The 50,452-nt window shown below is 63.6% G+C and carries 45 protein-coding genes; 18 read left to right on the top strand and 27 right to left on the bottom strand.

What is annotated here, in order from left to right; all coding sequences use genetic code 11:
- Window positions 1-210: 210 nt before the first annotated feature.
- Window positions 211-672 carry an SRPBCC family protein gene (locus tag NKH12_RS16410; protein WP_352954093.1) on the bottom strand — a complete coding sequence of 154 codons (462 nt, stop codon included), beginning with the start codon at window positions 670-672 and terminating at the stop codon, window positions 211-213.
- A 158-nt stretch (window positions 673-830) separates the two neighbouring features.
- On the opposite strand from NKH12_RS16410, the gene NKH12_RS16415 reads away from it, so the two are divergent.
- Window positions 831-2,636, top strand: a complete 1,806-nt coding sequence (locus NKH12_RS16415) for an IlvD/Edd family dehydratase (protein WP_352954133.1) — start codon at window positions 831-833, stop codon at window positions 2,634-2,636.
- Window positions 2,637-2,732: 96 nt separating this feature from the next.
- Here NKH12_RS16415 and NKH12_RS16420 read toward each other — a convergent pair whose 3' ends face one another.
- The gene (locus NKH12_RS16420) at window positions 2,733-3,152 is read right to left on the bottom strand and encodes a GFA family protein (protein ID WP_352954094.1); all 420 of its coding nucleotides are present in this window, start codon (window positions 3,150-3,152) and stop codon (window positions 2,733-2,735) included.
- Between the two features lie 192 nt (window positions 3,153-3,344).
- Between NKH12_RS16420 and NKH12_RS16425 the strand changes: the two genes are divergently transcribed.
- The 3 genes from NKH12_RS16425 to NKH12_RS16435 are packed head-to-tail and all read left to right on the top strand — an operon-like array spanning window position 3,345 to window position 6,008.
- Window positions 3,345-4,163 carry a chromate resistance protein ChrB domain-containing protein gene (locus NKH12_RS16425; RefSeq protein ID WP_352954134.1) on the top strand — a complete coding sequence of 273 codons (819 nt, stop codon included), beginning with the start codon at window positions 3,345-3,347 and terminating at the stop codon, window positions 4,161-4,163.
- A complete protein-coding gene (gene chrA, locus NKH12_RS16430; RefSeq protein ID WP_352954095.1) occupies window positions 4,160-5,554 on the top strand; it encodes a chromate efflux transporter in 1,395 nt (464 codons plus the stop codon). The genes NKH12_RS16425 and chrA overlap by 4 nt, the downstream gene beginning before the upstream one ends.
- 55 nt (window positions 5,555-5,609) lie before the next feature.
- Window positions 5,610-6,008: a hypothetical protein gene (locus tag NKH12_RS16435; protein WP_352954096.1), complete on the top strand. Its 399-nt coding sequence runs from the start codon at window positions 5,610-5,612 to the stop codon at window positions 6,006-6,008.
- 123 nt (window positions 6,009-6,131) lie between these two features.
- Here the strand turns inward: NKH12_RS16435 and NKH12_RS16440 are convergent, their stop codons facing one another.
- A complete protein-coding gene (locus tag NKH12_RS16440; RefSeq protein ID WP_352954097.1) occupies window positions 6,132-7,721 on the bottom strand; it encodes a trimethylamine methyltransferase family protein in 1,590 nt (529 codons plus the stop codon).
- A 177-nt stretch (window positions 7,722-7,898) separates the two neighbouring features.
- The gene (gene pdxR / locus NKH12_RS16445; protein WP_352954098.1) at window positions 7,899-9,392 is read right to left on the bottom strand and encodes a MocR-like pyridoxine biosynthesis transcription factor PdxR; all 1,494 of its coding nucleotides are present in this window, start codon (window positions 9,390-9,392) and stop codon (window positions 7,899-7,901) included.
- 5 nt (window positions 9,393-9,397) lie between these two features.
- On the opposite strand from pdxR, the gene NKH12_RS16450 reads away from it, so the two are divergent.
- The 3 genes from NKH12_RS16450 to NKH12_RS16460 all read left to right on the top strand — a co-directional run bounded on the left by NKH12_RS16450 (window position 9,398) and on the right by NKH12_RS16460 (window position 12,101).
- Window positions 9,398-9,562, top strand: a complete 165-nt coding sequence (locus NKH12_RS16450) for a hypothetical protein (protein WP_352954099.1) — start codon at window positions 9,398-9,400, stop codon at window positions 9,560-9,562.
- A 167-nt stretch (window positions 9,563-9,729) separates the two neighbouring features.
- Entirely contained in the window at window positions 9,730-11,373 is a 1,644-nt protein-coding gene (gene pgi / locus NKH12_RS16455; RefSeq protein ID WP_352954100.1) for a glucose-6-phosphate isomerase, read from the top strand.
- Window positions 11,374-11,378: 5 nt separating this feature from the next.
- A complete protein-coding gene (locus NKH12_RS16460; protein ID WP_352954101.1) occupies window positions 11,379-12,101 on the top strand; it encodes an HAD family hydrolase in 723 nt (240 codons plus the stop codon).
- Window positions 12,102-12,111: 10 nt separating this feature from the next.
- On the opposite strand, the gene NKH12_RS16465 is transcribed toward NKH12_RS16460, so the two are convergent.
- Window positions 12,112-12,849 (bottom strand): class I SAM-dependent methyltransferase, encoded by a 738-nt coding sequence (locus NKH12_RS16465; protein ID WP_502910803.1) that lies wholly within the window; start codon window positions 12,847-12,849, stop codon window positions 12,112-12,114.
- A 7-nt stretch (window positions 12,850-12,856) separates the two neighbouring features.
- Window positions 12,857-14,629: a long-chain fatty acid--CoA ligase gene (locus tag NKH12_RS16470; protein ID WP_502910804.1), complete on the bottom strand. Its 1,773-nt coding sequence runs from the start codon at window positions 14,627-14,629 to the stop codon at window positions 12,857-12,859.
- A gap of 520 nt (window positions 14,630-15,149) precedes the next feature.
- On the opposite strand from NKH12_RS16470, the gene NKH12_RS16475 reads away from it, so the two are divergent.
- From NKH12_RS16475 to NKH12_RS16495, 5 genes are read left to right on the top strand one after another with little or no spacing between them, the layout of a single operon-like run.
- Window positions 15,150-16,742 (top strand): ABC transporter substrate-binding protein, encoded by a 1,593-nt coding sequence (locus tag NKH12_RS16475; protein WP_352954103.1) that lies wholly within the window; start codon window positions 15,150-15,152, stop codon window positions 16,740-16,742.
- 57 nt (window positions 16,743-16,799) lie between these two features.
- Window positions 16,800-17,807, top strand: a complete 1,008-nt coding sequence (locus tag NKH12_RS16480) for an ABC transporter permease subunit (protein WP_352954104.1) — start codon at window positions 16,800-16,802, stop codon at window positions 17,805-17,807.
- A gap of 1 nt (window position 17,808) precedes the next feature.
- Entirely contained in the window at window positions 17,809-18,726 is a 918-nt protein-coding gene (locus NKH12_RS16485; protein ID WP_123146464.1) for an ABC transporter permease subunit, read from the top strand.
- A gap of 2 nt (window positions 18,727-18,728) precedes the next feature.
- Window positions 18,729-19,622 (top strand): ABC transporter ATP-binding protein, encoded by an 894-nt coding sequence (locus tag NKH12_RS16490; protein WP_352954105.1) that lies wholly within the window; start codon window positions 18,729-18,731, stop codon window positions 19,620-19,622.
- The gene (locus tag NKH12_RS16495; protein WP_352954106.1) at window positions 19,619-20,449 is read left to right on the top strand and encodes a dipeptide ABC transporter ATP-binding protein; all 831 of its coding nucleotides are present in this window, start codon (window positions 19,619-19,621) and stop codon (window positions 20,447-20,449) included. The genes NKH12_RS16490 and NKH12_RS16495 overlap by 4 nt, the downstream gene beginning before the upstream one ends.
- 44 nt (window positions 20,450-20,493) lie before the next feature.
- On the opposite strand, the gene NKH12_RS16500 is transcribed toward NKH12_RS16495, so the two are convergent.
- The 18 genes from NKH12_RS16500 to NKH12_RS16585 form a co-directional block, all read right to left on the bottom strand.
- Window positions 20,494-21,774, bottom strand: a complete 1,281-nt coding sequence (locus tag NKH12_RS16500) for a cysteine desulfurase-like protein (protein WP_352954108.1) — start codon at window positions 21,772-21,774, stop codon at window positions 20,494-20,496.
- A 56-nt stretch (window positions 21,775-21,830) separates the two neighbouring features.
- Complete coding sequence (locus NKH12_RS16505; RefSeq protein WP_095482972.1) at window positions 21,831-22,505, bottom strand: amino acid ABC transporter permease; 675 nt, start codon at window positions 22,503-22,505, stop codon at window positions 21,831-21,833.
- 190 nt (window positions 22,506-22,695) lie between these two features.
- Window positions 22,696-23,493 (bottom strand): ABC transporter substrate-binding protein, encoded by a 798-nt coding sequence (locus NKH12_RS16510; RefSeq protein WP_352954109.1) that lies wholly within the window; start codon window positions 23,491-23,493, stop codon window positions 22,696-22,698.
- 100 nt (window positions 23,494-23,593) lie between these two features.
- On the bottom strand, window positions 23,594-24,733 hold the full coding sequence (locus NKH12_RS16515) for an aminotransferase class V-fold PLP-dependent enzyme (RefSeq protein WP_352954110.1): 1,140 nt from the start codon (window positions 24,731-24,733) through the stop codon (window positions 23,594-23,596).
- Window positions 24,734-24,901: 168 nt separating this feature from the next.
- Window positions 24,902-25,630, bottom strand: a complete 729-nt coding sequence (locus NKH12_RS16520; RefSeq protein WP_352954111.1) for a GntR family transcriptional regulator — start codon at window positions 25,628-25,630, stop codon at window positions 24,902-24,904.
- 515 nt (window positions 25,631-26,145) lie between these two features.
- A complete protein-coding gene (locus tag NKH12_RS16525; protein WP_352954112.1) occupies window positions 26,146-26,541 on the bottom strand; it encodes a RidA family protein in 396 nt (131 codons plus the stop codon).
- An 83-nt stretch (window positions 26,542-26,624) separates the two neighbouring features.
- A complete protein-coding gene (locus NKH12_RS16530; RefSeq protein WP_352954113.1) occupies window positions 26,625-27,773 on the bottom strand; it encodes an acyl-CoA dehydrogenase family protein in 1,149 nt (382 codons plus the stop codon).
- A gap of 230 nt (window positions 27,774-28,003) precedes the next feature.
- The gene (locus NKH12_RS16535) at window positions 28,004-28,816 is read right to left on the bottom strand and encodes an enoyl-CoA hydratase family protein (RefSeq protein ID WP_352954114.1); all 813 of its coding nucleotides are present in this window, start codon (window positions 28,814-28,816) and stop codon (window positions 28,004-28,006) included.
- Entirely contained in the window at window positions 28,813-29,283 is a 471-nt protein-coding gene (locus NKH12_RS16540) for a MarR family winged helix-turn-helix transcriptional regulator (RefSeq protein ID WP_352954115.1), read from the bottom strand. Before NKH12_RS16540 ends, NKH12_RS16535 begins: the two co-directional genes overlap by 4 nt.
- A complete protein-coding gene (locus tag NKH12_RS16545; RefSeq protein WP_352954116.1) occupies window positions 29,277-30,050 on the bottom strand; it encodes an SDR family NAD(P)-dependent oxidoreductase in 774 nt (257 codons plus the stop codon). Before NKH12_RS16545 ends, NKH12_RS16540 begins: the two co-directional genes overlap by 7 nt.
- Window positions 30,047-32,341: a bifunctional salicylyl-CoA 5-hydroxylase/oxidoreductase gene (locus tag NKH12_RS16550; RefSeq protein ID WP_352954117.1), complete on the bottom strand. Its 2,295-nt coding sequence runs from the start codon at window positions 32,339-32,341 to the stop codon at window positions 30,047-30,049. The genes NKH12_RS16545 and NKH12_RS16550 overlap by 4 nt, the downstream gene beginning before the upstream one ends.
- A gap of 144 nt (window positions 32,342-32,485) precedes the next feature.
- Window positions 32,486-33,085 carry a VOC family protein gene (locus tag NKH12_RS16555; protein WP_352954118.1) on the bottom strand — a complete coding sequence of 200 codons (600 nt, stop codon included), beginning with the start codon at window positions 33,083-33,085 and terminating at the stop codon, window positions 32,486-32,488.
- A gap of 96 nt (window positions 33,086-33,181) precedes the next feature.
- Window positions 33,182-34,012, bottom strand: a complete 831-nt coding sequence (locus NKH12_RS16560; protein ID WP_352954119.1) for an ATP-binding cassette domain-containing protein — start codon at window positions 34,010-34,012, stop codon at window positions 33,182-33,184.
- Window positions 34,005-34,892 carry an ABC transporter ATP-binding protein gene (locus tag NKH12_RS16565; RefSeq protein ID WP_352954120.1) on the bottom strand — a complete coding sequence of 296 codons (888 nt, stop codon included), beginning with the start codon at window positions 34,890-34,892 and terminating at the stop codon, window positions 34,005-34,007. The genes NKH12_RS16560 and NKH12_RS16565 overlap by 8 nt, the downstream gene beginning before the upstream one ends.
- Window positions 34,889-35,737, bottom strand: coding sequence for an ABC transporter permease (locus NKH12_RS16570; RefSeq protein ID WP_352954121.1), 849 nt, complete (start codon window positions 35,735-35,737; stop codon window positions 34,889-34,891). Before NKH12_RS16570 ends, NKH12_RS16565 begins: the two co-directional genes overlap by 4 nt.
- Entirely contained in the window at window positions 35,730-36,737 is a 1,008-nt protein-coding gene (locus NKH12_RS16575; protein WP_352954136.1) for an ABC transporter permease, read from the bottom strand. Before NKH12_RS16575 ends, NKH12_RS16570 begins: the two co-directional genes overlap by 8 nt.
- 70 nt (window positions 36,738-36,807) lie before the next feature.
- On the bottom strand, window positions 36,808-38,334 hold the full coding sequence (locus NKH12_RS16580) for an ABC transporter substrate-binding protein (RefSeq protein WP_352954122.1): 1,527 nt from the start codon (window positions 38,332-38,334) through the stop codon (window positions 36,808-36,810).
- A gap of 124 nt (window positions 38,335-38,458) precedes the next feature.
- The gene (locus NKH12_RS16585) at window positions 38,459-40,033 is read right to left on the bottom strand and encodes a phytoene desaturase family protein (RefSeq protein ID WP_352954123.1); all 1,575 of its coding nucleotides are present in this window, start codon (window positions 40,031-40,033) and stop codon (window positions 38,459-38,461) included.
- Window positions 40,034-40,154: 121 nt separating this feature from the next.
- On the opposite strand from NKH12_RS16585, the gene NKH12_RS16590 reads away from it, so the two are divergent.
- The 5 genes from NKH12_RS16590 to NKH12_RS16610 all read left to right on the top strand — a co-directional run bounded on the left by NKH12_RS16590 (window position 40,155) and on the right by NKH12_RS16610 (window position 47,103).
- On the top strand, window positions 40,155-40,946 hold the full coding sequence (locus NKH12_RS16590) for a cyclase family protein (protein ID WP_352954124.1): 792 nt from the start codon (window positions 40,155-40,157) through the stop codon (window positions 40,944-40,946).
- Between the two features lie 313 nt (window positions 40,947-41,259).
- The gene (locus NKH12_RS16595; protein ID WP_352954125.1) at window positions 41,260-42,831 is read left to right on the top strand and encodes a phytoene desaturase family protein; all 1,572 of its coding nucleotides are present in this window, start codon (window positions 41,260-41,262) and stop codon (window positions 42,829-42,831) included.
- Window positions 42,831-43,310 (top strand): MarR family winged helix-turn-helix transcriptional regulator, encoded by a 480-nt coding sequence (locus NKH12_RS16600; RefSeq protein WP_352954126.1) that lies wholly within the window; start codon window positions 42,831-42,833, stop codon window positions 43,308-43,310. The genes NKH12_RS16595 and NKH12_RS16600 overlap by 1 nt, the downstream gene beginning before the upstream one ends.
- 48 nt (window positions 43,311-43,358) lie before the next feature.
- Window positions 43,359-45,512, top strand: a complete 2,154-nt coding sequence (locus NKH12_RS16605; RefSeq protein WP_352954127.1) for a thiamine pyrophosphate-dependent enzyme — start codon at window positions 43,359-43,361, stop codon at window positions 45,510-45,512.
- Window positions 45,505-47,103 carry an indolepyruvate oxidoreductase subunit beta family protein gene (locus NKH12_RS16610; RefSeq protein WP_352954128.1) on the top strand — a complete coding sequence of 533 codons (1,599 nt, stop codon included), beginning with the start codon at window positions 45,505-45,507 and terminating at the stop codon, window positions 47,101-47,103. The genes NKH12_RS16605 and NKH12_RS16610 overlap by 8 nt, the downstream gene beginning before the upstream one ends.
- Before the next feature lie 129 nt (window positions 47,104-47,232).
- On the opposite strand, the gene NKH12_RS16615 is transcribed toward NKH12_RS16610, so the two are convergent.
- The 3 genes from NKH12_RS16615 to NKH12_RS16625 all read right to left on the bottom strand — a co-directional run bounded on the left by NKH12_RS16615 (window position 47,233) and on the right by NKH12_RS16625 (window position 48,835).
- Entirely contained in the window at window positions 47,233-47,820 is a 588-nt protein-coding gene (locus NKH12_RS16615) for a DUF2380 domain-containing protein (RefSeq protein ID WP_352954129.1), read from the bottom strand.
- Window positions 47,821-48,017: 197 nt separating this feature from the next.
- Complete coding sequence (locus NKH12_RS16620) at window positions 48,018-48,344, bottom strand: hypothetical protein (RefSeq protein WP_352954130.1); 327 nt, start codon at window positions 48,342-48,344, stop codon at window positions 48,018-48,020.
- A 65-nt stretch (window positions 48,345-48,409) separates the two neighbouring features.
- Window positions 48,410-48,835: a globin family protein gene (locus NKH12_RS16625; RefSeq protein ID WP_352954131.1), complete on the bottom strand. Its 426-nt coding sequence runs from the start codon at window positions 48,833-48,835 to the stop codon at window positions 48,410-48,412.
- A 303-nt stretch (window positions 48,836-49,138) separates the two neighbouring features.
- Here NKH12_RS16625 and NKH12_RS16630 point away from each other — a divergent pair, with 303 nt between their 5' ends.
- Window positions 49,139-50,272, top strand: coding sequence for a PQQ-dependent sugar dehydrogenase (locus tag NKH12_RS16630; protein WP_352954132.1), 1,134 nt, complete (start codon window positions 49,139-49,141; stop codon window positions 50,270-50,272).
- The last annotated feature ends 180 nt before the right edge of the window (window positions 50,273-50,452 follow it).

Consider the following 50,452-nt stretch of genomic DNA (forward strand, 5'->3'; position numbering starts at 1 on the left):
GGGGGGGGCCGGGCGCACCACACCCCCGGGGGGGGCCCCCCGCGGCGGGTCGTCGTGTTGGTGGTGCGGGGGATTCCCCGCCCCCGTGGCGGGTGGGGGCCCCCGGCGCGGGGGGCCGGGAGGGTCGCCTCAGCTGCCTCAACCTCTTACGAAAGAAATGTCGGAGCGCGTTGCCACTGACCCCACCCGGCCCTACGGGCCACGCTCCCCTCAAGGGGGAGGGGAGCCGCCCACCTTCTCGCCAAAACTCGAAAAAAACTGTCCGGCCAGTTTCTTCGATGTCGATTCGATCAGCCGGCTGCCGAGCTGGGCGATCTTTCCGCCGACATCAGCCTTGGCCGCATATCTGAGGATCGTCGCCTCCGGTCCATCGGCCGTCAGCGTCACATCGGCGCCGCCCTTGGCGAAGCCGGCGATGCCGCCCTTGCCCTCGCCCTGGATGGTGTAGGAATGCGGCGGGTTGAGGTTCCTGAGCGTCACCTCGCCGTTGAACGACGCCTTGATCGGGCCGATCTTGACCACCACAGTCGCCCCCATCTCAGTGTCCGACTTCTTTTCGAGGCTCTGGCAGCCCGGAATGGTCTGCCTCAGAACGTCGGGGTCGTTCAGCGCTTCCCACACCTTTTGCAGGGGTGCGGCGATGCGTTCCTCGCCTTCGATCACCAAAGCCATCAAAATCTCCCGGATACAAAATTGACAAACCCCGATCCCGTCTAGCTTGGGGGTAGACGCATGTCTATCGCACCAAAGTCGGGAATCGGATGGCGCGTGCCTCTTGCCTGCTCTTGCGCGTTGTCATATCGATTTGTCATACAAATACGGAGACCATGATGGCCGGCGCCCCCACGCAAAAAAAGAAATTTCGCTCGCAGGAGTGGTTCGACAATCCCGACAATCCGGGAATGACGGCGCTTTACCTTGAGCGCTACCTGAATTACGGGCTGACGCGTGCCGAGCTGATGTCGGGCAAGCCGCTGATCGGTATCGCCCAGACCGGCTCGGATCTGTCGCCCTGCAACCGCCATCATATCGAGTTGGCCAAGCGCGTGCGCGAGGGCATCGTCTCGATGGGCGGCATCCCTTTCGAGTTCCCGTGCCACCCGATCCAGGAGACGGGCAAACGCCCGACCGCGGCACTCGACCGCAACCTTGCCTATCTCGGCCTGGTCGAGGTGCTCTACGGCTACCCGCTCGACGGCGTCGTGCTCACCATTGGCTGCGACAAGACGACGCCGGCCCTGCTGATGGCAGCGGCCACCGTCAACATTCCGGCCATCGCGCTGTCGGTCGGCCCGATGCTCAACGGCTGGCACAAGGGCAAGCGCACCGGCTCCGGCACCATCGTTTGGGAATCGCGCCAGCGCCTGTCGGCCGGCGAAATCGGCTATGACGAGTTCATGGACATCGTCGCCTCCTCGGCGCCGTCCACCGGCTATTGCAACACCATGGGCACCGCCACCACCATGAATTCCCTGGCCGAGGCGCTCGGCATGCAGCTGCCTGGCTCGGCCGCGATTCCCGCTCCCTATCGCGAGCGCGGCCAGATCGCCTATGAGACGGGAAAACGCATCGTCGACATGGTGCATGAGGACCTGAAGCCCTCCGACGTTATGACCCGGCAGGCCTTTGAGAACGCCATCGTTGTCAACTCAGCCATCGGCGGCTCGACCAACGCGCCGATCCATCTCAACGCCATCGCCCGCCATCTTGGCGTACCGCTCGACAATGACGACTGGCAGAAGGTCGGCCTCGAGATACCGCTCATCGTCAACCTGCAGCCGTCGGGCGAATATCTCGGCGAGGATTATCATCATGCCGGTGGCGTGCCCGCAGTGGTGGCCGAACTGATGAAGGCCGGGCTGTTGCCTCATCCCGACGCCATGACCGTCAACGGCAAGACGATCGGCGACAACTGCAATGGGGCCGTCAATGAGAATCTCGACGTCATCCGAACCGTCGCCGAGCCCCTGAAAGCCAATGCCGGCTTCATCAATCTTAGGGGTAATCTGTTCGATTCGGCGATCATGAAGACCAGCGGTATCTCGCCCGAATTCCGCGAACGCTATCTGTCGAACCCGAAGGACCCCGAGGCCTTCGAAGGCAACGCCATGGTCTTCGACGGGCCAGAGGACTACCACGCCCGCATCGACGATCCGGCGCAAGGCATCGACGAGCACACGATCCTGTTCATGCGCGGCGCCGGCCCGATCGGTTATCCGGGTGGCGCCGAGGTCGTCAACATGCAGCCGCCGGCCCATCTCATCAAGAAGGGCATCCATGCGCTGGCCTGCATCGGCGACGGCCGCCAGTCGGGCACGTCGGGCTCGCCGTCGATCCTCAACGCCTCGCCCGAAGCCGCCATAGGCGGCGGGCTGGCGCTGTTGAAGACCGGCGACCGCGTCCGCATCGACCTGCGCAAGGGCACCGCCGACATTCTCGTCACCGACGACGAGATCACGCGCCGTCGCGCCGAGTTGCAGAACAATGGCGGCTATCGCTTCCCCAAGCACCAGACGCCGTGGCAGGAGATCCAGCGCGGCATGGTCGACCAGTTTTCCGAAGGAATGGTGCTGAAGCCGGCGGTGAAATACCAGGATGTGGCGCACACCAGCGGCGTGCCGCGGGACAATCACTGAACGCCGGGTAGTGGTGCTTTCAGCAACCGGCGGCTTGACCCGATCAAGCCGCCGTCCTAAGGCGACATTTCTGCCCTGGCTTGTTTGCCCCGTCGCTCAGAGATAGCCGGTGATGTCAGGCGCTCGGTCCTGCCTGTCGCGCTTGCCATCCTCGTAGACGATCGGTGCTGCGGCGAGTTCCTCTTCGGTGACGTCGTCGAGGCAGGCGACGTTCACCGCCCAGAAGTTCCCGCCCATGAAGTCAAGATAGCCGCGCGAGAGAAAATTCGCGCCGCAGTTCGGGCACATATAGTGGTTGATGTCGCCTTCCGGCCAGTTTGACGGCGTCGCCTTGTATTCCCGCATTCGCTCGCGGCCCTCCGTCACCCGCACGGCCTCATAGGCTGCGAAGGACTTCCGGTAGCCGAGTTTCCAGCAGAAGCTGCAATTGCATTTGCGGATACCCTCGGCGAAGTCGATATCGGCTTCGAAACGCACCGCACCGCAATGGCAGCTGCCGTGATAGGTCTTTTTCATGGTTTTCCTCCCAGGCGTGTTCTGGCTCCGCCAAACCGGCCGCCGGAGCCAGAGCATCCTTTGCTCCAGGCATGGCGCTTGACAAGCGGGCGTTACAAATCCACGATCATGGCAAGGGGTGCATCGCGACGACCCCGTGAGGCGTCAGCCCAACGTTCGCGTCCAAGCTTCTCTTTCAAGGAGGTGGACGCCATGCCGTCGACAACCGCTATCACCGTATCGCAACTTTCCCGGCTGACTGGTCTGCCGGGCGCGCCCGCGATCATCGATGTTCGCATCGAAGATGATTACAATGCCGATCCGCGCCTGCTGCCGGCCTCAAGCCCGCGTGATTTCAAAACCGTCCCGACCTGGGCATCCGAATTCGCCGGCAGCCGAGTGGCGGTCGTCTGTCAAAAAGGGCAGAAGCTCTCGCAAGGCGTGGCCGCATGGCTGCGGCATGAGGGGGTCAGTGCCGAATCCCTAGAAGGCGGGTTTGAGGCCTGGCGCGATGCCAAGGGGCCTCTGATCCACGCCGGCAAGTTGCCGCCCCGCGATGGAAAAGGCCGCACCGTGTGGGTGACGCGGACCCGCCCAAAGGTCGATCGCATCGCCTGCCCCTGGCTTATCAGGCGCTTCATCGATCCGAGCGCGGTCTTCCTCTTTGTCGAGGCGGCCGAAGTGTCGGCCGTCGCGGATCGCTTTCAGGCCGTGCCTTTCGACATCGACAATGTGTTCTGGACTCACCGGGGCGAGCGCTGCACCTTCGACACGATGATCGAAGAGTTCGGGCTCGAATCCGAGGCGCTCGATCGCCTCGCCATGATCGTGCGCGCAGCCGATACCGCACGCCTCGACTTGGTTCCCCAGGCAGCCGGGTTCTTGGCCGCCTCGCTCGGCCTGTCGCGGATGTTTCGCGATGATCTGGAACAGCTGGAGGCAGGCATACTGCTCTACGATGCCTTTTTCCGATGGTGCCGCGACGCCACCGAGGAGACGCACAACTGGCCGAGCGCGAGCAAGCCATCATGAGCGAAACGGGGGCTTCCGACAAAACGGCCGAGATCGTCGAAGCGCCGGCTGCGCCAAGCTTCCGCGAAGGCGTGAAGCTCTGGGCGAAAATCGGCCTGCTCAGCTTCGGCGGGCCGGCCGGGCAGATCGCGCTCATGCACAGGGAATTGGTCGAGGAACGGCGTTGGATCGGCGAGCAACGTTTCCTGCATGCGTTGAACTACTGCATGCTGCTGCCCGGCCCTGAAGCCCAGCAACTCGCCATCTATATCGGCTGGCTGCTGCACCGGACGATCGGCGGCCTGGTCGCCGGCATCCTGTTCGTCGCGCCGGGCGCGCTTGTGATGCTCACCTTGAGCATCCTCTATGCGCTGTATGGCGACGCTCCCCTCGTCGAGGCGCTGTTTTTCGGGGTGAAGGCGGCCGTGCTCGCCATCGTGATCGAGGCGATGATCCGGATCGGACGACGTGCCCTCAAGAATCGAGTCATGGTGTCGATCGCGCTCGCCGCCTTCATCGCTATCTATGCATTGAACGTGCCGTTTCCGCTCATCATCCTGCTTGCGGGCCTGGCGGGCTGGATTGGAAACCGCGTTGCGCCGGGCCTTTTTTCCGGCGCTTCGCACGGCAAGGGCGATGCTCCCGACATCAAAGGGGCGGTCGACCTGATGTTCGAGCGCGGCGAGCTGGCCCACACCAGGCCGACGCGGTGGCATGCGCCGCGCACCATTGCGATCTGGCTGCCGATCTGGCTCGGGCCTGTGCTTCTGATCTGGGCGTTCACCGGATCCGCCAGTGTATGGACTGAGATCGGTGGCTTCTTCAGCGTCATGGCGGTCGTCACCTTCGGCGGCGCCTACGCGGTCCTTGCCTATGTCGCGCAGGCAGCGGTCGAGTCCTTCGGCTGGCTTGCACCCGGTGAAATGGTCGATGGCCTCGGTCTTGCCGAAACCACGCCCGGTCCGCTCATTCTGGTCCTGCAGTTCGTCGGCTTTCTGGCCGCGTTCCGCCAGCCCGGAGCCTTGAACCCACTGCTTGCCGGATCGCTTGGGGCGATGCTCACCCTGTGGGCCACGTTCACGCCTTGCTTCTTCTGGATATTCCTCGGTGCGCCCTACATCGAAGCCCTGCGCGGCAACAAGGCACTGTCGGCGGCGCTGACCGCGATCACCGCCGCCGTCGTCGGCGTCATCATGAATCTCGCTCTGTGGTTCGGCTTGCACGTCATTTTCGGCGAGGTGCGCAACATCGGGCTTGGAATGGACGTGCCGGTGCTCTCATCGATCGACTGGGGTGCGGCGCTGCTGTCGTGTGCTGCCATGATCGCCATCCTGAAGCTGAAGATCGGCATGCTGCCGACGCTTGCGGGATCGGCCCTAGCTGGTGTTTTGTTGCTGGCAGCGGGCGGATAGCGGCCGCGTGCGGCCAGCGCTTCGCTGCGGTTTCGGGCATTTGGATAGGAACATCATGGCGAGACGACGCTCTTCCCTAGGCTTCCTCGGAATGTTCGGCCGTTCAGGCGATCTCAGGCAACTCGACGCAGCGTTACGCGGCGTCGACCTTCATCCCGCCCTTGTGCCGGAGGGAGCAAAGCTCACCATCGTCAATCTGATGAAGGACCACTGGCCGGACGAGCCGCCACCACAAGCCTACCCACCGGTGGCGCAGCTTTTTGGCTATTGTATTGTCGGGCCGCAGGCGTTCGAGCAATCCAACGGCCTTCAACATAGGCTGGATGCGGAGCGCCGGCTCAAGGCAGCCCTTGAGGCCGGCGACAGCTTCGATGCGCAAATCATTCTGATGGCGCTGCATGCCAAGCTGATCAGTGGCGAGGTCGTCGAGCGCTACGGTTTGAGCGCCGACTAAGACCATGATCCCGAAAAGTGGAACCCGTTTTTCGGAAAAGATCATGGTCAAACAGAAAGGTAGAGCCCCATACCGATTTTGTCGGGATGGATTAGGCTCTGACCGTTTTGACGAGAAGCGTCCTCAGCCGCCCATGCCGCTGCGCGGCAAATGGATCAGGTTGCCGAAGCGGGCGCGCAACTTGTCGTCGAGCAGCTTTGGTACGTGGCGCGGGAAGCGCTCGGCGAGGATGCGTTTCTTCTCGATGATTGCCCGCTGCAAGATGTCGGGCCTGCCTTTTTCGTTCCACTCCTTCGGCGAAAAGCGGTCGCCGACGGCCGGATAGAAATATTCGGTCTGCATCAGCCGCAGCGTCTGCTCGTTGCCGAGATAGTGACCCGGCCCCTTCAGGCAGACGTCGGCGATGGTGTCTATCGACAGCGACTCATCGGTCACCTCGATGCCACGTACGCAGCGCAGGCAATGGCCGAGCATGTCATTGTCGATGATCAGGCTTTCCAGGCAGAAGCCGAGCAGCGAGGCGTGCATCCCGGCCGATTCGTAGACGAGGTTGAGACCGGCAAGACCGGCCATCACATCGGTGATGCCCTTTTCGTAGCCGGACTGAATATCGGGCAGTTTCGAATCCGTCATGCCGGCGGCCGAACCACCCGGCAGGTCGTAGAATTGCGCCATCTGGGCGCAGGCAGCGGTCAGCACCGCTTGCTCGGCCGAGCCGCCGGACATGGCGCCGGTCCTGAGGTCCGAGACGAACGGCCACGTGCCGAAGATCGCCGGATGTCCGGGTTTGATGGCGTTGACGTAGACGAGGCCGGCGAGCACCTCGGCCACCGCTTGCACCACCGCACCGGCAATCGCCGCCGGCGCCGTGGCGCCTGCCTGGCCGGCGGACAGCAGCAGGATCGGAATGCCGCCTTCGACGCAGGCCTCGAGCACGCCGCAGGCGTCCTCGGCAAACTTCATCGGCGGTACGACAAAACAGTTCGAATTGGATACGAAAGGCCGAGCGCGAAAATTCTCTTCGCCGCCGGCAATCGCATAGAGCATGTCGAGCGCCGGCTTGACGTTCTCGCGCACCGTGAAGGACGTGCCGACATGCTTCGACGTGCCCATCACGCAGGCGTAGAGCGTGTTGAAATCCATGTCGAGCGGATCGGGAATGTCGCGCGGCACCATCGGCCGCTGGAAGAAGTGGATGTTATCGAGCCCTTCGACGATGCGGGCAGCGTCATAGATGTCCTGTAGCAGCGACTCGCGATACTCGCGCTTCTCGACGTCGACCAGATGCACCGCGGCACCCGCCGTGCCGTAATGCACGCGCTTGCCCTGGATCAGCATGTCGTGCTTGGGATCCTGGCCATGCAGGGTGAAGTGGCGCGCGGCCTTCTTGATGGTGTCGAGGACAAGCGCGCGGGGAAAGCGAATTCGCCCGTCCTCGCCGAGAGTGGCGCCGGCCTTGGTCAACGCCTCGATGCAGGATGGGATGGCATTGGCGAAGCCGACCGTTTCAAGCAGCGTCAGCACCGCTTCGTGGATGCGCTCGCGGTCGTTCTCGCTGAGTGGCCCGTAGCTTCCGCCTTCGAGGCCGGCGCGCACCGGCTTGATATCGTCGGGAAGTGGCGCCGCCCGCATGGCGCGGCGCGCTTCGCGCCCGCCGGAACGCCGCGAACGTTGGTCCGAGGGCATATCCGGCTTCTCAACAGCCACTGACATGGAGGCACTCCACCTTTAGCTGAAGCTGGCGGCGGCGGTTGGTCCACCATCGGCCTGCTTCGTCCCCTTATGCCTCGAACTATGCCGTCGGCATTGGCACAGCCTATGAGCCAGACGGTCCCGTCGCATATGCCAGAGCGCTAAAGAACGATGGCCGGTCCCGGTCGGGACGAGCCATCAAGCCGCCGCCGGCCTGCGCCCGGCCGCCGTCGCCAGTTCGCGGATGCCGGGCTCGATGTGCTGCAGCGCGATCGAGGAGATGCCCAGTCGCATGAAGCGCGACGGCTTTTCGGTGCGGTCGAAGAAGCGGTCGCCAGGCTCGATGATGACGCTGCGCGAGGCGGCGGCCTCTGCCAGGCCACGCGAATCGGTGCCGCGCGGCCCTTCGAGCCAGAGCGACGCGCCGCCGGCGGAATCGGTCGAGCGCCACTCCGGCAGGAAGGCGGAAATCGCATGGATCAGACGCTTGCGCCGTTCGTCGAAAGCGCTCGACAGCCGCCGCACCAGCGCCTCGTGGTGGCCAAGCGATAGGAACAGCGCGACCGCGCGCTGGTTGTTGGCCGGCGGATGACGCAGCATGAACCGGCGCAGCGCGCGAAGCTCGGAGATCAGCCCGGCCGAGGCGACGATGTAGCCGAGCCGCAGACCGGGAGCCAGCGTCTTCGACATCGAGCCGACATAGATGACCCGGCCGGAACGGTCGAGGCTCTTCAGCGCCTGTTGCGGCGCCTCGTCCAGAAGCTGGCTGTCATAGCCGTCCTCGATGATGATCTGGTTGTGGCGGTTGGCGCGCGCCAGCAGGTCCTGCCGGCGCTCCGCCGACAGTGGCACCATGGTCGGGCAATGGTGGCTAGGCGTCACGAAGACGAAGCCGGAATCATTGGGAATAGAAGCGGTTACGATGCCGGAGTGGTCGACCGGGACCGGTGTGACGTCGGCGCCAGCCAGCCGGAAGATCGAGCGTGCGTCGGGATAGCCGGGGTCTTCCATGGCCACTTTGGAGCCCTTGGTCATCAGCAGCGTCGCCAGCATGTAGAGCGCGTTTTGCGCGCCAAGCGTGACGATGATCTCGTCGGGATTGGCGAAGATGCCGCGCCGCGGCAATAGCCGCGCCTGGATCTGCTCGATCAAAAGCGGATCGTCGCGGTCGACCATGTCGGACGCCCAGTTGCGGATCTCGAGCACGGCGAGCGCCATGCGGTTGCACTCGCGCCACTCGGCGGTTGGGAATAGTGCCGGATCGAACTGGCCATAGACGAAGGGGTAGGACGACTTGATCCAGTTGTCGTGCTTGGCCGGCGGCGGCATGTCGCTGGCCGCGATCTGCCGGCGCGCCTTCCAGTCGATCTCGTTGGCCTGGTCGGGCGCCTTCTGATGCGGCCTCGCCGGGGTCGCCAGCACGTCGGGATTGACGAAATGGCCGCGCCGTTCGCGCGCCACCAGGAAACCCTGGTCGACGAGCTGCTGGAAGGCCAGCACTACGGTGCCGCGCGCCACGCCGAGTTTCTCGGCCAGGATTCGGCAGGACGGAAGCGGCATCGAAGCGGCGATCTGCCGGTCGAGGATGGCGGCGACGATCGCTTGACGGATCTGCGCCTGCAGGGTCTGGCCGGAGTCCGCCGAAATCCGGAACAGGCCGGACCATATGGCCGTGTCGTTTCGCTGTGGCATGGGAAATGTTCCTCGATGGCCAGCCTTTTTCATTTGGCTGGACCAGTCGAATGTACCGGTGGCACAAGGCGTTGCGCCAATCAATTTTTCTGATCGTTGGGATTTACGCCAGTGATCCTTCGCTGCGCTGCGGCATCCCCGGCGTGACGCAACGCGTCAGCGCTGCGTGACGCAGTGCGTTATCCCTGGCGTGACGCAACGCGTCATCGCTGCGTGACGCAGTGCGTCATCGCTGCCCATTGAAACCAGCGGATTTCGGCTAGATAGTTTGCCGCGACGACACGCGCCGGAAACATCCGGTCTGTTATGTTGGCATCAAAGACTTCGGAGCAAGCCAGTGGATCAATCGTCCTTTCAAAAACAGCTCGACGCCCTGCGCGCTCACCGTGCGGCCAAATCAGGCAGCATGCGCGAGGCTTTCGCTGCTGATCCGCAGCGCTTCGAAAAATTCTCCGCCACCGACGGCGACCTGCTGCTCGACTGGTCGAAATGTGCGGTCGATGCGCAGACGATGGATCTGCTTGAGAAGCTGGCCGGAGCCGCCGATCTCGAAGGCCGGCGCTCCGCGATGTTCTCGGGCAAGAAGATCAATGTCACCGAAGGCCGCGCCGTGCTGCACACCGCGCTGCGCAACCTGAACGGCAAGGGCATCGTGCTCGACGGCCAGGACGTGAAGGCGGAAGTCGTCGCCGTGCTCGACGCGATGGGCGCCTTCGCCGATGCCGTGCGCTCCGGCAAGGCGGCCGGCGCCACCGGCAAGAAAATCACCGACATCGTCAACATCGGCATCGGCGGCTCCGACCTTGGCCCGGCCATGGCAACGCTGGCGCTGGCGCCCTATCACGATGGGCCGCGCACGCATTACGTGTCCAACATCGACGGCGCCCATATCCACGACACGCTGAAGGGCCTTTCCGCCGAAACCACGCTGTTCATCATCGCTTCGAAGACCTTCACCACCGTCGAGACGATGACCAATGCCGAAACGGCGCGCGACTGGGTGCAGAAGGCGCTCGGCAAGGAAGCGGTCGGCAAGCATTTCGCTGCCGTCTCGACGGCACTGGACCTGGTGGCCAAATTCGGCATCGCGTCCGACCGCGTCTTCGGCTTCTGGGACTGGGTCGGTGGACGCTATTCGGTGTGGGGCGCGATCGGTCTGCCGGTGATGATCGCCGTCGGCCCGAAGAATTTTCGCGCTTTTCTCGATGGCGCGCATGCGATGGACGAACATTTCCAGTCGGCGCCGCTGGCCAGTAACCTGCCGGCGCTGATGGGCTTGATCGGCTGGTGGCATCGGGTGATCTGCAAATACCCGGCCCGCGCCGTCATTCCCTACGACCAGCGCCTGTCCAGGCTGCCGGCTTATCTGCAGCAGCTCGACATGGAATCGAACGGCAAGAGCGTCACCCTCGACGGCGGCGCTGTGACGACGCCGACCGGCCCGCTGGTCTGGGGTGAGCCCGGCACCAATGGCCAGCACGCCTTCTTCCAGCTGCTGCACCAGGGCACCGATTTCATTCCGGTCGAATTCCTCGCCGCGGCCATCGGCCATGAGCCGGATCTCAAGCATCACCACGATCTGCTGCTCGCCAACTGCCTGGCGCAGTCGGAGGCCTTCATGAAGGGCCGCACGCTGGAGGAAGCGCGCGCGCAGATGCTGGCAAAGGGCATGGCGCCCGCCGAGGTCGACAGGATCGCCCCGCACCGCGTCTTCTCCGGCAACCGGCCCTCGGTGACGATCCTTTACAGACAACTCGATCCGCATACGTTCGGACGGCTGATCGCTCTCTATGAGCACCGCGTGTTCGTCGAAGGCACGCTCTTCAACATCAATTCCTTCGACCAATGGGGCGTCGAGCTCGGCAAGGAACTGGCGACCGGCCTGCTGCCTGTCGTGGAAGGCAAGGAGAATGCCGCAAAGCGGGACGCTTCGACCGCCGGACTAGTGGGACACATCCACCGATTGCGCGGATCGGAGTAAGCGGCTTGGCCGAGATCAAGGGAATATTGTTCGACAAGGACGGCACGCTTGTCGACTTCAACGCAACCTGGCTCGGCGTTGCCGATTTCATGGCGATGGATGCATCGGAGGGCGACCGCTGGAAGGCCGACAGGCTGCTTGCCGCGGCGGGCTACGATTTCGCCACCAAACGCTTCAAGCCCGACTCCATCTTTGCCTCCGGCACCAACATGGATGTCGTCGAGCTTTGGTTTCCGCGCCTGTCCGACGAAGACCAGATGCTCGCCGTCGCCCGCTTCAACGAGATCACCTCCATGCAGGGCTCGGCGATGGCGGTGGCGCTGCCGGGCATCGTCGAGACGCTTGGCGTTCTTCACAGGAAATCCTACCGGCTCGGCGTTGCCACCAACGATTCGACCACTGGCGCGGAAAAGACATTGCTGACGCTGGGCGTCGCTCAGCTGTTCGACGCCGCCTATGGTTACGACGCGGTGGCCAATCCCAAACCGGCGCCGGATACGATCCTCGCCTTCTCGGACCTGACCGGCCTGAGGCCGGCCGCGATCGCCGTGGTCGGTGACAATCGCCACGATCTGGAGATGGCGCGGGCCGGCGGCTGCGGTTTGGCGATCGGCGTGCTCTCCGGCACCGGCACGCGGGAATCGCTGTCGCAGATCGCCGATGTCATTCTGGATTCGGTTGCCGATCTGCCCGACTTTCTTTCGGCAAGAGTCAAGGAGACGCTCTGAGCTCGCAGGGCTACTCCGGCTCGAACGAGAAGACACCGCTCGGCTTCATCGCCGCGCCTTTTGCTTCGCCGACATCGGGCACGCGGTATTCGGCCAGCAGCCGAAGCCGCGAGCGGGGCAGGTAGGCCCGGCCTGGGTCGCCGATCAGCACATTGATGCCGGCGGCCAGGCAGCGATCGAGGAATGGGATGACCCGGTCGGCGAGATCTTGTCCGTAAAACAAGTCGCCGGCCACCACGACATCCACCGGCGGCGGCGGACCAGCGGTGATGTCCTTGCCGACGACCGTGATTGCGACGCCGTTCGCTGCCGCATTGAGACCGAGCGCGGCGACGCCGTTGCGGTCGATCTCGGACGCGATCACTTCGCTCGCTCCGGCCTTTGCCGCGGCGATGCCGACGAGGCCCGACCCGGCGCCGAGGTCGAGCACGCGAAGCCCGGCCACGGTCGCCGGCCGATCGAGAATGTAGCGGGCAAGCACCGCGCCGCCGGCCCAGGCATAGGCCCAGTAAGGTGGCTGCGGCTCAGGCCCGTCCTCGTCAGCTTCGGTTCCTTCTTCTTCCGGCTCGGCTGCTCGTCCTTGTGGGTGTGTGAGCCGCCACAGGCCGCTCGCTGGATGGGCAGCATAAAGCCGGATTTCGGGAAGCGCGGAAACAGGGGCGATACGCATGTTCGCCTTGATGAATGTCAGCGGATCGGGACGGGAAAGCGTGTCCGCCGTGTCATCGACAGTAAGGCAATCGCCCAAATTATACCTATCCCCGTAACGCCCGCCGCAGGATCTTGCCCACCGGCGTCTTCGGCAGTTCGGTCCGAAACTCGATGTATTTTGGCCGCTTGTAGCCGGTCAGGTTCTCGCGGCAATAGACAGTCAGCACCTCAGCGGTCAGCAATGGGTCCTTCTTGACGACGAACAGCTTCGGCACTTCGCCTGAATGCTCGTCCGGCACACCGATCGCCGCCACTTCGAGCACGCCCGGATGCAGGGCCACGACTTCCTCAAGTTCGTTCGGATAGACGTTGAAGCCGGACACAAGGATCATGTCCTTCTTGCGATCGACGATCTTGGTGTAGCCGCGCTCGTCCATGAAGCCCATGTCGCCCGACTTGAAGAAACCATCCTTGGTCATCACCTTGGCGGTCTCGTCCGGCCGGTTCCAGTAGCCGGCCATCACTTGCGGTCCGCGTATGCAGATCTCGCCGACTTCTCCGAGCGGCAAATCGTTGCCGTCGTCGTCGCGGATGGCGATCTCGGTCGAGGGCAGCGGCAGGCCGATCGTGCCGGTGAAATTGCCATTGCTGAATGTGTTGGCGGTGGCCACCGGCGAGGTTTCCGAAAGCCCGTAACCCTCGGTGACCGGGCAGCCGGTCAACGCCTTCCAGCGTTCGGCGACACCCTTCTGCACCGCCATGCCGCCACCCAGCGTCAGGATCAGCGGCTTGAAGTCCAGCTTGCGGAAATCCTCATTGTTGAGCAGCGCGTTGAACAGCGTGTTGAGGCCTGGAAAGATGTGGATCGGGTATTTGCCGAGTTGCTTGACGAAGCCGGGAATGTCGCGCGGATTGGGAATGAGTATGTTCTGGCCGCCCAGCTGCATGCCCATCAGTGCGTTCACCGTCAGCGCGAAGATATGATAGAGCGGCAACGCGCAGATGAAGTTGAGATGCGCCGGTTTCGGCTTGACCGTGAAGGCATCCTCGATCCACAGCGCGTTCTGCGCCACGTTGGCCAGCACGTTGCGGTGCAGCAGCACCGCGCCCTTTGAGATGCCGGTGGTGCCGCCGGTATATTGCAGGAAAGCGACATCGTCGGCAGCGACCTTCACCGGCTTGAAATTCATGCCGGCGCCTGCTTTCAACGCGGCGTTGAACTTTACACGGCCCGGCAGCGACCAGGCCGGCACCATCTTCTTCACGCGGCGCACGACGAGATTGACGATCGTTCCTTTCAGGCCCCCAAGCATGTCGCCCATCGCCGCGACCACGACATGCTTGACCACCGTCCTGGCGATCACCGCCTGCAAGGTGTTGGCGAAATTCTCGAGAATGACGATGGCTTGAGCGCCGGAATCCTTGAGCTGATGTTCCAGCTCGCGCGGCGTGTAGAGCGGGTTGATGTTGACCACGGTATAGCCGGCACGCAGCACTGCCATCATCGCCACCGGATATTGCAGCACGTTCGGCATCATCAGCGCGACGCGTGCGCCTTTCGGCAGTCCCGTCGACTGCAGATAAGCGCCGAAGGCGGCCGATTGCCGCTCGACTTCTGCATAGGTGATGGTCTTGCCCATGCAGGTGAAGGCGGGCCGGCTGGCATACTGCTTGCAGACGTCGGCGAGCAGATCGCCGATGGAGCCGAAGGGCAGGGCGCCGATCTCGGCAGGAACGACCTTCGGATAGCTCTTGAGCCAAGGCTTTTCAGGCGATCCGGCGCCAACCGCTTTCGGCAATCTCTTGGCCGGACCCGGCTTCGACGCCGATGTAGCCGATGTCGGGGCCGCTTTCGGCTTGGCAACGGCTTTGGCCATTGGCGCCTTTGGCTTGTCGGAGCTGGCTGGTTTTGCGGCAGTTTTGGCCTTCGCTTTCGCTGGGGCCGTTGTCCTTGGTGCTTTTGCCACCTGTCCCTCCCTCGGTTGTTCTTATTGTCTCTGCTTGCCTGCCGCGTTGCCTCCGAATGACAAGAGACGTCCTCCGCTGCTGCCGGCACCCAGGAAATCCAGCCTGCCATCTATGTATTGCGACTATCGGCAGCCGTGCAAGTCTGACCCTGCGGCAAGACGGGAAAGAAATCTTCCGTGCCAATGACAAGCCGATGGTCGTGGTTCCTCACCAACGCCGGGTTGAAGATCAATAAAAAAATGCAGTCGGCAATAATACCGTGATCGGCAGAAATTAACATTTCCTTCTCTTTTTTGGCGGGTATGCAGAATTAAATTCTGCTTCCCGTGGGGTAGGCAAACGGGGTGTTCCAAAGCCGGAAAAACGGTGCTTATATGCGCGCTTCGCGAGCCTGATAGAGGGGCTTGGAAGAACATCAGGGAGTCCTCCATGAAAAAGAAACTGACTTTTGCGGCCGCGTTGCTGGCCGCAAGCGTCCTCGGCGGCATGGCCAATGCGAAACAGCTGGTCTACTGCTCGGAGGCGTCGCCGGCCGGCTTCGACCCGTCGCCGTGGAGCGGTGGCAACGACTTCGATGCGTCGTCGCGCACCATCTATTCGCGCCTGGTCGAGTTCGAACACGGCAAGACCACCATCACACCCGGCCTCGCCGAGAGCTGGACGGTTTCCGACGATGGTCTCGAATACACGTTCAAGCTTCGGCCGGGCGTGAAGTTCCAGACCACCGACTATTTCACGCCGACCCGCGATCTCAACGCCGACGACGTGATCTTCTCTTTCGAACGCCAGTGGAAGAAGGAAAACCCGTGGTTCGATTATCTGGCAGGCACCGGCTGGGAATATTTTGCCGGCATGGGCTTCCCGGATCTTCTCAAGGAAATCGTCAAGGTCGACGACCTGACGGTGAAATTCGTGCTGAACAAGCCTGAAGTCGCTTTCCTTCCGGACCTCGGCATGGATTTCGCCTCGATCGTCTCCAAGGAATATGCCGATCAGCTCGACAAGGCTGGCACCCGGCAGCAATTCACCCAGAAGCCAATCGGCACCGGTCCGTTCCAGTTCGTCGACTACCAGGTCGATGCGGTCATCCGCTATGCGGCATGGGACGGCTACTATGGCGGCCGCCAGAAAATCGACGATCTGATCTTCGCCATCACGACCGATCCGGCAGTGCGCGCGCAGAAGCTGAAGGCAGGCGAGTGCGATATCATGTCGTACCCTGCGCCGGCCGACATCGCCGGCCTGCAGGCTGACCCAAACCTCAAGGTCGACGAGCAGGAAGGCCTGAACATCGGCTACATGGCCTACAACACGACGCAGGCGCCGTTCGACAAAGTCGAGGTCCGCAAGGCGCTCAACATGGCCGTCAACAAGCAGGCCATTCTCGATGCGGTCTATCAAGGCGCTGGCCAGGCGGCCATAAACCCGATCCCGCCGACAATGTGGTCCTACAACAAGGACATCAAGGACGATCCGTACGATCCCGACGCGGCCAAAAAGATGCTGACTGATGCCGGCGTCACGGACCTGTCGATGAAGATCTGGGCAATGCCGGTCAGCCGCCCGTACAATCCGAACGCCAAAAGGGTCGCGGAACTGATCCAGGCCGACTACGCCAAGATCGGCGTGAAGGCCGAGATCGTCAGCTACGAATGGACCGAGTATCGCGAACGCGGCAAGCAGAAGGATCGTGACGGCGCCTTCCAGCTCGGCTGGACCGGCGACAATGGCGATCCGGACAACTTCCTGTTCCTGCTCGGCTGCGATGCCATCGGCCAGTCCAACTATGCGATCTGGTGCAACCAGGAGTTCGAGGCTTTGCTGCAGAAGGGCAAGGCAACCACTGATGTCGCCGAGCGCACCAAGATCTACGAGGAAGCTCAGGTTGTGTTCAAGCGTGAGGCCCCGTGGCTGACCATCGCCCATTCCAAGGTCTTCATGCCGATGAACAAGAAGGTTTCGGGCTTCGTCATGGATCCGCTCGGCATTCATCGGTTTGACGGCGTCGACGTCACCGAATAACTCCTGAGAATTGGACGGCGGCGCTGGACTTCCGGCGCCGCCGTTCTATGAAGTAAGATGCTCCGCTATCTCCTTCACAAGCTCGCCTTGATCATCCCGACCGTGTTCGGCATATCGCTGGCGGCGTTCGCTTTCGTCCGGCTTCTGCCGGGCGACCCGATCATGGCCCTGGCCGGCGAGCGCGGCGTCAGCCCCGAACGCTACGCCGAGCTTGTCGAGCGGTTTGGCTACAACCGGCCTTATGTCGTCCAGTATCTGGAGTATATCGGCAGGGTCCTGACCGGCGACTTCGGCATATCGATCGCCACCAAGCGGCCTGTGCTCGGTGAATTCCAGGCGCTGTTTCCGGCGACGCTGGAACTGGCGACGATCGCGCTGCTCATCGCCGTACTCGTCGGCATTCCCGCCGGCATTTTCGCCGCGGTCAAGCGCGGATCATGGTTCGACCAGGCGACAATGGGTGTTGCGCTGACCGGCTATTCGATGCCGATCTTCTGGTGGGGGCTGCTGCTCATCATCTTCTTCTCCGGCTATCTCGGCTGGACGCCGGTTTCCGGCCGCATCGGCCTTCAGTATTTCTTCAAGCCGACGACGGGGTTCATGCTGATCGACAGCCTGATCTCCGGCAAGAGCGGCGCTTTCAGGTCCGCCGCCAGTCATCTGGTCCTGCCGGCGATCGTGCTGGCGACGATTCCACTCGCCGTCATAGCGCGCCAGACGCGGTCGGCGATGCTGGAGGTGCTGGGCGAGGACTATGTCCGCACCGCGCGCGCCAAGGGCCTGGCGCCGCGTCGCGTCATCGGCCTCCACGCTTTTCGCAATGCGCTGATCCCCGTGGTGACCACCATCGGCCTGCAGGTCGGCACGCTGATGGCGGGCGCCATCCTGACCGAAACGATCTTTTCCTGGCCCGGTATCGGCAAGTGGATGATCGACGCGATCGCCAAGCGCGACTATGTCGTCGTCCAGAGCGGCTTGCTGATCATCGCGCTGATCGTCATGGCGGTGAACCTGATCGTCGACGTGCTCTACGCCGTCATCAACCCACGTATCCGGGTGCAGTGAGATGACCGACCAAACCACGGCAGAAGCCACCGCCGCCTCCATCCCGCCCGGCGGCCGGCAACGCGCCTTCACCGAGTTCTGGCATTACTACTCGATGAACACCGGCGCTGTCATCGGCCTGGTCGTGTTCTCGGCCCTGGTGCTGGTGGCGATTTTCGCGCCGCTGGTCGCGCCGCATTCGCCTGACGAACAGTTTCGCGATGCGCTGCTGACGCCGCCGGCCTGGCAGGAGGGCGGCAGATCGATGTTCCTGCTCGGCACCGACGCGGTCGGCCGCGACATGCTTTCGCGGCTGATTTTCGGGGCGCGGTTCTCGCTGTTCATCGGTCTGGTGGTCGTCGTTTTTTCGCTGACGAGCGGCATCATCCTCGGCGTGCTCGCCGGCTATTTCCGCGGCTGGGTCGATACGCTGATCATGCGCATCATGGACGTCATTCTGGCCTTCCCGTCGCTGCTCCTTGCCCTGGTTCTGGTGGCGATCCTCGGACCCGGCCTGTTCAACGCCATGCTGGCGATTGCGCTGGTGCTGCAGCCGCATTTCGCGCGGCTCACCCGCGCGGCGGTGATGGCGGAAAAGAACCGCGAATATGTGATCTCCGCCAAGGTGGCCGGTGCCAGTCATCTCAGGCTGATGGTGAAGACGATCTTGCCGAACTGCATGGCGCCGCTGATCGTGCAGGCGACGCTGTCCTTCTCCAACGCCATTCTCGAGGCCGCGGCTCTCGGCTTCCTTGGTGTCGGCGCGCAGCCGCCAACGCCGGAATGGGGCACGATGCTGGCCACGGCACGCGAGTTCATCCTGCGCGCGCCATGGGTGGTGACCTTCCCCGGCCTTGCCATCCTGATCACGGTGCTTGCCATCAACTTGATCGGCGATGGCCTGCGCGATGCCTTCGACCCCAAGCTGAAGAGGTCGTGACCATGCCTCTTCTCGAAATCAAGAATCTCACCGTATCCTTCGATACCGCCGCCGGACCGTTCTTGGCCGTGCAAGGCATCGACCTGTCGGTCGAGCCGCGCGAGGTGCTGGCGATCGTCGGCGAATCCGGCTCCGGCAAATCGGTGGCGATGCTGGCGGTGATGGGGCTTTTGCCGAACACGGCGACAGTGAAGGCCGACCGCATGGCCTTCGACGGCGTCGACCTGCTTGAGCTCAGTCCGTCCGAGCGGCGCAAGATCGTCGGCAAGGACATCTCGATGATCTTCCAGGAGCCGATCGCCAGCCTCAATCCGTGCTTCACCGCCGGCTTCCAGATCGAGGAGGTGCTGCGCTTCCATATGGGCATGGACCGCGCCCAGCGCCGGGCCCGTGCCATCGAGCTGATGAAGCTGGTCGGCATCGCCGATCCGGAAGAGCGGCTGAACTCGTTCCCGCATCAGATGTCGGGCGGCCAGTGCCAGCGCGTCATGATTGCCATCGCCATTGCCTGCAATCCGAAGCTGCTGATCGCCGACGAGCCGACGACCGCGCTCGACGTCACCATCCAGAAGCAGATCCTCGATCTTTTGGTCGGCCTGCAGGCCAAATACGGCATGGGCCTGATCATGATCACCCACAATATGGGCGTCGTGGCCGAGACAGCGGACCGCGTCATCGTCCAGTACAAGGGCCGCAAGATGGAAGAGGCCGACGTTCTGTCGCTGTTCGAGCAGCCGAAGAGCAACTACACCCGCGCGCTGCTGTCGGCGCTGCCGGAAAACGCCGTCGGCGACCGGTTGCCGACCATTTCCGACATGCTGTTCGAACCGGCCCCCTCTGCTGCGGGAGACGGGCCCGCCGCGGCAACCCAGCCGGCAACGGGAGCCGCGCCATGAGTGTGACGGTTCTCGAAGGCAAGAACATCGTGCGCGACTACCATGTCGCCGGCGGCCTGTTTCGTCCCTCACGCACGGTGCACGCGGTCAAGGGCGTTTCCTTCAGCGTCGACAAGGGCAAGACGCTGGCCATCGTCGGCGAAAGCGGCTGCGGCAAGTCAACGCTCGCCCGCATCATCACCCTGATCGATCCCGCGACAGCAGGCGAGCTCTTCATCGACGGCAACAAGGTCGACATCGCCAAGGATGGGCTGACGAAGGAGATGCGCCGCAAGGTGCAGATCGTCTTCCAGAACCCCTACGGTTCGCTCAATCCGCGCCAGAAGATCGGCGATGTGCTGGGCGAGCCGCTGCTCATCAACACCGACACGCCGGCCGACGAACGGCGCGATCTCGCCATGAAGATGCTGAAGAAGGTCGGCCTCGGACCGGAGCATTACAACCGTTACCCGCACATGTTCTCGGGCGGCCAGCGCCAGCGCATCGCCATTGCCCGCGCGCTGATGCTCAATCCGAGCCTGTTGGTGCTTGACGAACCGGTCTCGGCCCTTGATCTGTCGGTGCAGGCGCAGGTGCTCAATCTGCTCGCCGACCTCCAGGACGAGTTCAAGCTGACCTATGTCTTCATCAGCCACGACCTGTCGGTGGTGCGCTACATCGCCGACGAGGTGATGGTTATGTATTACGGCGAGGCCGTCGAATATGGTTCGCGCGACGAGGTCTTTGCCGACCCCAAGCACAGCTACACCAAGACGCTGTTCGCGGCGACGCCGCGCGCCGACGTCGCCAGCATCAAGGCGAGGCTGGCGAAGAAGAAGGCCGCCTGAGGCCGCGACCGCAGCACCCAGGCACAAGGGTATTTCGACGCCGATCAATGCAGCCGGGCGATGATGGCACGCAGTGCTTCACCGAAGCGCCGGACTTCGTCGATGGTGTTGTAGTGCACCAGCGAGGCGCGAATGGCGCCGCTGTCCATGCTGAGGTTGAGGCGCTTCATCAGCCGCGGCGCGTACATATGGCCGTCGCGGATGCCGATCTGCATCTCGGCCATCGCCTCGACGATCATTTGCGGCGACAGCGTGCCGATGTTGAAGCAGAAGGTCGGCACGCGCTCGTTGAGGCGGGCCTCGTCGGCGACGCCATAGATCGTCGCGCCGCACGCCTTGAGCACGGCGAGCATCTCGCGCGCCAGCACCAGCTCATAGTCGCGGATTGCGTTCATGCCGGCGACGAGGTTGTCGCGCCGCGACCGGTTGTTCTCGGCCAAGAAGTTGCGGCCGATCGACTCGAGATAGCGCACCGCGGCATCCATGCCGGAGACATTCTCGTAGATGAAGGTGCCGGCCTCGACCTTGTAGGGCGGCTCGTCGGGAATGAAATCCTCGCGGAAGGTCGGCAGCCGCTTCAGCGTCTCGAAGCGGCCCCACAGGAAGCCCATATGCGGCGAAAAATTCTTGTAGCCGGAGCAGACCAGATAGTCGCAATCCCAGGCCTGCACGTCGATAAGCCCGTGCGGCCCGTAATGCACGCAGTCGAGGAACACTTCGGCGCCGGCCGCATGCGCGATGTCAGCCACTGAAGCAACATCGACGATCGAGCCGATCGAATGCGCCGTCACCGTGCAGGCGACGAGGCGGGTGCGGTCGGAGACCAGCGGTCGAAGATCGCCAACATGCAGATTGCCATCGTCGCGCATCCGCCACCATTTGAATTTCGCGCCGGCCGATTCCAGCGCCAGCCAGGTGGCGATGTTGGCATCGTGGTCCATGTCGGTGATGACGATCTCGTCGCGCTCCTGAAGCATCTGGCCGATACCGAGACTGACGAGGCGGATGAACGAGGTGGCGTTCATGCCGAAACAGATTTCTGCAGCACTATAGGCATTGATCAGCAGCGCAACGCTTTCGCGCGCATCGGCGATTGCTTGGTCGACGGCGACGCTGCGGCCATACCGACCGCCGCGCTGCACATTATGCGCGACCAGATGGTTGGTCACCGCGTCGAGCACACTTTGCGGGATCTGCGCGCCGGCGGCATTGTCCATGAAGATGAAGTCGCCGGCCTGCTGCAGAGCTGGAAACATGGCGCGGATCGTGTCGACCGGGAAGGCTGCGGAGACGTCGTTCGCACTAGGGGTCTGATGCTTGTTCAAGATGGTCTCCTGCGAAGTGCCTGGATGGGGAAGCGAAAATGGAGAAACTGGCGACGTCAGCGGGTCTTTTCGGTTTTGAAGCGACGTTCGAGCAGGCTGACGAGACGGACCATCGGCCAGAGAAAGAGGAGATAGACCAGCGCCGCGCCGATCAGCGGCGAGGGGTTGGCGTAGAGCGACTGTGCGTTGGTCGCTTCCTTCAGCAGTTCGGGCAGCGCCACGGTGGAGGCGAGCGAGGTGTCCTTGAACATCGAAACGCAGTTGCTGGTCATCGGCGGAATGACCACGCGGATCGCCTGCGGCAGCACAACCTTGCGCAAGGTCAGCAAGAACGGCAGGCCGAGTGCCTGCGCCGCCTCGAACTGGCCGCGCGGAATGCTTTCTATGCCGGAGCGGAACACCTCGGCCGAATAAGCCGCCATGATGATGGCGAATGCCGTCACCGCGGAGGTCCAGGACGACAGGCGTATGCCGAGGAACGGCAGCGCGTAGTAGATCAGGATCAGCACGACCAGCACCGGCATCGCCCGGAAAATATCGATATAGCCAACCGCCAGCAGCCGCAGCGGCTTTGGCGCATAGAGCCGCATCAGGCTGATCGCCAGGCCGACGGGGATACCGATGCCGATGCTCAGGAGCCCGAGCAGCAGCGTGTTCAGGAAGCCGCGCAGCAGCGCCGGCAGGCTGGAGATCATGACATCGGCGTTGAAGAAGGTCTCGATCAGCGACATGGGGAGCATTCCCGAAAAGGTTTGGCGTCCCGCGACGCTAAAGCATGCTGCCGAAGCCCGAAATCGGCCTTCGGAGCGGATCATGCGTGAAAGGCAAGGGCCACCGCGTCCAGTGCGTTCAAGAGGCGCGCAACGCTGCCCGTGAAATTGTGCCGGCGTGGAAAGCCGGCACGATTTCGGCAGCTGCCGCTCAGGCCTTCGGGATAGGCATTTCCTTAACGGTCGAAGAATCGGCGGGTGCGTCGCTGCCGAACCACTTCTTGTGGATCGAGGCCAGCGTGCCGTCCTTCTTCATCGCGGTCAGCGCGTCGTTCAGCTTGCCGAGCAGCGGGTGGTCCTTGGCCATCATCAGGCCGTACTGCTCGCCGGTCTTGATACGCTCTTTTACGGCGAGATCCTTCATCCTGGTGAAGGAGTATTCCAGGCCCGGAATGTCACTGACCGCGGCGTCGACGCGACCGGCGCTGAGATCGAGCAGCAGGTTCTGCTGCGTGTCGTAACCCTTCACCTCGCTGAACCCGCTGGCCTCCTGGTGCTGCTTGGTCCAGGCTTCGCCAGTCGAGCCGGACAGCACGCCGATGATCTTGCCCTTGAGGTCGGCGGCGGACTTGATCGGGCTGTCAGCCTTGGCGGCGATGCCCATGTCGGAATCATAATAGGGCTGCGAGAACGACTGCGATTTCAAGCGCTCAGGGGTGATCGTGATCGACGAGATGGCAACGTCGATGCGCTTCGACGTCGTGGCGGCGAACAGCGCCTGAAATCCGAGATCGGCGATTTCGGTGGTCATGCCGATACGCTTGGCCGCCTCGTTGACGATGTCGACTTCAAAACCTTCGAAGGTGCCGCCTTCGTTCTTGTACTCGAAAGGCGGATTGGTCGGATAAGCGCCGACATTCAGCACGTCCGCGGCATAGGCGGTGGCTGGGCCGGCGGCGATGCCGATGGCGGCAGCGAGAAGAAGCAGATTACGGCGAGTGAAGCTCATTTTCGTTCCCTCTGGTTCGGCCACTCCCTGTGGCGCTTTTTCACGTCCGCCCCTTTCAGCGCCGTATTTCCGGACACTGCAGGCGAGGCGGCGCCTGAAGTCAAGACGCGCGGCGTTGCCGTGAGCCGATCAACTGTTGCAGACGCTCCAGCAATGCATCGACCGCGTCGTCCGTGGTGACCATGCCGGGCGACAGCCTGAGCGTCGCGCCGCGCGCGTCGCAGTAAAGTTGCTGACTGCGCAGCGTCGACACTGTTTTCACCGGGTCGACTCCTTGCGGTAAAGCCAGCATCACGCTGCCGCCGCGCTGGTCTGGATCGAGCGGCGTACGGACCGCCCAGCCATTGTCCAGCGCGCAACCGATAATGCGTTCCGCGTGCGCCGCGTTTTGGGCGCGGATAGCGTCGACGCCTGTCTCGGCGACCCATTCTAGGCCGGGCAGCGATGCGACGCTGGCCAGGATGGCCGGTGTGCCATGGTCGAAACGTCGCGCATCGTTTGCATAGGAAAAACTGTCGAGATCCCAGGAGAAGGGGTTCGGTTGGCTGAACCATCCGCGAAGCTCGGGCCGGCAGGCGGACAGCAGATCGGGCGTCACCTGCAGGACGCCGGCGCCCGAAGTGCCGCACAGCCATTTCAGCGAGGTCGAGACGACGAAATCGACTGGCGTCTTCGCAATCGAGAAGGGTGTCACGCCGACCCCTTGGGTGATGTCAGCACCGACGATGCTGCCCATCTCCCGGCCATGCGCGGCGAGCCGCGCCACGTCGCAGCGGTGCGAGGCCGTCGAGGTGACGAAGGTCAGCAAGGCCAGGCCGACATCGTCCTGCCAGCGGGCGATGAAATCCTCGTCGCGCACCCAGCTCTCGCCCGGCCGCAGCGGCACGGTGTCGAGCACGAAGTCGAAGCGCTCGGCCAGACCGGCGAGCAGGAAGTGCAGGCTCGGAAAACAGTCAGCGGCGACCAGCAGGCGCTTTCCTGCCAGGCGCTCGGACGGCAAAGCGCCGATCAGGCTGTAGAGCGCCGACGTGACGTTCTCGGCGGTGGTCAGCGTGCCTTGTGGAGCATCGATCAGCGCGCCCCAGGCATCGATAAAGCGCTGCCGCGCGGCAAGGGCGGCCGGCCACTGGCCATCGTCTTCCGCCGACCAGATGCCCGAGAATTCCGACAGGGCAGCAGCCATGCGCTCCGCCTTGCCGGGAAACGTCCCGATCGAATGGTAGAGAAAATAACCAGACACGACGCTTTTGCTCCCTGTGATCATGTGATCACAAAAGGGGATACGGATCAATCGCTGCCCGCGAAGAAATGCGATTCAATCGCGAAAATCAGGGCGATCTTTTCCGGCCACGAGCGGTCGCAGGTCGGCACTTCCGGCGCCGATCTTGCGTTCGACCGCAGCGGAGCTTCAGGAGGCCTTGCCGAATCCAGCGAACTCGACCGGCCTGGGTTCCGGCACGTCGGGGCAGATCGCGCGCAGCGTCTCCTGCGTCGTCCTGATGTCGGCAACCACCTCTTCGCGGGCACGAGGAAAATCGCGATCCTTCAGTGCCGCGATGATCGCGGTGTGCCGCCCGGACGGCTCCATCGTGCCGGCGCGCATCAAAGGTGCGACATGGTTGGACAACAGCCGCATATAGGGGCCGAAGCGCAGCCACAGTGTCTCGATCAGCTGAAACAGCACGTCGGAGCCGGAGGCGCGGTAGATGGTGAAATGGAACTGCTGGTTCTTGGCAATCAGCTCGTAGATGCTGCCATTGCGCCCGATCGCCTGCTGGTCGGCGGTGATCTTCTCCAATGTGGCTATATCGGAAGCGGTCAGGCGCGGCGCCCCGAGTTCGGCCGCCAGCCCTTCGACGGCGACGCGCGCCCGGCAGAGGTCGTCGAGCCGCGCGCGGGTGACGACCGGCACGCAGGCTGAGCCGTTCTGCGATATCTCCAGCGCGTTCTCGGCGGCGAGCCGCCGCAAGGCCTCGCGTACCGGCATGTTCGAGGTGCCGAAGGCTTCGGCCAGCGAGGCAATGGTCAGCACCTGGGCCGGGTCGAAGCTGCCGACCATCAAGGCATGCCGAAGCTGCTGGTAGACGCCATCCTGGACGGTCACGCGTCCCGATACAGGTTCAAATCCCCTAGCCACGATTTTTGGTTTCCTTGGATTCCGACAGAAGCTATGTGCAAGTGGCCCGCCTGACCGCCCACCGGAAGCAAGGCGTGATCATCTGATCACAAAATGTGCGGGGAGCCAAGTCACTCGGCCGTCAAGGCCGAGGCAATGACGCCTAATTCCGACCGTTGGTGCTGCCCCTCATTGCCCTGCCGGGCATTTCTCCCCGTATAGTGACCAGGGGAATCGCATATGGAAGAACGAAAGAGAAACCGCCGTTCGAGAACGAAGAAATGGACTCGGTTCGATTCGGTTTTGTTCTCTGTTCGATTCCACTGTGAAACGGCATTTTTTCCATATGCGATTGCCCTGCCGTAAACGGGGAGAAAGAAGCCGGCCGCAATCTCGGCACTTGATTCTGCAGCGCTGGTGATTGGCGAAATCGTTGGTGAGAGCGTCCCTCGCCCCGTTTACGGGGAGAGGATGCCGGCAGGCAGGTGAGGGGCGGCGCCTACTTCGACAATTGGTTACTTCAAGAGGGGCTATCATTACTCCGGGATCACCGCTGTGGCCTGGATTTCCACCTTGGCGCGATCCTCGACCAGCGCCATCACTTGCATGGCGGCCATGGCCGGAAAATGTCGTCCGATGACCTCACGATAGGCCTCGCCAATCCCTTTGAGGTTGGCCAGATACTCGGCCTTGTCGGTAAAGTACCAGGTCATCGAGGTGATATGCTCAGGCTTGGCGCCGGCTTCGGCGAGCACGGCGACGATGTTGGCTAGCGTCTGGCGCACCTGGCCGACAAAATCATCGGTTTCGAATTGGCCTTGCCCGGTCCAACCGACCTGGCCGCCGATGAAGATCATCTGCCCGCGCGCGGCGACGCCATTGGCGTATCCAACAGGTTTCGCCCAGCCTTCCGGCTGCAGGATGGTGTGCATATCAAGCCTCCCGATACTCAAATCCGGTCGCAATGTTCAAAATTCGAAACCAGCTCACCCAATTTTCTGTCGCAAGCTCCGCCTCAGGCCGCTCCCATCACTTGCCTGGCGATGACCACCTTCTGCACGTCGGACGCGCCCTCGTAGATGCGCAGCGCACGGATCTCGCGATACAGGCTCTCGATGATGTAGCCCTTGCGGACGCCGTCGCCACCATGCAGCTGCACGGCTTTGTCGATCACCTCTTGCGCCTTGTCGGTGGCGAACAGCTTGGCCATCGCCGCTTCGCGGGTGACACGGGCGGCCCCCACGTCCTTGGTCCAGGCGGCGCGATAGACCAGCAAGGCGGCGGCATCGACGTCCAGCGCCATGTCGGCGATGTGGCCCTGCACCATCTGCAACTCGGCCATTGCAGCACCGAACAGTTTGCGCTCGGCCACTCTTTTGATGCTTTCGTCCAGCGCGCGCCGGGCAAAGCCGAGCGCTGCCGCACCGACGGTCGAGCGGAACACGTCGAGCACCGACATGGCGATGCGGAAACCGTCGCTCGGCTTGCCGATCAATGCCGAGGCCGGAACGCGGGCATTGTCGAAGGACAGGCGTGCCAGCGGATGCGGGGCGATCACCTCCAGCCGCTCGGCGATCGTCAGGCCCTTGGTTTCTGCAGGCACGATGAAGGCGGAAAGCCCCTTGGCGCCGGGCGCCTCGCCGGTGCGGGCGAAAACGACGTAGAGATCGGCAATGCCGCCATTGGAGATCCAGGTCTTTTCACCTGACAGCAGGTAGTCGTCGCCGTCACGCGTCGCCGTCATCTCCATATTGGCAACGTCCGACCCAGAGCGTGGCTCCGATAGCGCGAAGGCGGAAATCGCTTCGCCGGCGCGGGTCTTCGCCAGCCAGCGATGCTGCTCCGGCGTGCCGAACAGGCTGAGCGCGCCTGTGCCGAGCCCTTGCATGGCGAAGGCGAAGTCGGCCAATCCATCGTGCCGGGCCAGCGTCTCACGCGTGATGCAAAGTGCGCGTACGTCGAGCGGCCCAGGGTTTTCCGTGTCGAGCGCCGTCGGCTTCAGCCAGCCGTCCTGGCCGAGCTTCGCCACCAGCTCGCGGCATGCGGCGTCGACATCGTCAAGCGCGACCGGCAGGTTTTTCCCGCACCAGGCGTCCAGCTCTTCGGCGAGTGCGCGGTGACGGTCCTCGAAGAACGGCCAGGAGAGGAAGGAACGGTCAGGCATTTCTGCCTCCGCTGTACTTCAGGCGTTGCACTCCACGGCGCCCCCCTCTGTCCTGCCGGACATCTCCCCCTCTAGGGGGGAGATCGGACGTCACCCGCGCTTTCGCCAATAGCAAGCGTCGCAAGAAAGGCGCTGCTAGCAGAACTGCCAATCTCCCCCCTAGAGGGGGAGATGTCCGGCAGGACAGAGGGGGGCGCTGTCCCGCCAGCGTATCCATTGAAACAACCATCCTAGTTCCCCTCGAACACCGGCTTTTCCTTGGCCACAAAAGCCTCATAAGCCCGTTTGAAATCGCCGGTCTGCATGCAGATCGCCTGCGCCTGCGCTTCCGCCTCGATCGCCTGGTCGAGGCCCATCGACCACTCCTGGTTCAACTGCGTCTTGGTGATGCCGTGGGCGAAGGTCGGGCCGGAAACGATACGCGCTGCCATGTCGAGCGCGTCGGCTTCAAGTGCTGCGGCATCGACCAGCCGGTTGTAGAAACCCCAGCGCTCGCCTTCCTCAGCGCTCATCGTCCGGCCGGTGTAGAGCAGCTCGGCGGCGCGGCCCTGGCCGATAGTGCGCGGCAGGATCGCGCAGGCACCCATGTCGCAGCCGGCAAGGCCGACGCGGGTGAACAGGAACGCGGTCTTGGCCTCCGGCGTGGCGATACGGATGTCGGAGGCCATGGCGATAATGGCGCCGGCGCCCACCGCCACGCCGTCGACCGCCGCAATGATCGGCTTCCCGCAATTCAGCATCGCCTTGACGAAATCGCCGGTCATGCGGGTGAAGGCCAGCAACTCCTTCATGTCCATCTTGACCAGCGGGCCGATGATGTCGTGAACATCGCCGCCGGAGCAGAAATTGCCGCCATTGGGCAGGAACACCACCGCATCGACGTCGTCGGCATAGACGAGGTCGCGAAAAGTATCGCGCAGCTCGGCATAGCTTTCGAAGGTCAGCGGGTTCTTGCGCTCCGGCCGGTCGAGCCGGATTGTTGCAACCTTGCCTTCGACCTGCCAGAGGAAATGCGTCGGCTTGCGGCCGGCCATTTTTGTCATTCCCGTCCCTCCCAGTTGCTGCGGAAGGAGTCCAGCATGCCAGTCAGCCGGCGCGCCTCGTCCTCGCTCACATTGCCAAGCAGCTCGCCGATCCAGCTTTCATGCGCGGCGGCGATCAGGGCGAAAGCCTTCGAACCTTCCTCCGTCAGCCGCACCATCGAGGTGCGGCGGTCGCCATTGCGCCGGGCGCGGGCAACCAGCCCTTCCGAAACCAGCCGGTCGACGATGCCGGTCACATTGCCGTTGGACACCAGCAGGAACCGCGACAAGTCGCTCATCAGCATGCCTTCCGGCGCGCGGTAGAGTGCCGCCATCACGTCGAAGCGCGGCAGCGTCGTGTTGAACTCCTGCCGCAGGCGCTCGCGCAATTCGGCCTCGATGCTGCGTGAGGCGCGCAACAGCCGCACCCACAGCCGCAGGCGGTCCTTGCCGGGTCCGGACGGCGCGGGCAGGGGACCAGCTACCATGTCTCGCCTCCCGAGATCGAGATCGTCTGGCCGGTGATCGATTGGGCCGCATCGCCGCACAGCCACAGCACCGCGGCTGCAACTTCGTCGGGCTGGATGAAGCGACCTTGCGGGTTGGTCGAGGCAAGGCTCGTCCTTGCTTCTTCGGCCGAGCGGCCGGTCTTTTCAACGATACGCTGGATGGACTCTTCCAGCATGTCGGTTTCGACGAAGCCGGGGCATACGGCGTTGACCGTCACCCCGGATTTGGCGGTCTCGACCGCCAGCGCGCGCGTCAGGCCGACGACGCCATGCTTGGCGGCAACGTAAGCGGCGACATAGGGATACCCCTTCAGCCCTGCGGTCGAAGCGACGAAGATGATACGGCCCGTCTTCCGTGAGACCATGCCGGCCAGCGCCGGCTTCACCGTCAGGAACGCGCCGGTCAGATTGACGTCGAGCGTCCGCTGCCAGTCCGCGAGCGAGGTCCGCTGTGCCGGGGCACTGCCGGACATGCCAGCATTGGCGACGACGATATCGATCGGCCCGCGCGCCGCCTCGGCCTGGCTGTAGAGGGACGCCATTGCCGCCTCATTGGTGACATCGGCAGCGATGCCGAAAATACGGTCGCTTTCCCTGGCAACTTCGGCAAGTGCAGCCTCGCGACGGCCGCAGATGGTGACGTCGATCCCCGCGCCGGCCAGCGACAGCGCGATGGCGCGGCCGACACCGGAGCCGCCGCCGGTGACCAGCGCATGCCGTCCTGTCATCGTAGCGGCGGCACTCATACTTTCAGCCCCGCTGCGGCGTCGCGTTCGGCCAGCCGGTAGATCTGGTCGCGGCCAGGCAGATAGGGATCCGGCCATTTGACGCCGCGGTCGCCGAGTGTGACGGCCGCATGCAGCGTCCAGTAGGGATCGGCGAGATGCGGCCTTGCCATAGCAACGAGATCGGCGCGGCCGGCCATCAGGATCGAATTGACGTGGTCCGGCTCGTAGATGTTGCCGACCGCCATGGTCGCCATGCCGACCTCGTTGCGGATGCGGTCGGAGAACGGCGTCTGGAACATGCGGCCATACACCGGTCTTGCATCGGCCGAAGTCTGGCCGGCCGACACGTCGCAGATGTCGACGCCGGCCTCATGCAGCAGCCGTGCGATCTCGACCGCATCGGCCGGCGTCACCCCTTCGATGCCGACCCAGTCATTGGCCGAGATGCGCATTGAAACAGGTTTTTCGGCCGGCCACACGGCCCGCACCGCTTGGAAGACCTCCAACGGATAGCGCATGCGGTTTTCGAGCGAGCCGCCATAGACGTCCGTGCGCCGGTTGGTCAGCGGCGTGATGAAGGAGGACAGGAGATAGCCGTGCGCGGCATGGATTTCGAGCATGTCGAAGCCGCAACGTGCCGCCATTTCTGCCGAGGCGACGAACTGGTCGCGCACCAGATCCATGTCGGCGCGGTCCATCGCCTTCGGCATCTGGTTCTGCGGCGACCAGGCGATCGCCGATGCCGCCATTACAGGCCAGTTGCCTGACGTCAGCGGTACGTCGGTTCCTTGCCAGCCGAGCCGGGTCGAACCCTTTGCGCCGGAATGGCCGATCTGCGCGCAGATCTTTGCCTCGGTCTCGGTGTGGACGAAATCGACCAACCGTTTCCAGGCCACCTCATGATCGGGCGCATAGAAGCCTGGGCAGCCAGGCGTGATGCGGCCTTCCGGGCTGACGCAGGCCATCTCGATGTAGAGCAGGCCGGCGCCGCCCTTGGCCCGTTCGGCATAATGGGCGAAATGCCAGTCGGTCGGGCAGCCGTCGACGGCCTTGTACTGCGCCATCGGCGAGACGACGATGCGGTTGTGCAGCGTCATGTCGCGCAGCCGGAACGGCGCGAACATCGGCGCGCGACGAAGACTGTTGCCGCGGGCGCCCGCCTGGCGCTGGAACCATTCTTCGGCGCCGGCCAGCCACTCGGCATCGCGCAGCCGCAGATTCTCGTGGCTGATGCGTTGCGAGCGCGTCAAAAGCGAATAATTGAACTGCACCGGATCGAGGCCGAGATAGCGCTCGACCTCCTCGAACCATTCGAGCGAGTTGCGCGCCGCCGACTGCAGCTTCAGCACTTCGGTGCGCCGCGCATCTTCATATTTGCGGAACGCGGCTTCGAGATCGGGCTCGGACTCGACATAGTCGGCCAGCGCCACCGCACTTTCCAACGCCAGCTTGGTGCCGGAGCCGATCGAGAAATGCGCGCTTGCCGCCGCATCGCCCATCAGCGCCAGATTCTTGTACGACCAGCGCTCGCACAGCACGCGCGGGAAATTGATCCAGGCCGAACCTCTGATATGGTTGGCGTTGGTCATCAGCGCGTGGCCGCCGAGATGCCTGGCGAAGATCTGTTCGCAGACGGCGATCGATTCCTGCTGCGACATCGCGCCGAAGCCGAAGCGCTGCCAGGTCTGCTCGCTGCATTCGACGATGAAGGTCGCGGTATCGCTGTCGAACTGGTAGGCGTGCGCCCACACCCAGCCATGCTCCGTCTTCTCGAAGATGAAGGTGAAGGCGTCGTCGAACTTCTGCTGCGTGCCGAGCCAGACGAACTTGCATTTGCGGGTGTCGATATCTGGCTTGAACACGTCGACGAAGGCGCCCCGTGCCTTCGAGTTCAACCCGTCGGCGGCGACAACCAGATCGTGGCTCTCCATATAGGACTTGGGGTCGGCGATATCGGTCTCGAAGACCAGCTTCACGCCGAGCTCGCGCGCCCGCCGCTGCAGCAGGACGAGAAGCCGCTTGCGGCCGATGCCGCAGAAGCCATGGCCGGTCGAGACCGTGCGCACACCGTCATGGATGACGGCGATGTCGTCCCAATAGGCGAAATGTTTTTTGATCCAGACGGCGCTGACCGGATCGTTCCTGGTCAGATTGTCGAGAGTTTCGGCCGACAGCACGACGCCCCAGCCGAATGTGTCGTCGGCGCGGTTGCGCTCGAACACTGTCACCTCGTGCGCGGCGTCCCTGAGCTTCATCGAAATGGCAAAGTAGAGGCCGGCTGGTCCGCCGCCGAGAACCGCAACCTTCATTCGTGCGATCTCCTCTTCGCTTATTATTCGTCAGTATCGCGTCTGAAATAAATTATTCAAGCTTGAAGTTTCATAATTGAAGCGATCTGCCTCGGATGCCTATGACGTGCCAGCGGTCAGACCCGCAAGCACGCGCCCTCCGGATCATTTCTCCGGGGTTTTCGGGCTCCACAGCACCGTCTCCGCGCCTTTTTCATAGGCCATGCCGCTGGGATAGCTGATCGCTTCCAGCTGCAGGCCCCAGGGCGCCTGGAAATAGAGGATGGTCTGGCCGGCGGCCGGGCCTTCGGTAACCGGCAGCGGCCCCATACGCGTCTTGACGCCCTTTTCATCGAGATAGGCTTTCGCGGCAGCGATATCGTCGACATAGAAAGCGATGTGGAAGCCGCCAATGTCGCTATTGCGGGCCTGCAGGTCTCTCTGATCGGGCGCGGTGTATTTGAACAGCTCGATATTCGATCCGTGGCCGCAGCGGACCAGGGTGATCTCCTCGATCACCGCCTTGGGGTCGACGCCCAGCAAATCCTGCATGAACGTGCCCTTGTCGTCGGCGAATGGGCCGAAGGACATCGCCTTCTTGCAGCCGACGACCTCGGTGAAGAAGTCGACGGCCTGCTTCATGTCGGGCACCGTAACCCCGGTGTGATCATGCCCGCGCATGCCGGGAATGGAGCCGGCGGAAGCAGTGCCGATGCTGGCCAGGACGGCGGTCGCAAGCGTAGCGTTTCGGATTGCATTCCTCATGTCAGTCATCCTTCTCGCGGGACGTGGGTGACTTGCCGGGCGCACGCCCGAGGCCCGCTCTTCGGCGTGCGAATGAGATTTGCTGCGAATGATGCTTCATACCGGCACCTTAGCGGTGGGCAGCAGCCAGCCCTCATCGATCTCGGGCAGCGGGATGGCTGATATCAGGTCGCGCGTGTAGGCCTGCTGCGGCTTCTCGAACAAGGCGTCGGTGGCGCTTGCCTCGACGATCGCGCCTTCGCGCATGACGATCACCTGCCGGCACAACCGCCGGATCACCGACAGATCGTGGCTGATGAAGGCGACGGTCAGGCCCATTTCGGCGGCGAGCTTTTCCAGCAGCGTCAGGATCTGCGCCTGGGTCGACACATCAAGGCCGGAGACGATCTCGTCGGCCAGCACGAATTTCGGTGACAGCGCCAGCGCCCGGGCAATGCCGACGCGCTGGCGCTGGCCGCCCGACAGTTCGTGACGGTAGCGGCTGGCGAAGCTTTGCGGCAGGCCGACGCGCTGCAATGCCTCCGCGACACGCCGCTTGAGATTGTCGCCAAGCCCGTTTTGCCTGAGCGGGGCGGCGATGATGCTGGCAATGGTGCGGCGCGGATTGAGCGACGACATCGGATCCTGGAAGATCATCTGCAGATTGCGGCGCAGCGGCCGCAGTTCCGCCTCCGGCAGATGCGTGATGTCGCGCCCGTCGAAACTGATGCTGCCGGCGCTCGGCTCCAGCAGGCGCACCAAAGCGCGGCCGAGCGTCGATTTGCCCGATCCGGATTCGCCGACGATGCCGGTCACCGATCCCTTGGGCAGGTCGAAATCCAGCCCGTTCAGAATTTCCACCATCGGCGCGCGGCCGATCAGCGGCTTGCGCGTCATGTCAGGCAATGCGACCTTCAGCCCGCGCACGGAAAACAGCGGCTCAGCCATGTGGCCGTCTCCAGGCCTGGTCGGCAGCGGCGATCTCGGAGGCCAGCCCGGCCAATACCGCGTCGCCCACCGGTTTCAGCGAGGCGAACGGATCGGTGTAGCGTGGCGTCGCCGCCATCAGCGCTCGTGTGTAGGGGTGCTGCGGAGCTGCGAACAGCGCCGCCGTTTCGGCCTCTTCCACCACCTTGCCGGCATAGAGCACCGACACCTTTTGGCTGATCTTGGCGACGACGCCGAGGTCATGAGTGACGAACAGGATCGCCGTGCCGTGCTCGCGCTGCAATTGCGCGATCAGGCGCAGGATCTGTTTCTGTACGGTCACGTCGAGCGCCGTGGTCGGCTCGTCGGCGACGATCAGCCGGGGTTCGGCGGCGAAGGCGGCGGCGATCAGCACGCGCTGGCGCATGCCGCCGGAAAGCTCGTGCGGATAGCATTTGAGGACGCGGTCTGGGTCGCGGATCTGCACCTCGTCGAGCAATTGGCGGATGCGGGTGTCGGCTCGCTGCCCGCTCCAGCCGAGGATCCGCACCAGCCGGTCCGTCATCTGCGGCCCGATGCGGCGCGATGGGTTGAGCGCGGTCAGCGGATCTTGCGGGATCAGTGCGGTGCGCGCGCCTATCAGCGTGCGCCTCGCCTTTGGCTGAAGCCGGCCGAGGTCTTCGCCTTCGAGCAGCATATCGCCTTCGACGATGCGCACGCTGGGCGGCAGCACGCCGAGCACTGCCTTGCCGATCATCGTCTTGCCAGCGCCGCTCTCGCCGACCAGGGCGCGCACCTCGCCAGGTTGAACGGAGAGCGAGACCGAGCGCAGCACGCGTTGGCCGTTGGCCAACACGGCACTCAAGCCGCTTATGTCGAGGCAGGGTTTCGCGGCGCTCATCGCAGCACCGGATCGAAACGGGCCTTCAACGCCTCGCCGAACTGGCTGAACGACAGCACGGTCAGGATCAGGATGACCAGCGGGAACACCAGCACCCACCACGCCTGATGGATCGACAGCCGGCCCTCGGCAATGATGCCGCCCCAGGTCGGATCGTCGGTCGAGATCGACAGATTGACGAAGGACAGGATCGCCTCGACGATGACGGCGATGCCCATTTCGAGCGACAGCAGCGCTACGATCGACGGCACCACATTGGGCAGCACCTCGCGCAACATGATGCCGATGCGGCCATAGCCGGCGATGCGGGCGTTCTCGACATAGTCCATGCGCGCCTGGCCCATGGTCTCGGCCCGGATCACCCGGCAGAAGCGCGTCCAGTCGATGACGGCGATGGCAATGATGACCGAGCTCAGGCCGGTGCCGAGCACGGCGACCAGCAGGATGGCGAACAGCACCGGCGGAAACGCCATCCAGACGTCGACGATGCGCGAGATGATGCGGTCGGCCCAGCCGCCGAAATAACCGGCGATCAGCCCGAGGGTCGAGCCGACCAGGCAGGCGGCCAAGGCTGCCGCGAAGGCAACGATGAAGGCGATGCGGGCGCCGAAGACCAGCCGTGACAGGAGATCGCGTCCCAAGCTGTCGGTGCCAAGCCAGAAGCCGGGTTCCGCGCCCCTCATCCAGAACGGCGGCAGGCGTTCGAACATCAGATCCTGCGCCAGCGGATCCTGTGGCGCCACCAGCGGCGCGAAAATCGCGGCGAGCAAAGCCAGCAGCAGCCAGCCTCCGGCCAGCCACAGCCTTGCGCCCGAGCCATGTCTTGAAATGCGGCTGTCATCCATGGCGCAGCCTCGGATTGAGCAGCGCGTACATCATGTCGACAGTCAGGTTGATCAGCACGAACAGCAGCGCGAAGACCAGCACGATGCCCTGGATCAGCGGCAGGTCGCGGTTGATGACGGCGTCGATCGCCATATTGCCGAGACCTTCATAGGAAAACAGCCGCTCGACGATGACGGTGCCGCCGATCAGGAAGGTGAACTGCACGCCGACCAGAGTGAGCGTCGGCAGGGCGGCGTTCTTCAGCGCCTCACGCAAAATAACCTGCGTTTCCGAAAAGCCCTTCACCCGCGCCAGCACGACATAGTCGAGATCGAGCACTTCCTTCAGCGACTGTTTCAACAGCTGTGAGATGATCGCGGCGAGCGGCAGCGCCAGGGCCACGGCCGGCATCAGCATGTGCCCGAGCAGGTCCTTCGTCAGGTCGAAGCGCAGCCGCACGATGCTCTCGAACAGATAGAACTGAGTGACGAAGGGCAAGTCGAGCTGCGGCGAAACCCGGCCGGAAATGTCGAAGATAGGCACCAGCACGCCAAACAAAAGGATCAGCACCAGGCCCCACAAAAAGTCGGGAATGGAAAGTGCCGCACCGCTGGCGATGTCGATGCCGGCTTCGACTGCCGTGCCGCGTTCGCGCGCCCCAAGGATCGCCGTCGTGCCGCCGATCGCCAGCGCCATCAAAAGAGCGACGATGGCGAGTTCCAGCGTCGCCGGCAGCCGGTTGAAGACCAGCCCCAGCACGTCTTGTCTCAGCGAGATCGAGGTGCCGAAATCGCCCCTGACGACGCCGGACAGCCAGATGAAGAACTGCTCGACGATGGTCTTGTCGAGCCCGTAGAGCGCATGCAGCCGGGCGATGTCGGCGTCGGTTGCGCCGGGCGGCAGCATCATCGCGATCGGGTCGCCGGGCGCGACGCGAATGACGACGAAGACCACGACGGCGACGCCGAACAGCGTGATCGCCATCGTCAAAAGACGGATCAGAAATCTTTGCAGCAGCATGGTCGCCTGTACGCCTGGCGGAAAATTCGCGCCGTCGTTGCGGACGGCGCGCGGCAATCCCTGGCCGATCTCAGGCCGGCGTCATCAGTGCCGGCAGAAGCGCACCGGACACGTGCTGCACGACATTGACGCCCTTGGCACGCACGATCGGCTGCGCATACTGGATCAGCGGCAGCACATAGGCCTGTTCGGCGATGTACTTGTCGACAGCCTTCCAGCCGGCGATGCGCTTGGCCTCGTCCTTCTCACCCCATAGCGGGTTGATCATGTCGATCAGATCCTGGCTGTCCCAAACCGAATGCGGGCTCGGGCCATAGGTGGCAAAGCCGGTCGACGTGGTCGGATCGCCGATCGCGTTGCCCCAATTGTAGAAGGCCGCCGGCGTCAGCTTGTCGGCGGCGCGCAGCTCGTAATGCTTGGCGATCTCGTAGACCTCGATCGTCGCCTCGATGCCGACCTTGCGCCACATGCCGACGATCGCCTGGATCATCTCGTAGTCCTTAGGCTTGAAGCCCTTGGTCGTCTGTATCGTGAACTTGACCGGCTTCTCAGGCGAATAGCCGGATGCGGCCAGCAATTCCTTGGCTTTTTCGGGATTGTGCTCGACCTTGATCGACGCATCGTAGGCCGCGTATTCCGGCGTCTCCAGCGTATCGATCGGCTGGCCGTAGCCGCGTAGCAGGCGATCGACCAGCAACTTCTTGTCGACCGCCATGACGGCGGCCTGGCGGACGTTCTTGTCCAGCATCACGTCGATGTCGTTGAAGAAGATCATGCCGATGTCGGAAACATTCTTGCACGAGCCGGCAAGCCCGTCCTTGGCGATCAGCCGGTCGTATTCCTCATAAGGGATTTCGAGCGTCACCTGCGAGGAACCGGACTCGATTTCGGCAACGCGGCTCGCCGCATCGGTGACGAACTTGATCGTCACATTCTCAAAGGCCGGCTTGTCGCCCCAATAGTTCGGATTGGCCTTGAGCCGCAGGAAGGCGTTGCGCTCGAATTTGTCGACCATGTAGGGGCCGGTGCCGATCGGCGCCTTTTCGAAGCCCTCGGCGCCGACCTTCTCGTAATAGGCCTTGGGCATGATGTAGCCGGTCAGGAACGACATCCACTTGAAATACACCGGGTCGAACTGCACGACGTCTCCGGTGATCTTGTTGCCGTCGATCTTGAAGTTGTTGACGTTTTTCCAGACGAACTGGATCGGGTTGCCGGTCTTTTCGTCGCCCGCCCGCTGCAGCGACCAGACAACGTCCTCGGCCGTGAACGGCGAGCCGTCATGCCAGGTGACGCCGTCGCGCACCGTCATCATGATCTTGGTGCGGTCGTCGTTCCAGCCCCATTCGGTCAGCAGGCCCGGCGCGAAGGACAGGTCCGGCTTCTGCGGAATAAACTGGTCGAACACTGACTGGTAGAGACCCTGAATCGTCGGGTTGACCGCCGAGGGTCCGGTGGTCGGGTCCCAGGACGGCAGGTTGACGTTATAGGCGATGGTCAGTTCGCCGGCTGCCTTGGCCATTTGCGGCAGGCCGATAGCGGTGGCGCCAAGCGCTGCTGCGCCATATCCGAGCAATTCTCGTCTGTTGATTGTCATGATCGTTCCCCTGTTGGTTTTCTGTGCGCGTCGTTATCCGTTCAGTGGGTTTAGGCTCCTTGGGCAACCGCGCATTGCCTCTCCTTCACCCGCCCCATCCTTCACTCGCAAAGTGTTTTGAATTCTACCTCCCGCCAAGCTGTTGGGCGAGCATATAGCCCGAGGCAGCACCGGTGCCGGCGCCCGGCCATGTTGCAGCACCGGTGAGATGCAAATTCCCCACCGGCGTGTTCCAGCCGGCATAACCGCGCGCCGGACGAAACAGGAAATTCTGCGCTAGATGGTGGCTGCCGCAGATCTGGTCGCCGCCGACGAGGTTGGGGTTCTCGCGTTCAAGGTCGAGGGGCGAGAACACGGCGCGGCCGAGTATCTTCCGGCGAAGACCGGGCGCATAGGTCTCGATGATGTCGAGAACGCGTTCGGCGTAGCATTCCTTGACCTTGTCCCAGTGATCCGGCGCGATCTTGCCGGCCGCATCGCCAAGGATTTCGGCCGGCAGCATTCGCACCTGTACCCACAGAACGTGCTTGCCTTCCGGCGCCCGCGCCGGATCGACCGCGGTCGGCTGGCCGACGACCAGCACCGGCTCGTCCGGCAGCATGCCGGACATTGCCTGCTGGTAGGTACGCGACATGGCGTCGAGCGAAGGCGACAGATGGACATAGGCGAATTGCCGAAGCGCGGCGCCGGCGCGCCAGTCCGGCAGATCGTCCAGCGCCAGATGGATCATCATCGTGCCCGGCGCATGGCGGAATTTTTTCATGGCCGTGTCGAAGCCGGCGTCACCGGAACCATCGGGCAGCAGTTTGCCGGCCAGCGCCCCGGGTGCAACGCCGGCGATGACCGCCTTAGTGGCGGTATGGGTCTCGCCGGCAGCGAGCCGCACGCCGGTCGCCTTGCCGGCGGAAACCGTGATCTCGGCCACCTCAGCCCCGGTGACAATCTGGCCGCCGGCAGCGGTGAGTATGCCCGACAGTGCGCGGACGATGGTGTCGGCGCCGCCCTTGCCGAGCACCATGCCGAAGCACTGGTTGGCCATGGACTCAAGGTATGGGAACACCGCGCCGCCGGCTATGTCGGGGGCGAAGTCGAGATGCATGCCCCAAATGGCGAGCGTCGCCCTGACATGCGGCGACTCGAAATTCTCCTCGAGCCACGCGCGGGGTGAGGAAAGCAGCAGCCGGCCGGTGTCGAGCGCGCCGGCAAAACCCTTCTTGCGCCACAGGTTCCAGGCGGTGCCGGCCAGCGCCCGCCCGCTCATCGGCGAGCCCAGCAGCCGGAACAGGTGCTCGGCCTCGGCCGGGAAAGCCGCGACCAGGCGGCGCCATGTGGCGGCATCGGCCGCCGAAAAAGCCGCCATCCGCGAGGCGGTCGTTTCCAGGTCGTTGCTGACGCCGAACCAGCGACCGTCAGGGAAAGCGCTGGCGAAGCAGTCGGCTACCGGCGCAAATTCCAGCCCGTGTTTTTTCAATTCATTTGCATATTCCTTGTGAAAGGCCGAGCCGGCGAACAGGCTCAGATTCATCGCGCCGAAATCGTGCCGGAAGCCCGGCAGCGTGAATTCGCGGGTCTGGGCGGCGCCGCCGATTGTTGCGCTGCGCTCGAAAATCGCAGTTTTCCAACCCTTCAACGCCAGATGCGCGGCGCATGCCAGACTGTTGTGGCCTGCCCCGACGAAAATGGCGTCAAACTCGCTCACACCCACCCAACCCATTTCCTTTATGCTTAAAGATAATTGCAGATGCATATGTTTTCGTCTAGTAGGATATTAAGAGCCGCAACGAGCCTTCAGAGCCATCCAAGAAGAGGGAACAGAGACCATGGACACGCAAAAACTCCTCGGCGAGGTCGCCGGCCAGCTTCTTTCAGGCGCCATCCAAGTGGTCGACCTGACGGCGCCGCTCGGGCCCAACACGCCGCTAATCAAGCTGCCGCCGGAACTCGCCGTCGACACGCCGAAGGTCGAGATCCACGCCATCTCCCACTATGACAAAAGCGGTCCGTGGTGGGCCTGGAACTGGCTAAAACTCGGCGAACACTCGGGCACGCACTTCGACGCGCCGCAGCACTGGATTACCGGCAAGGATTATCCGGACGGCGCCACCGACACCATTCCGGCGCAGAACTTCGTCGGGCCGGTCAATGTCATCGACTGCTCCAGCGAAGCCGCCGCCGATCACGACTTCCTGCTCACCGTCGACCACATCAAAGCGTGGGAAGCCGAGCACGGCGCGATCAACGCCGGCGGATGGGTGGTGATGCGCACCGACTGGTATAAGCGCAACGGCTCGGAAGCCGAATTCCTCAACGCCGACGAGACTGGACCGCACACGCCCGGACCGACGGCTGAGGCCATCCAGTACCTGATCAACAAGGACATCAAGGGCTGGGGCAGCGAGACGATCGGCACGGATGCCGGCAAAGCAGGGGGAATGGAGCCGCCATTCCCGGCACACAGCCTGATGCACAAGGCGAACCGCTACGGTCTCGCCAGCCTCTGCAATCTCGACCGGCTGCCGCCGAAAGGCGCGATCCTGATCGCCGCACCGCTCAAGATCGAGCACGGCACCGGCAGCCCGATCCGCGCGCTGGCGTTGGTGCCGAGACAATAGGACGAGGTGGCGGTCTTCGGGAGAAGATCATGATTGTAGGCAACGCTGTAGTGACAAATTGGGAGGGGCAGCCTTGCAAAGCTGCGGCTCTACGGCGCCCCCCTCTGTCCTGCCGGACATCTCCCCCTCAAGTGGGGAGATTGGCGGCTTCGGCGCCCCGCTCGTTCTTGCAACGGTGCAGATTAGCGGAAGCAGTTGCGACGGCCAATCTCCCCCCAAGAGGGGGAGATGTCCGGCAGGACAGAGGGGGGCGCCGTAGAGCGCCCGACCTCTTACCTGAACTCCATCTCCTTTCGGCGGAGCCCAACCGCCCATGACAGCCCCCGATCACATCATCGTCGGCAGCGGCATCAACGCGCTGGTCTGCGCGGCGATGCTTGGCGGCAAGGGGGCCAAGGTGCTGGTGCTCGAGCGCAACGACCGCATCGGCGGCTGCATGCGCACCGAGGAGATCACCGCGCCCGGCTTCATCCATGACGTGATGGCGACGACCTTCGTCCTGTTCATCACCTCGCCGGCCTATGCGGCGCTGGGCAAGGACCTGGCGCGGCACGGCCTGGAATTCTGCAACACCGGCACGCCCACCGGCGTGCTGCGCCCGGACGGCAGCCATGCCATCCTGCGCACCGACCGCGCCGCCAATGTCGCGGGGATGGATACGATGACGGCAGGCGACGGCGACCGGCACGGCAGCGATGTCGGTGAGATCGAGCGCAATGCCGGCCTGCTGTTCGGCCTGCTCGGCGGCAGCCTGTGGTCCTACCCCACGGCAAAGCTGCTGGCGGGCGAGGCCTGGCGGCGCGGGCCGCGTGGGCTTGCCACCTTTCTTGGCGAAGCGCTGGTGCCGGCGCGCGGCTGGCTCGAAAGCACCTACCAATCCGAAACCACCCGCGCGCTGTGGGCGCCCTGGGTGCTGCATGCCGGTCTCGGGCCTGAAGACGCGTTCTCCGGCCAAATCGCCAGGGTTATCGCCTTCGCGCTGGAAGCGGCCGGCGCGCCGATCGTCAAGGGCGGCGCCAGGAATCTGCTGTCCGCCTTCGAGGCGCTGATCAAGGAGCGCGGCGGCGTGATCCGGACTGAAGGGGACGTTGCCTCGATCATCCAGAGCGGAGGCCGAGCCACCGGCGTGCGGCTGGCTTCGGGCGAAACAGTCAACGCGAACAAGAGCGTGATCTGCTCGGTCACCCCGACCCAGCTCTACGAGCGGCTGCTCGGCGACGTGGCTCCGAAAGCCGACCTCGAGGCAGCGCAAAAATACCGCTACGGCAAGGGCAATTTCCAGATCCACTACGCCTTGGACAAGCCGCCCGCATGGCGCGGCGACGGTCTCGACAAGGTCGCGCTGCTGCACCTGACGCCGGGGCTCGACGGCGTGTCGAAAGCCTGCAACGAGGCGACGCGCGGCATGCTGCCGGAGGTGCCGACCATCTGCGTCGGCCAGCCGCACGCGCTCGATCCGTCGCGCTGTCCAGACGGCAAGGCAATCCTGTGGCTGCAACTGCCCGAAGCCCCACCCCATATCAAGGGCGATGCCGCCGGCAAGCTGCAGACCCCGGCCGACGGCCGCTGGACCGACGCGCTGCGCGAGACCTATGCGGATCGCGCCGAAGCGATCCTCGCCAATCATATCGACGGGTTCAAGGACAGCGTCATTGCACGCCGCGCCTATTCGCCGGCCGATCTGGAGGCGATGAACATCAATCTGGTCGGCGGCGACCCCTATGGCGGCTCCTCGACCATCGATCAGTCGTTCCTGTGGCGGCCGTTCAAAACGAGCCGCAACCACGATACCGGGATAAAGGGCCTCTACCATATCGGCGCCTCGACCCATCCCGGCGCCGGGCTTGGCGGCGGCTCTGGCTTCCTGCTGGCGGGGAGGCTGTGATGGAACAGAAAGTTGAAAAGCGCCAGCGCATCTCGACACTGGGCCAGATCGGCTTGCAGCAGTTCGCGCCCTATCTGATGAACCGCATCATGGGCCGCTATAACGCCACCTTGCGCGACGATTTTCGCAAGCATGGCCTGACCATTCCGCAGGTGCGCACACTCGCCGTGCTGTCGGTCGCCGACGGCGTCACCGTCAACGACCTCTCGGTCTATACTGTAATCGAGCAGTCGACGTTGAGCAGGACGCTCGACACGCTGGAGGGGCAAGGGTTTGTGCGGCGGGAGCAGGGGGTCACCGACAGCCGCATCCGCCACGTGTTCCTGACCGACGACGGCCGCGCCGAATTCGCGCGCGCCTGGCCGGCCATGCACGATGCGTTCGAGGCCATGTTCGACGACGTCGATGATGCCGAATATGCGGCGCTGATCGCGACATTGCAGAAGATGCTGAAGAACATCCGCAAGCACGACATCTGACTATCTTACGCGCCGCCATCCGGGCGGTAACGGAAGGAGCAAAAAAAAATGGCCGAACGGTCTTTTGCCAAGGAAGTCGAAAAGCTCAGGCTCGGCGCCGGCGAGGAGTTTTCCGGCGAAGGCATCCTCGCCATCACCAAGGCGCTGCTGCAATGCGGCGTCGGCTATGTCGGCGGCTATCAGGGCGCGCCGATCAGCCATCTGATGGATGTGTTGGCCGACGCGCAGGATATTCTGGGCGAGCTCGGCGTGCATTTCGAGGCGAGCGCCTCGGAAGCGACCGCCACCGCCATGCTGGCGGCATCGGTGCATTATCCGATCCGCGGCGCGGCGACTTTCAAGTCGACCGTCGGCACCAATGTCGCGTCGGACGCGCTCGCCAATCTCGCCTCCGGCGGCGTCACCGGCGGCGCGCTGATCATCGTCGGCGAGGATTACGGCGAAGGCTCCTCGATCATGCAGGAGCGCAGCCACGCCTTCGCCATGAAGAGCCAGGTCTGGTTGCTCGATCCGCGGCCGAACCTGCCGTCGATCGTCAAGGCGGTGGAGGACGGCTTCGAGCTGTCCGAGGTTTCCAACACGCCGGTCATGCTGCAGGTCCGCATCCGCTGCTGCCATGTCCATGGCCGTTTCGTCGCCAAGGACAACAAGCGGCCGGCGATGACGGTGGCCGATGCGCTCGACGCGCCGCGCCGCGACACCGGCCGCATCGTTTTGCCGCCCGCCTCCTTCCTGCATGAGAAGGAAAAGGTGCAGAAACGCTGGCCGGCGGCGATCGATTTCATCCGCACCAACAAGATCAACGAGTTCTTCGGTCCCGAGCACGGCTCGGTCGGCATCGTCATGCAGGGCGGCATGTACAATTCGGTCATCCGGGCGCTGCAGCGCCTCGGCCTTGCCGACACTTATGGCGACACCGACGTGCCGCTCTATGTGCTGAATGCCGTCTATCCCTTGGTCGACGACGAGTTCCTGTCCTTCTGCGAGGGCAAGGACGCTGTGCTCGTCGTCGAGGAAGGCCAGCCCAATTATATCGAGCAGGCCTTTGCCGCGATGCTGCACAAGGCCGGGCGCGGCACCAAACTCGTCGGCAAGGAACATCTGCCGATGGCTGGCGAATATACCGGCCAGGTGATGCTCGACGGCATAGGCTCGTTCCTGCGCGCCACCATCCCGCATTTGCTGCCGGGCGAGGTCCGCGCGCCGAATAAGATCGGCGACGGGCTCGACACCGCCGACCTGATCAATGTCGTCCCGGGCCGCCCGCCCGGCTTCTGCATCGGCTGTCCGGAGCGGCCGATCTTCGCCGCCACCAAGCTGGTCGAGCAGGAGCTCGGCAAGCACCACATCGCCTCCGACATCGGCTGCCATCTGTTTTCGATCATGCCGCCTTTCGAGCTTGGCGCCACCACCATGGGCTATGGGCTGGGGCCGGCCTCGGCGTCGGCGTTCAATTCGCCGGACGCCAAGCGCCGGTCGATCTCCTTCGTCGGCGACGGCGGCTTCTGGCACAACGGCCTGACCTCGTCGATCGGCAATGCTGTGTTCAACAAGAATGACGGCGTCATTGTCATCGTCGACAATTTCTATTCGGCGGCGACGGGAGGGCAGGATATTCTTTCATCCCGCGCCGGCAACAAGACGAAATCGACAAAGCACCCGATCACTGAGGCGGTGAAAGGCATGGGCGTCAAATGGCTGCGCCACATCGATCGCACCTACGACGTCACCAAGATGCAGGACACGTTGCGCGAGGCGCTGACGACGGACGAGAACGGCCCGAAAGTCATCGTCGCCTCGTCCGAATGCATGCTCAACCGGCAGCGCCGCGAAAAGCCGCTGGTCGACAGGGCGATCAAGGGCGGGACAAGGATCGTCAAACCGAAATTCGGCGTCGACGAGGACATCTGCACCGGCGACCATGCCTGCATGCGGCTGTCTGGCTGCCCGTCGCTTTCGGTGAAGTCGCTGGACGATCCGCTGCGTGACGATCCGGTGGCGCATATCGACCAGAGCTGCGTCGGCTGCGGCAATTGCGGCGAGGTCGCCGATGCGGCGGTGCTGTGCCCATCCTTCTACCGCGCCGACGTGGTGCACAATCCGAGCCGCTGGGACCGTTTCCTGGAAGCCGCGCGTCGCGCCACGATCAGTCTCTTGCAGCGGCGCCGTGAAGGCCGTCGCCTGACATTCGCCGATGCTTGACGCCGTCCCTCCATCGCGCTCGAAAGCCGGTGCTCGCGAAGACGAGCGCGTCATCAAGCTTGCCGTGCTGGCGGTCGGCGGGCAGGGCGGCGGTGTGCTCGCCGACTGGATCACCGACGTCGCCGAGCGCAATGGCTATGTCGCGCAATCGACCTCTGTCGCCGGCGTCGCCCAGCGCACCGGCGCCACCATCTATTATGTCGAGATGTGCCGCGACACCGGTCGGCTGCCGGTCTTCGCGCTGTCGCCCTCGCAGGGCGACGTCGACATCCTGATCGCCGCCGAACTGATGGAAGCCGGCCGCGCCATCATCCGCGGCTTCGTCACGCCCGAGCGCACCACGCTGATCGCGTCGTCGCACCGCATCGCCGCCGTGTCGGAAAAGATCGAGCCCGGCGACGGCCGCGCCTCGTCCTCAAAGGTGCATGCGACAGCGGAAGCGGCAGCCAAGCGCTTCATCGCCTTCGACATGGAGAAGATCGCTGCAGATAACGGCTCGATGATCTCGGCCAGCCTGCTCGGCGCGCTGGCGGGGTCAGATGCCTTGCCGTTCACCCGCGAGAGCTACGAGCAGGCGGTCAGTGCCGGCGGCCGCGGTGTGAAGGCCAGTCTCGCCGCTTTCGGCGCCGCCTTTGATCGCGCCCGTGACATCACGAACATGCCACCTCCAGGCGAAAAAGCTGCGGAGCCGAAAGTTGCCGAAACCGCCCTTGCCGTAGCGGCAAGAGTGAGCGGCCCGGAAAGCCTGCTGAAGGGCTGGCGGCACCTTGCGGCGCGCGTCGATGCGCTGCCGCTTCCCCTGCACGATATGACGCTTCGCGGTCTGAAGAAGGTCGTCGATTATCAGGACATCGCCTATGGCGGCGAGTATCTCGACCGGCTAGACCGGGCGGTCGTCCTGGATACGGCCGAGCATGACTACGCGCTGTCGATTGCCGCGGCAAAGCATCTGGCCAACGCCATGTGCTACGACGACATGATCCGCGTCGCCGACCTGAAGACGCGCTCGACGCGCGACCAGCGGGTGCGCCGCGAGGTCGGCGTCAAGGACGGTTCGATCCTGCAGGTGACCGAATATTTCCACCCGCGCATCGAGGAATTCTGCGGCACGCTGCCGGCGGGGCTGGGCAGCTACATCGAGGCGCGGCCGAAGCTTGCCGCCTTCCTCGACCGCCGCATCAATCGCGGCCGCCGCATCCGCACCGACAGTTTCGCCGGCTTCGCCGCGCTGTGGTTCATCGGCGGCCTGCGCCGCTGGCGCCGCCGCCTGCTGCGCCACAAGGTCGAGACCGCGCATCTCGAGCGCTGGTACGCGCTGGCGCTCAGCCATGTCCGGGAAGACTATGCGCTTGGCACGGAGATCCTCAACTGCCGCCGGCTGATCAAGGGCTACAGCGACACCCATGTGCGCGCCCAGTCGAAATTCGACCGGGTGCTGTCGGCGCTCGACCTGCTCAAGGACCGGGACGACGCCGCCGACTGGATCAGGCGCCTGCGCGAAGCGGCGTTGAAGGACGAAAAGGGCGACCTGCTCGACGGCGCACTGAAGACCGTGGCGTCGCTGGGCGATGGTGCCGTTTCGTCCAGCTGATCGGCAGATCCACGTGACGCTTGCGTGGCTCGAACACGCGACGCCATCGCATTCCTGCCGGTCTGATGACCGACGCTGTTGCGTTGCTGGCGGAGCGACCCGTTCGGTCGCCGGGCTTCCTGTGGATACCTACGGAATGCAGTGCTTCTCGATGTCGCGCGCCGTGAACTCTGCTGCTCGGTGCCAGGCTTCGTCGGTATCTCCCCGGTAGGTGAGGTATCGATCGCAGACAGGCTTGTTGTTGTTCAAATCCAGCACTGCAAACTTCACCCAGCCAACCAGCGTGCTCATCTTGTGCATCTGACCGATCAGGAGATATTTCGCGCTGGCTGTTCTTGCCCGCTTCGAGAGATCGACGAGGCCGGGGTCCTTGATGGTGCACCGTTCTGCCTGACAGGGTAATGCGACGAGGTCGATCTTCTGATTGCCCGAAAGACCATCCTGCAAGGCAACGCCAAATGCCTTCAGTCGCGCTTCGTGTTCAGCGGTCTGGTCCCTGACTTCGCCGGGTGTATCCTTGAACTCGAAATCCGCGACAGCGAGGGTTTTTGGCTCGACGACATCGGCAAACGCGGCCGACGCAAGTACGCCAGCGCCTATCAGGATCAGGAGAAATTGTCCGTACTCAAACTGTCGAAATCGAACTTCTGCACATTGCACCTTGAGCATCTCGTTCTCCAAGGTTGGGACGATAGCAATCCCAGCGGCGGTGCCCATTTTCTTCGCGTTGTTGGAAGACGCGGAAGCAAGCGCAAACTACCCGGTTCTATCGCAACATCAACTTTCCACCCGTTGCGATAGGCCAGGAATCATATGCGCTTGTTTTTCTTGGTGCCGAGCCGCCTCGGCTATCGCTCCTTCGGTTGCGCGAGGAGTCCGAAATCGCGCAAGCCGCAATTCAGTCGTGGAGCCGTTTACTGGGTGGACTCCACCTTGGCGACAACGAGCTTGCCTTGGGCACGCGAGATTTCGAGTGCCTGGCCGGCCCCTGCCGACTCGCCCGGGACCGAGATCACGAACGCCTGGCCCTCGGTGAGGGTCGCGACGAAGCGTACTGGCAGGTTTTCTTCGCCCGCCGCCATCGTGGTGACCACCCGGTAGCCGTCATCCGCCTCCGTGTAGTAGACGACGCCGTGGAAGTTGCCGAGATCGACGCTCCCACCCTGACGGGCCGTGAGTTCGCCGGCAGAAGCGGAACCTGCCACAACGCAAAGCGCTGCAAGAACTGTGTATCTGAACATCGTATTTCTCTCCATTTAGAATTGCTGTTCGGCTGGATGCTCGCCTTCGGCTGCATCCAATAAAATCACGCTGCGAGCTGATCCTCGCGGGCCGCCGCGATCATCACATTGGCGAGCAATCCGTAGGCCGCCTCCCATGCCTCGCGCACCGGCGACGTGAAAGCCGTGCCAAGGCCGGCCGCCAGCGTCTCGATGAGCGCTTGCCCGACGATCGGGCAATGACGCTCCTCGACGCCGTAGGTCACGTGACGCTTGGCGAGCACGCGCACCGTCGGGAGGATGGTGTCGGCACGGTCCAGTCCGTGCACGACGAAGCCCAGGCTCGCCATCAGCTTGGCGCCTTGCTTGGTCATGTCCGTCACCGGAAACAGCGCGCGAAGATCGGCATCGATCGCGAACAGGCGTTCATAGAACACCGCCGCGGCAGCCACGCGGATCGGGACAACCTCGCGAAAACTGTCCTGGACAAGTCTGATCTGGTCGGGTGTCATCGGCGACGCTCCTGCGTTCCTGGCTTGGGGTGACCATCGCCCCAAAGCGTTTCGCGTGCATGTCGCCTGCGCGCAGGTGTGTTTCAGTTGTGTCTCATTTGGACTTCAGTTCGCGCTCACTTGTCTTCTTTTTCTGTAGAGGCGTGCTGAGGGTGCCCATGCGCCGGGCTCATCCCGTCGGCACCGGACATGGTCGTAGTTGAAAATCTAGGCGCGCGCCGGCTTGGAACCGCATCGGCAGTCGGTCATTATATCGGGGAGCCGACGGCTCCTCCCCTATACCCCGGTTCGGATGGAGAAATCATGCTGCGGACATTCATTGCTTCGTCTTTTCTTCTCGCCATCGGTGCGCACTCGACCACGCTCGCGCAGGATGCTTCCAGCAGCATCGAGAGCGAAACCGGCCGCATTGCGGTCGAGACCTTTGCCGAAGGGCTCGAACATCCCTGGGGCGCGACCTACCTGCCCGACGGCGCATTGCTGGTCACCGAGCGTCCGGGGCGCCTGCGTCTCGTCTCGACCGATGGGGCCGTTTCCGATCCGATCGACGGAGTGCCGGACGTCCTCGCCAGCGGACAGGGCGGGCTGCTGGATGTGGCGCTCGATCCGGGCTTTGCCAACAACCGGACGGTTTATCTCTCCTACTCGGAGGAACGCGGCGGCGGCGCGGCCACGTCCGTCGGTCGTGGACGTCTGAACGAGAACGGCAGCGCGCTTTCGAACTTCGAAGTGATCTTCCGGCAGGAACCAGCCGTGTCCAGTCGGTACCACTACGGCTCCCGCCTGGTATTCGCGCCGGACGGCAAGCTCTTCGTCACGCTCGGCGAGCGCGGCAAGGCGCAACAGGCGCAGGACGCGAACAATCATCTCGGCACGGTGGTCCGCATCAATCCCGATGGCTCTGTGCCTGACGACAATCCCTTCGTCGGCAAGGACGGCGCCGACGAGATATGGTCCTACGGCCATCGAAATGTGCAAAGCGCAGCGATCCATCCCGAAACCCGCGTGCTCTGGACGGCGGAAATGGGACCGCGCGGCGGCGATGAGCTGAACATTCCGGAAGCAGGCAGGAATCACGGCTGGCCCGCGGTCAGCTGGGGCCGGCATTATTCGGGCGAACGCATCCCCGATCCTTCGACCCGGCCGGAGTTTGCCGACTCCATCCATAGCTGGACGCCCGTCATCTCGCCTTCCGGCATGACCTTCTACACCGGCGACATGTTTGCCGATTGGCGAGGCGACCTCCTGATTGGCGGACTGTCGGCGGAAGGCATCGTTCGTGTCAGGATCGACGGAAAGCAGGTCGCCGGCGAGGAAGTCCTCGCTCTCGGCAGGCGTATCCGAGACGTGGTGCAGGCTCCCGACGGCGCCGTAATGGCGCTGACCGACGAGCCGGCGGGAAGGATATTGCGACTGTCGCCGGCAGCGTCGCAGTGATCCCAGTCGGCGCCGCAGACATGATGTTCTGAAACGTTGGGATTGATCGCGCTGCGACATCCGACGTCTTGGAGGCCGGCTGTATCTAAGTGTCTGAATCAAAACGACTGGTGCAATTTCAAGGTCTTGCGAGGCGACGCGTGAGCAGGCGGATGTGGGCGATGAAGACCCAGGCTTCGG

The organism is Mesorhizobium sp. M1322, assembly GCF_040318085.1.
Classification (GTDB): Bacteria; Pseudomonadota; Alphaproteobacteria; order Rhizobiales; family Rhizobiaceae; genus Mesorhizobium.

What these genes read in the sequence shown, in the direction of transcription:
- NKH12_RS16605 (WP_352954127.1), top strand. Translation starts at nt 43,359, where the DNA reads ATGGCCGAACGGTCTTTTGCCAAGGAAGTCGAAAAGCTCAGGCTCGGC.
- NKH12_RS16525 (WP_352954112.1), bottom strand. Translation starts at nt 26,541, where the DNA reads ATGCACACCATCCTGCAGCCGGAAGGCTGGGCGAAACCTGTTGGATAC.
- NKH12_RS16570 (WP_352954121.1), bottom strand. Translation starts at nt 35,737, where the DNA reads ATGGATGACAGCCGCATTTCAAGACATGGCTCGGGCGCAAGGCTGTGG.
- NKH12_RS16545 (WP_352954116.1), bottom strand. Translation starts at nt 30,050, where the DNA reads ATGAGTGCCGCCGCTACGATGACAGGACGGCATGCGCTGGTCACCGGC.
- NKH12_RS16440 (WP_352954097.1), bottom strand. Translation starts at nt 7,721, where the DNA reads ATGTCAGTGGCTGTTGAGAAGCCGGATATGCCCTCGGACCAACGTTCG.
- chrA (WP_352954095.1), top strand. Translation starts at nt 4,160, where the DNA reads ATGAGCGAAACGGGGGCTTCCGACAAAACGGCCGAGATCGTCGAAGCG.
- NKH12_RS16495 (WP_352954106.1), top strand. Translation starts at nt 19,619, where the DNA reads ATGAGTGTGACGGTTCTCGAAGGCAAGAACATCGTGCGCGACTACCAT.
- NKH12_RS16600 (WP_352954126.1), top strand. Translation starts at nt 42,831, where the DNA reads ATGGAACAGAAAGTTGAAAAGCGCCAGCGCATCTCGACACTGGGCCAG.
- NKH12_RS16420 (WP_352954094.1), bottom strand. Translation starts at nt 3,152, where the DNA reads ATGAAAAAGACCTATCACGGCAGCTGCCATTGCGGTGCGGTGCGTTTC.
- NKH12_RS16630 (WP_352954132.1), top strand. Translation starts at nt 49,139, where the DNA reads ATGCTGCGGACATTCATTGCTTCGTCTTTTCTTCTCGCCATCGGTGCG.
- NKH12_RS16530 (WP_352954113.1), bottom strand. Translation starts at nt 27,773, where the DNA reads ATGCCTGACCGTTCCTTCCTCTCCTGGCCGTTCTTCGAGGACCGTCAC.
- NKH12_RS16595 (WP_352954125.1), top strand. Translation starts at nt 41,260, where the DNA reads ATGACAGCCCCCGATCACATCATCGTCGGCAGCGGCATCAACGCGCTG.
- NKH12_RS16540 (WP_352954115.1), bottom strand. Translation starts at nt 29,283, where the DNA reads ATGGTAGCTGGTCCCCTGCCCGCGCCGTCCGGACCCGGCAAGGACCGC.
- NKH12_RS16590 (WP_352954124.1), top strand. Translation starts at nt 40,155, where the DNA reads ATGGACACGCAAAAACTCCTCGGCGAGGTCGCCGGCCAGCTTCTTTCA.
- NKH12_RS16560 (WP_352954119.1), bottom strand. Translation starts at nt 34,012, where the DNA reads ATGGCTGAGCCGCTGTTTTCCGTGCGCGGGCTGAAGGTCGCATTGCCT.
- NKH12_RS16480 (WP_352954104.1), top strand. Translation starts at nt 16,800, where the DNA reads ATGCTCCGCTATCTCCTTCACAAGCTCGCCTTGATCATCCCGACCGTG.
- NKH12_RS16565 (WP_352954120.1), bottom strand. Translation starts at nt 34,892, where the DNA reads ATGAGCGCCGCGAAACCCTGCCTCGACATAAGCGGCTTGAGTGCCGTG.
- NKH12_RS16615 (WP_352954129.1), bottom strand. Translation starts at nt 47,820, where the DNA reads ATGGGCACCGCCGCTGGGATTGCTATCGTCCCAACCTTGGAGAACGAG.
- NKH12_RS16555 (WP_352954118.1), bottom strand. Translation starts at nt 33,085, where the DNA reads ATGAGGAATGCAATCCGAAACGCTACGCTTGCGACCGCCGTCCTGGCC.
- NKH12_RS16535 (WP_352954114.1), bottom strand. Translation starts at nt 28,816, where the DNA reads ATGACAAAAATGGCCGGCCGCAAGCCGACGCATTTCCTCTGGCAGGTC.
- NKH12_RS16450 (WP_352954099.1), top strand. Translation starts at nt 9,398, where the DNA reads ATGTTCCTCGATGGCCAGCCTTTTTCATTTGGCTGGACCAGTCGAATG.
- pdxR (WP_352954098.1), bottom strand. Translation starts at nt 9,392, where the DNA reads ATGCCACAGCGAAACGACACGGCCATATGGTCCGGCCTGTTCCGGATT.
- NKH12_RS16620 (WP_352954130.1), bottom strand. Translation starts at nt 48,344, where the DNA reads ATGTTCAGATACACAGTTCTTGCAGCGCTTTGCGTTGTGGCAGGTTCC.
- NKH12_RS16625 (WP_352954131.1), bottom strand. Translation starts at nt 48,835, where the DNA reads ATGACACCCGACCAGATCAGACTTGTCCAGGACAGTTTTCGCGAGGTT.
- NKH12_RS16505 (WP_095482972.1), bottom strand. Translation starts at nt 22,505, where the DNA reads ATGTCGCTGATCGAGACCTTCTTCAACGCCGATGTCATGATCTCCAGC.
- NKH12_RS16610 (WP_352954128.1), top strand. Translation starts at nt 45,505, where the DNA reads ATGCTTGACGCCGTCCCTCCATCGCGCTCGAAAGCCGGTGCTCGCGAA.
- NKH12_RS16550 (WP_352954117.1), bottom strand. Translation starts at nt 32,341, where the DNA reads ATGAAGGTTGCGGTTCTCGGCGGCGGACCAGCCGGCCTCTACTTTGCC.
- NKH12_RS16470 (WP_502910804.1), bottom strand. Translation starts at nt 14,629, where the DNA reads ATGGCCAAAGCCGTTGCCAAGCCGAAAGCGGCCCCGACATCGGCTACA.
- NKH12_RS16435 (WP_352954096.1), top strand. Translation starts at nt 5,610, where the DNA reads ATGGCGAGACGACGCTCTTCCCTAGGCTTCCTCGGAATGTTCGGCCGT.
- NKH12_RS16410 (WP_352954093.1), bottom strand. Translation starts at nt 672, where the DNA reads ATGGCTTTGGTGATCGAAGGCGAGGAACGCATCGCCGCACCCCTGCAA.
- NKH12_RS16475 (WP_352954103.1), top strand. Translation starts at nt 15,150, where the DNA reads ATGAAAAAGAAACTGACTTTTGCGGCCGCGTTGCTGGCCGCAAGCGTC.
- NKH12_RS16425 (WP_352954134.1), top strand. Translation starts at nt 3,345, where the DNA reads ATGCCGTCGACAACCGCTATCACCGTATCGCAACTTTCCCGGCTGACT.
- NKH12_RS16415 (WP_352954133.1), top strand. Translation starts at nt 831, where the DNA reads ATGGCCGGCGCCCCCACGCAAAAAAAGAAATTTCGCTCGCAGGAGTGG.
- NKH12_RS16485 (WP_123146464.1), top strand. Translation starts at nt 17,809, where the DNA reads ATGACCGACCAAACCACGGCAGAAGCCACCGCCGCCTCCATCCCGCCC.
- NKH12_RS16580 (WP_352954122.1), bottom strand. Translation starts at nt 38,334, where the DNA reads ATGACAATCAACAGACGAGAATTGCTCGGATATGGCGCAGCAGCGCTT.
- NKH12_RS16575 (WP_352954136.1), bottom strand. Translation starts at nt 36,737, where the DNA reads ATGCTGCTGCAAAGATTTCTGATCCGTCTTTTGACGATGGCGATCACG.
- NKH12_RS16490 (WP_352954105.1), top strand. Translation starts at nt 18,729, where the DNA reads ATGCCTCTTCTCGAAATCAAGAATCTCACCGTATCCTTCGATACCGCC.
- NKH12_RS16510 (WP_352954109.1), bottom strand. Translation starts at nt 23,493, where the DNA reads ATGAGCTTCACTCGCCGTAATCTGCTTCTTCTCGCTGCCGCCATCGGC.